We start from the raw sequence: 54,338 nt of genomic DNA on the forward strand, positions 1-54,338 counted from the left end.
CCGTCGCCGACACGTCCAGCCGCACCCCCGCCCCAAGCGCCAGGGCCTCCTTCAGACCGCCATGCAAGGACACAACGTCCCCACGACCAGGCTGCTCCGCCACGACAAGCTCAACCACACCCAAGTCCTCCGTCTTGGGCAGCAAGCCTAGCCGCTGCAGTTTAAGAAATGATGGGCCGGGCGGCGCGAGCTTGGCCGTTCTCGGCGGCGTGCAGGCCCTGTGGGTGGCAAACGGCAAGGTTCCGTCAACCCTGTCCCGCGAAGATGACGTTCGAATCGCGCGAGGAACGACGATGCGCCCCCTTCTGGCCGCACTGGCCGCGGTCCTGATCGCCGTGCCGCTGGCGGCGTTCACCCAGCCGCCCGTCGCGCCGAACCACCAGATGCGCTACTCCCCGGACCGGGGCGGCGACTGCACCGTGATGATCCCCTACTACGGCCCGCAACGCCTGTGGATCGGCCGCTTTGCCGGTGGCCGCCAGCTCGACACGTCGGCCGAGCGCGACTTCGTCGACTGGCGGACCGCGCAGTCCTGCTTCTTCGACGAGCCGACCTGCCTGCGCTGGCTGGACGGCGTCCGGCGCGGCTGGCCGATGACGCCGGGCTACGCCTATTGCCGCTGGCTGGCGGAGGGCGACGGCGGCGTCAGATCCGGCGGAAGGGGACCCGTAAAACCCTGAGGCCGGCGAGAGTCACCGCCCCGTAGACCACCGCCCCGGCCAGCCCGAGCGCCACGAGATGCGCCTCGGTGCGGAAGGCGGGCAGCGTTGCGGCGGACCGTCCGATCGAGCCGTCCAGCAGCAACACCGCCAAGGCCAATGCCACCGAGCCCGCGCAGGCTGCCGTCGCGGCGCCGCCGAGGGCCTTGTCGGGCGCGATCCAGTGCCGTCTCCAGGCGAGGATGAAAAGCAGCGTGACGTTGACCCATGCCCCCACCGCCGTGGCGAACGCCAGCCCGGCCGCTCCCATGCTGGAGAACAGGGCGAGCTTGAGCAGGAGGTTCACGCCGATGCCGGAGAAGGAGGCGATCAGCGGCGTCGCCGTGTCGTGCCGCGCGAAGAAGGCGGCAACGGTCGAGCGGATCAGCACCACAGCCGGCAGGCCGACCGCATAGGCGGCGAGCACCGCGCCCGATGCCGCCGCCGACTGCTCGTCGAAGGCGCCGCGCATGAAGAGCCCGCGCATGACGAGGTCGGGCACGAGGATGAACGCGACGGCGAAGGGCGCCGACAGCACCAGCGCGAAGGAGGCGGCGCGGTTCTGTGCCGCGTGCGCACCGGCCTCGTCGCCGGCCGCCAGCCTGCGGCTCATCGTCGGCAGCACCACCGTCCCCGCCGCGATGCCGATGACGCCGACGGGCAGCTGGTAGAGCCGGTCCGCATAATAGAGCGACGAGACGGCACCGGTCGGCAGCAGCGAGGCGATGACCGTGTCGGCGAACATGGCGATCTGCACGCCGGCGGAGCCCACCACGGCCGGCCCGAGCGCCTTCCAGAAGACGGTGAGGTCACGGTCCTTCACCGGGCGGCGAAAGCCGGGGAGGATGCCGTGCCGCTTCGCATCCCACGCCACCAGGATGAGCTGCAGGACGCCGGACGCTGTCAGGCCCCACGCCGCCGCATATCCGGCCGACGGAAACAGGAACGACACCGCCAGGGCCGCAACCATCGCCACGTTGAGCAGGACGGGCGCGAACGCCGCCACGGCGAAGCGCTCATGCGCGTTCAGCACGCCCGAGAGGAGGGTGACCAGCGTGATGAAGAGGAGGTAGGGAAAGGTGATGCGCGTCAGAGCCACGGAGAGCGCGAACTTCTCCGGCTCGTCGGGAAAGCCCGGCGCCAGCAGCGACACGACCTGCGGCATGAAGAGCATGCAGGCGGCGCTGAACAGCGTCAGGATCACCGTCATCACCGTCAGCAGGCGCCCGGCCAGCAGGTTGGCCGCCAGCGGCCCGCGCTGCTCCAGCGCCGCCGAGTAGCTCGGCACGAAGGCGGTGTTGAAGGCGCCTTCGCCGAAGATGGCGCGGAAATGATTGGGCAGTCGCTGTGCCACGACGAAGGCGTCGGCGACGAGGCCGGTGCCCATCACCGCCGCCATCACCACGTCGCGGACGAAGCCGGTCAGGCGGGAGAGGAGCGTGAACCCGCCGACGGAAAGGATGTGCTTGAACATGCGGCCTCAGGCGATGCGCCGGTCCTGCCCCTGGGGCCGCGCGGTGCTGCGGCCGCTCTCCTCCACGCCGAGCCGGTCGCCGACGATGTAGAGGGGGCGGCGCTTCACCTCGGCGAAGATGCGCCCGATATACTCGCCGATGACGCCAAGCGATATCAGCTGCACGCCGGAAAAGAACATCACCGAGACCATCAGCGAGGCATAGCCGGGAATGTCCACGCCGTAGATGAGGATGCTGAGGATCAGGTACACCGTGAACAGGAACGCGCAGAGCGACACGACCGCGCCGACATAGGTCCACAGACGCAGGGGCACGGTGGAGAACGAGGTGATCCCGTCCGCCGCGAAGCGGAAGAGCTTGCGCGTCGTGAACTTGCTCGCGCCCTCCGCCCTCGGCGCGGGAGAGAACGGGATGCCGATCTGGCGGAAGCCGATCCAGGCATACAGGCCCTTGGAGAAGCGCGCCCGCTCGCCCATGGCCCGTAGAGCGTCGACGGCCTTGCGGTCGAGCAGCCGGAAGTCGCCGGCCCCGTCGGGGAGCGGCGTCTCGCCGAAAGCGTCGAACAGCCTGTAGAACACGCGCGTGAAGGTCCGGCGCAGCGGCCCGTCTGTCCCGCGGTCGACGCGCTGGCCGTAGACCATGGCGTAGCCCTCGCGCCAGAGCCGGACGAAGTCTGGGATAAGCTCGGGCGGATGCTGCAGATCCGCGTCCATGACGATCACGGCCTTGCCGCGCGCATGGTCGAAACCCGCCGCGATGGCGATCTCCTTGCCGAAGTTGCGGCTGAGGAACACGGCGTGGCAGCGAGGCTCGCTCTCGTGCGCCCTGCGAATCGCGGCCTGCGTGTCCTCCCGGGAGCCGTCGTCGACGAACACGACCTCCCAGGCTCCGGTGACGCTGTCGAGCACAGGGCGCAGGCGCTCGACCAGGACCGGCACGTTGCCGCCTTCGTCCTTGACGGGGATCACGATCGAGAGTTCGGGGACTGCTGGCGACACGATCCACCTGCCGGCGTCCGCAAGCCTTGCGGCCCGGACGGCAGATGTGAGCCGACATTGCGCCTGCGCGCAAGCGCGCGCATGGTCGCCGCGCGCCGATGCGACAGCATTTCGACACGGACCAGCAGAATGGGCGGGAAAACAGGGCAGCCGGAATGAGGAGTGCGTCGCCGGCTTCTCGTGGTGTCATGATCGTGGCCGACGACTTCGGACTGACCGCCGGCGTGAGCCGCGCCATCCTCGAACTCGCCGCCGCCGGGCGGATCAGCGGCACTGGTGCGCTCGTGACGCGGCCGGCGTGGCCGCTTTTCGCGCCCCGCCTCGCCGACCTCGGCAATGTGGTCGACGTGGGCCTTCACCTCAACCTCACGCTGGGGGCGCCGCTTGGCGCCATGCCTCGCCTCTGTCCTGACGGGCGGTTTCCCGCACTCGGACGGCTGCTGCGGCTGGCGTTCACGGGCGGTCTGGCGGGGGATGCAGCGGCTGAGATCGGGTCGGAGATCGGTCGCCAGATCGACGCTTTCGCCCGGGCCTTCGGCAGGCTGCCGGATTACCTCGACGGTCACCAGCACGTCCAGGCGCTGCCCGGCGTCTCGGGGCCGCTGCTCGGCGCACTCGCCTCGCACTGGGGCGAGACGCGGCCCTGGCTCCGCGACACGTTCGACTCGCCGGGGACGATTCTCGCCCGCGGGGTTGCGGTGGGAAAAGCGCTCGTGCTTGCCGGGCTGTCGGCCGGGTGGAGCCGCCGCCTCCGGCACAGCGGCCTCGACGCCAATCGCGGCTTTGCCGGAGTGAGCGCCTTCGATCCCCGGCGCGACTTCGCCCGCGACCTTGCGCGATTCCTGTCTGTTCCAGGCCCGCTGCACCTCGTGATGTGCCACCCCGGTCACATCGACGACGAGCTTGCCGGCCTCGATCCTGTCGTCGCCACGCGCCCGCAGGAGTTCTCGGTTCTCGCTGGCCCGCACCTGCCGGGCATCCTTGCAGAATCCGGGCTTGCTTTGCGGCGGTTTACGGCAATGAAGCTGGCGGCTGTGGCTTAACCCACCCTTTACGGCACAGGCCTATGTTGACGCATCGCCGTCCTTACGGATCGAGCACGTGTCCCCAGTTCCAAATCATTCGATACGCCGTGCAGTCGTCCTGACCATCGCCGCCGTCTTCACGCTGGTGCTGGGGGGCGTCATCGGCGGGGCGACCGTCTATGTCCGGCACAAGGCGGTCTCCGAACTTCACGCCAAGAACGAGGCGTTGATGGAACTGGCCCGCCCGCTGCTGGCCCACGCCGTCTCCGACGGCGACATGCACGATGCGCAGCGGGTGTTCGAAGGCCTGCTCCGGGACCGCGACTTCGAGGCGGTGATCGTCGTCGACGCCACAGGCGCCGTCTTTGCGCAGGCGAGCATCTCGGGCGGCAAGCCCATGCAGCCGAGCGAACTCGAGGCCGCGTCCGGCAATAAGGGTCTCGACGGCCAGCCGACCGAGACGGGGGTCGTGATGACCCTGCCGCTCGCGGAACAACCCGGCTCCAGCCCTGTCGGCACTATCGGAATGCGGTTCTCCACCGAGGCGATGAACACCGTGCTGCTGCGGGAGAGCCTGCTGGCGGCCGGCATCGGCGTCCTCGCCGTGCTCATCCTGGCAGCCATTGTTCAATTCATCGTGCGCCGTCTCACCGAGCCCGTGCGCGCCCTGGCCGACACCACCCGCAGGCTCGCCGACGGCGACCTCTCCGTCGAAGTACCGGCCGTCGCCAGGCATGACGAGCTTGGCTCGATGGCGAGGGCCGTGCAGGTGTTCAAGGACCGTCTCATCGAGCGCTCGTCCCTGCAGAGCCGCGGCGAGGTACACCGCGCCGAGCAGAGTGCGCGCCAGGCCCGCATCGACGGGCTCGTCTCCGACTTCCGCTCGACCGTCCGCGAGTCGCTGGCGAGCGTCGCGGCCAACAGCGAGCAGATGACGTTTGCGGCGCGCACGCTGAGCGGCATCGCCGCCGAGTCGGCGAAGCGTGCCAAGGCCGCCACCCGCGCGACCCGGGATGCGTCGGAAAACGTGCGCAACGTGGCCCTGGCGTCGGACGCTCTGTCGGACTCGATCGGCGCGATCGAGTCCAAGGTGAACCGCGCCCGGACGGTCGCAGCCGATGCATCCGCCACCACCCGCGCGACGACGGCCACGGTGCAGAGCCTCGCCGGCAAGGCGCAGGACATCGGCGAGGTCGTGAGCCTCATCCAGGCCATTGCCGCCCAGACCAACCTCCTGGCCCTGAATGCCACCATCGAAGCCGCACGCGCGGGCGAGTCGGGCAAGGGCTTCGCCGTCGTCGCCTCCGAGGTGAAGAACCTCGCCGGACAGACGGCCCGCGCGACCGAGCGCATCGCCGAGCAGGTCAGCGCCATCCAGGGCGCGACCGCGTCGGCGGTGGACGCGATCGAGGCGATCGCAGGTCACATGCAGGAGGTGGAGGGGTTCACCGCCGTGATCGCCGGAGCGGTCGAGCAGCAGGCCTCCGCCACGAGCCGCATCGCCGACGGCGTCTCCCGCGCCACCCACGGCACCGAGAGCGCCGCCGCCGAGATGCGTGAACTCGACACCGTCGTCGGCGAGACCGACCAGTCGGCGGCGCAGGTCAACCAGTCCGCCATCGACGTCGCCGAGCAGGCCAAGCGCCTGCACGCAACGGTCGATCGCTTCCTCGAGGCCGTCTCGGCCGCCTGACAACGGTCCCCGGACCACATGAAAACGGGGCCCGGATGGGCCCCGTTTTCATTCGCGGTGGCGTCGATCACTTCGCCTTGCTGTAGAGCTCGGCGACGTATTCCCAGTTCACGAGATTGTCGACGAACGCCTTGAGATAGTCCGGACGGCGATTGCGGTAGTCGATGTAGTAGGAGTGTTCCCACACGTCGACGCCCAGGATCGGGGTTGCGCCGTGCACCAGCGGGCTCTCGCCGTTCGGCGTCTTGGCCACCATCACCTTGCCGTCCTTCACCGCCAGCCAGGCCCAGCCCGAGCCGAACTGCGTGACACCGGCCTGGACGAACTCTTCCTTCGCCTTATCGACGGAGCCGAAGGCATCGACGATCGCCTTCTCCAGCTCTCCGGGAATGGATCCGCCGCCATTCGGCTTCATCCAGTGCCAGAAGTGGAGATGGTTGTAGTGCTGGCCGGCATTGTTGAAGAGGCCGGGGTTCTTGCCGTAGGAGCCGCGTACGATGTCCTCGAGCGACTTGCCCTCCCACTCCGTGCCCTTCAGCAGGTTGTTGCCGTTGTTGACATAGGCGAGGTGGTGCTTGTCGTGGTGGTATTCCAGCGTCTCGCGGGACATGTAGGGCTGGAGCGCCTCATAGGCGTAGGGCAGGTCGGGCAGCGAGAACGACATCGAACTCTCCTCGGTGGGAATGGGCGGAGGCGGCGCCTCCGGAAACCGGTCCGCCGGGAAATTAGGCCGCGACGCTTCCGGCTTCAACAGGCCGTGTCGGTAAAGATACGGATCCGCTGTTCTTTCGCTTCCGCGGCTTGTCCACAGCCGGTTGAAGAGCGGGATATCTTCCACTTGCAGCGAATTGATCTAGTGTTGCATGAACATGACGGGCCGGAGCGCTGCCGCACTATGGTGTTTTTCCTCAGTTGCATCTCCGTGGTGCTCATCCTCGTCGGTGGCGCGGCGGCGCTGTACGGAGCCGACACGATCCGCAGCGAAACTGGCGCCACGATCGCCATTGCCGGGGTGAGCATCGCCTGTGCGGGGTTCCTGCTGCTCGGTCTGGTTCAGGTGAGCGTGGAAATTCGCCGGCTGAGGCGGGCCGTCGAGGAACAGGACGACCTCGAAGTGCCTGCGCGGGCGGCAGTGCCGGCGTTGCCGCCGGTGCCGACACTCGCGGCGGCAACAGCGGCCGCCGCGGCCGATGCCAAGGAGGCCACCCTCGGAAAGCCGGACGGCGATACCCGCGAGGACAGCGACAAGACGATCACCCCTGAGCCTTACGCGCGAAAGGACGAAGAGCACGCGCCGGGCAGAGGCTCTTCGGTTGAGGCAGCCCTCGACACCGATCTCCTGGAAGCGGAGGAAGGCCATGCGCCGGCAGCAGCGCCCGAGCCGCCGGCTCCCGTTGCGCCCCCCAAGGAGCGAGGGGAGCCCGTCGCCACCTACACGTCCGGCGCGAACACCTACTTCATGTATGGCGACGGGACGATCGAAGCCGAGACGCCGAAGGGCCGCTACCGGTTCGAGACGATGGCGGAGCTGCGGCACTACGCCGAGACGGGAGAGGGCGGGCTCCTTCTGAACGCCTCCGACATGCCAGGAGACGGTCTTGGCAAGCCCACATCCCGCGAGGGCACCATCACCATCTGAGCCGGCCCCGGCTCAGGCGCCGATCCGCCCTTCCGCGACGGCCACCGCGAACGCGTAGGACCTCGCCACTTCTCGCAGCCGGTCGAAACGGCCGCTGGCGCCGCCGTGACCTGCTTCCATCTCGGTGCGCAGCAGGAACGGCCCGCCGCTCGATGTCGCGCGCAGGCGGGCGATCCACTTCGCCGGTTCCCAGTAGGTGACGCGCGGATCGGTCAGCCCGCCGACGGCGAGGATCGCGGGGTAGCGCTTCGGCTCGATGCGGTCGTATGGGGAATAGGCGAGGATCGTGTCGAAGTCGGTGGCGCTGGCGCCTGGATTGCCCCATTCCGGCCATTCGGGCGGGGTCAGGGGCAAACTGCCGTCGAGCATCGTGTTGAGCACGTCGACGAAGGGGACCTCCGCGATGACAGCTGCGAACAGGTCCGGCGCCATGTTGGCGACTGCGCCCATCAGCATGCCTCCGGCGCTGCGGCCCTGCGCCACGATACGACCTGGACTGGTGTATCCGGATTCGCACAACTTCTGAGCTACTGCGATGAAGTCCTTGAAGGTGTTCTGCTTCTTCTCGCGCTTGCCGCCGGTGTACCAGCCCCAGCCCTTCTCCGTGCCGCCCCGGACATGCGCGATCGCGTAGACAAAGCCGCGGTCGACCAGTGACAGCGCCTTGGTGTCGAAGCCGGCCGGCATGGCGAATCCATAGGCGCCGTAGCCGTAGAGCAGGAGCGGATGGCTGCCGTCGGGTTCCAGCCCGGCCCTGTGCAGGAGCGATACCGGCACGAGCGCGCCGTCATGTGAACGGGCCATGATGCGCCGCGTCCGGTAGGCGGCGGGATCGTGCCCTGACGGCACTTGCTGACGCTTCAGAAGCTCGCGGGTGCGGGCTTCCATGTCGTAGTCCCACGTCTCCGACGGCGTCGTCATCGACGAATAGACGAAGCGCAGCGTGGGGGTGTCGAATTCGAAGCCGCCCGGCATGCCGAGGCTGTAGGCCTCCTCGTCGAAGGAGATGGCGTGCTCGGCCCCGTCCGGTGTCCGGGTGACGATGATGCGCGGTCGCGCGTCCTCGCGCTCCAGGCGCGCGAGATGACCGGCGAAGGCCTGCAGTGAGAGGATGAGCACGCCGGGCCGGTGCGGAACGAGATCGCGCCATTCGGCTCGCGACGTTGACCCCAAGGGCGCGGTGACGATCTTGAAGTCCTCGGCGCCGTCGGCATTGGTGAGGATCACGAAGCGGTCGCCCTGGTGGTCGACCTCGTAGCGGACGCCCGTCTCCCGCGGCGCGAGCAGCCGGGGCGGGGCACCGAGGTCGGCACGCTCCAGCACCCGCGTCTCGCTCGTCTCGTGGTCTCCCGTGGTGATGAAGGCGAAGCGGGGCGAGCGGACAGTATCCAGGCCGACGAACCAGCCGGGATCTGGCTCGTCGTAAACGACGACGTCCTGCTCGACGGGGGTCCCCAGCACATGCCGGCGGACGGTCCGCGGCCGGTGGTTCTCGTCCACCGCCACATAGAGGAAGCTCGTGCCCGCGTCGTCCCACACGGCATGACCGGTGGTGTCGGGGACCACGTCTGCCATGTCCGTGAGGCCGGCGGTGTCGCGCACCCGGATGGTGAAGTACTCGGAGCCTTTCTCGTCGCAGCTCCACGCAAGCAGGCGATGGTCGTCCGTGTGGGTTCGCGGGCCGAGCTGGTAGAACGGCTTTCCCGCGGCGAGTTCGTCGCCGTCGATGAGCAGCGTTTCGTCGCCTCCGGCGCGGGGCCGGCGGCAGGCGAGGGGGTGCTGACCTCCGGTGCGGTGACGCGTGTAGTAGGCGAAGGCGCCGTCCGGCATGGGGACTGTGCTGTCATCCTCCTTGATGCGCCCGCGCATCTCGGAGAAGAGGGCATCCTCCAGGCCCGAGAGATGCCCGGTCAATCCGGCGGCGTAGGCGTTCTCCGCCTCCAGATAGGTGCGGATGTCCGCCGGAAGGGTGGCGGGGTTCTTCAGGACCTCCTGCCAGTTCTCGGCCTTGAGCCAGGCGAAATCGTCACGCAGCGGCCGGCCGTGGACGACGGTTTCGCTTGGGCGCGGCTCGGCGGCCGGGGGCAGGGTCACGGTCATCAGGCGGCTGTCTCCTCTTCCAGCGCCGGCGTGAAGCCGAGCGCCGTCCCGTTCATGCAGTAGCGTAATCCGGTCGGCCTCGGCCCGTCCGGGAAAACATGCCCGAGATGCGCGTCGCAGCGCGAGCAGCGCACCTCGGTGCGGCGCATGAAGAAGGAGCGGTCCTCATGCTCGCTGACCGCCCCTGACCCGAGGGGAGCCCAGAAGCTCGGCCACCCGGTTCCCGATTCGAATTTTGTGGCAGCGTCGAACAAGGCTTCGCCGCAGCAGACGCAGGCATAGATGCCCCGGCGCTTCTCGTCCCTGTGTGGCCCGGTGAAGGCGCGCTCGGTGCCGTGCTGGCGGGTCACCCGATACTGTTCAGGGGTGAGGATCGCCTTCCATTCCACATCCGTACGGGTGATTTTCGGCCGGCCCTGCTGGCTCATGCGTCGCGCTCCCTGGCCTTGCGAGTTGTGTCGCATTGGTGAGCGCCGGATATGGTCCCGAGGTGATGTGACGGCAAGATCCGTTGCGCACCCCTGCGGCTGCAAGCCTCGCGTGAGCTGGACGTTGATCGATGGTAACGCACGGTCCACTGTGGATGCACAGCGGAAGCTAGAAATGCGTCCAGCAAATTCGAGTTTGTTATTGCAAGTCTGTGGGCGATGACATAGACCGTCAGTCGTGTGGAAGTGATCGCGCCGATAGCGAGGTTGACCAATTCGCAGCGCGAAATGGTCGCAGCGCAATGAGCTTCACGTACAATAAGCCGTGGACGCCGATTCGCCCCGATGCACGGGACCTAACAGAAGAGACGAAGCTGCATCGCACCCAAAGAGGTCGCGGCAGCCATACAAGGGAATGAAAAGACATGGCTGACAGCGCAGGCGCCCCGAATTACGTGGAGCTCGCGGCGGATATCGTGTCCGCTTATGTGAGCAACAACTCTGTGTCGGTGACTGAGCTGCCGGCCCTTATCGGAGACATTCACCAGGCCCTCGTGCGCGTGTCCAACGGCGCTGTCGAGGCCCCCGTAGAAGCCCCGAAGCCCGCCATCCCGGTGAAGAAGTCGATCACGCCGGATTACATCATCTGTCTTGAAGATGGAAAGAAGTTCAAGTCGCTGAAGCGGCATCTTCGCACGCAGTACAACATGTCTCCCGAGGAATACCGCGAGAAGTGGGGCCTGCCGGCCGACTATCCGATGGTCGCGCCCCGCTACGCCGAGGCGCGCTCCGCCCTCGCCAAGCAGATGGGCCTCGGCCAGCAGCGGCGTAAACGCAAGTAATCAACTTCGTCCGCACGCAACGCGACGAGAGAACACGGCGCCGGATCACTCCGGCGCCTTTTTCGTATCCGGGTTTGTCCGCGCCGGCCCGGACCGACGCAGACGCCTGAGAGTTGACGCCTCCGAGAGGTGGGCTTGCCGCAAAGCGATGTGCCGGTTGAGGTCGTAGGTCCAATGGCCGGCGCGGCCCAGCGTCCGCTCGGCCCGCAACGCAGCCGCGAGCCGCCTGACGATGGCCCGGGACCGATCCGGTTCCGTCTCGGGAAAGCCGATGGGCCATTCTCTCAGGAGCCGGTGAAGCATGCGGCCACGGTCATAACCGCACGCACCTGCCCGAACGGTGCTTCGGACTGCGGCCTCGGCCTTGCTTGACACTGGTAATGAAAAAAATCCTAACATGGATGGTCCTCACAACCTCGCTGGAGGGATCGCGCGTTTGACGGCACCCATCTCAGATACTAGGATAATAATCCTACATCAAGGGAGATATGAGATGGGTACGTCCACGGCATCGGGAACGGGCAGGCCGCGTCCCAGGGCGTCCAGCGAGGCGGGGCGCAAGGCTGCGTCCCGGCGTGAGCTGCGGATGCTCGCCGCCCTCTCGGCAGATGCGGCAAGCGAAGGCGCCGCGCCGGCCGACGTTGCGGAGGCTCTCGTGAGCGCCGGGCTGGCCGAGTGGGACATCCGCGATGGACATCGCCAGCTATCGATCACCTCTGCCGGCCGGGCGCGTCTGAGGCGAGAGGCGGGGTCGTCCGGGGTGGCAGGCGAAGTTCTGCACGATCGAGGCTTTCGGGCGCAGCACCTCGAGATCGAACCCGATTTGGCATTGGCGGGAAGCGGCGCGCCGGTGCTGCGCAACGCGGCCGAAAACCCCCTGGCCTGGCTCAGGGGGCGGAAGAGCCCGTCGGGCACCGCCCTCATTGACGACGCGTCCTACATGGCGGGCGAGCGGCTGCGGGCGGACCTCACCCGCGCGGCCATGCTGCCGCGGGTCACGGCCGACTGGTCGGGTGCCTCCGGCACGGGCGGGGCGCGCGGCCCGGCCGAGGCCACCGACGCCATGCTCGCGGCACGCCAGCGCGTCACGAAGGCGCTCGACGCCGTCGGATCCGACCTCGCTGGCCTTCTTCTGGACGTCTGCGGGTTCCTCAAGGGAATGGAGCAGGTGGAAAAGGAGCGGGGCTGGCCGGCGCGGTCGGCCAAGGTGGTGCTCGGACTGGCGCTCGCCCGCCTCGCCGACCATTACGGCTACGCGCGAGAGGTGCGAGGTCCCGACCGTTCGCGCGGTGTCCGGTCGTGGCTCCCGCACGAGAACAGGCCGCGGATGCCGTGAGCGCGCCTAGACCTGCTGCAGCGCAGCCCGCGCGTCGGACTTGATGCGCTCAACCATCGATCTCACGCCGTTTGACCTCTGCGGCGTGAGATGCTCCGACAGGCCGAGGTCCCGGAATATCGCCGTCGCGTCCGTCTCGAGCACCTCGCGCGCGGTGTGACCGGAATAGACGGCAAGCGTCAGGGCCACGAGCCCGCGGACGATATGCGCGTCGCTGTCGCCCCGCAGCATCAGCCGAGGCTCGCCGCCGTCCCGCTCGACGTTCGTCTCCAGCCAGACCTGGCTCGCGCAGCCGCGCACCTTGTTGGCGTCCGAATGCGCCTCCGGCGAAAGCGGCTCCAGGGTGCGGCCGAGTTCGATCAGATAGCGGTAGCGGTCATCCCAGTCGTCGAGGAACGAGAAGTTGTCCAGGATGTCTTGGAGCGTGGCGCTCATGCGTGGTCTGCCGCCGGACTGATGTGCGTTGGGAGCACATATAGCGGCCAAAACGCCAAGCGGCTGCGGGATTGCGAAAAAAACCTGCGGCTCAGCGTCCCGGGACGGGACTGGGCAGCGGCAGCGAGCCGGTTCGCGTGAAGGTGTCCAGGCACTTGGCCGGCTCGCGCCGGCATCTGTCCAGGGCCGCCGCTGCCATAGCCTGGGCCTCGCGGCGGACAGCCGCCTCCGTCTCCGCGGCAAGGTGGGCAGGGCTGGGCGGAGCGCCGTCGCTCAGCGGCGACAGAACGTAAACGAAGCCGATCACCAGGCCGGCGCGGAGGAGGAAACCCATGATGTCTCCCGGACAGTAACGGCGACCCTAGGCGGTCGGGCTTAAGGGGCGGTATCCGCAAGACGCGTGGTCACGGTGACGCGGCGTTAACCTTACGCGTTGTTTTAGACCAGCCGCCCGACCGGCCCGGCGTCATGATGAAGACAAATCAGCCGCGGGCCGCCGAACTTAGGTTTCGCTTAAGGCCGCTGCGCCATCCTCCGGCATCGAAGCGGGTCTGTTGCCCGCGGACGGGATGGCCGCCTTTGCAGCCCCCCGGATCTGGAAGCGAGAGCGTGTGGCGTAGGATGCCTCTCATTGGCGACATCGTACCCGGCCTCGTTCCGCATGCGGCCGAAACCGAGGGCAGGCCGCGCGCCCGGCAGTTGTGGTTCGTGCTCACGCGCATGGCGCTCGGCGCCATCGGCCTCGCCTGCGTTCCCGTGCTTCTGGTCACCGGCGGCATGTCGCCCCAGGCTGGCCTCGCCATTGCGCTGCTCTCCGGACAGGCGCTCATCGCCCTGGCCGTGCCGAGGGCAGCCCGCCTCGATCCGCTGCACGCCCTTTCCGTGGGCGGCTTCTGCGCGTTCATCGGCCTTCTCGCCTGGAAGAACGGCGGCCTCGAAGCGCCCGTCCTGTCGGCGCTCGGCTTCCTCGTCGTCGAGGCTTCTGTCCTCGGCGGCCGTTCCATGGTGGGTACCGCGGCCGGCCTCGCCGCCGCGACGCTGGTGGCGCTCGCCGCCGTCGCCGGGCTTGCCGGCCCGCCGCCCGGGCGCGAGCTCGCCGGGCAGGCCATGGGCCTGCTGCAGAACGGCGCGTTGCTCGCCGCGTGCCTGGGCCTCGGACTGTTCGCACTGCGCGAGATCGGGATCCGCTTCGTCCGCGAGCGCCAGATCGCCGGCCAGAACCGGCTCATCGCGGACGGCTTCGGAGATCTCGTCACCCGGCACGACGCGCAGGGCTCGGTGACCTTTGCCGCCGAATCGACGCTCGCCATGCTGTCGGCTCCTCCCTCCGACCTGATGGGCCGGGGGCTGTTCGAGCGTGTTCATGTCGCCGACCGTCCCGCCTTCCTCGGCGCCATCTCGGAAGCGGTGCGCGAGCGCAGCCTGACCAACTGCCGTGTGCGCGTGCGCTGCGGGACCATCCTCGAAGACGGGCGCAGCAGCCAGCCGCCTCACTTCAAGTGGTTCGAGATGCGGGCGCAGGGCGTCGGCGGCGACGAGGCCCAGCCGGAGATCGAGGCGATCTGCGTGTTCCGCGACGTCTCGGCCCAGCGGCTGCACGAGAGCGCCCTGGACGAAGCGCGCAAGCAGGCCGAATCCGCCAACGAGATGAAGAGCCGCTTCCTGGCGACGGTTAGCCACGAGCTGCGTACGCCGCTCAACGCCATCATCGGCTTCTCCGAGATGCTGGCCAACGACAAGCTCGTCCCCGCCGACGACGCCCGCCGGCGCGACTACGCACGGATGATCAACATCTCCGGCCAGCACCTGCTGGAGGTGGTCAACACGCTGCTCGACATCTCGAAGATCGACTCGGGCACCTTCCAGCTCGATCCCGAGCCGGTCTGTGTCGAGGAGTGGGTTACCGACACTGTCGGCATGATGCGCCTGAAGGCCGAGGAGGCCGGGGTCGCCGTGCACGCCAATATCGAGCCCGGACTGCCGGAAATCGTCGCCGACCGCCGCGCCTGCAAGCAGATCCTGATCAATCTTCTGTCGAATGCGGTCAAGTTCACTCCGCGGGGCGGCCGTGTGTCCATCGGGGTGATCCGCGAAGGCGGCACGCTCGTGCTCGCCATCGAGGACACCGGCGTCGGCATCCCGGCGGACGACCTGCCCCGCATCGGAGAGCCCTTCTTCCAGGCGCGCGGCAGCTATGACCGGCCCTTCGAGGGAACCGGACTCGGCTTCTCCGTCGTCCGTGGTCTGGTGGCGCTGCATGGCGGGACCGTCGGCATCGACTCCACGGTGGGGGAGGGCACCCGCGTGACGGTGCGCCTTTCCATCGATGCGAAGGGGCCTGTGCAGCAGGCGCCCGTCACGCCCATTCCGCTGCGCCAGGCCGCTCCGGCCTCGGTCGCTTCCCTCGAGGCCCTCGACAGGACGACGGTGAAAAAACGTGCGTGAGATGCTCGCTCGGACGGACCATGACTTCGTCACGACCCAGAAGCGGCCCCGCCGCAACGGCCGCGCCCAGGTGAGGCCCTCCATGGCGCTTGCACTCGTGCGCAGCCCCGTGAGGACGGTCAGCGGGGCGGCTGCCGCCGCCATCGTCGTCGGCATTTTCGTGAATGCACTGGCGCTGCAAGGCGGCCCGCACCCTGCGCCCTTCTTCCATCATGCCGCGGAGCCGCAGGCGCCGGTTGCTGCGCCCCTGCCGCCCTTGCGGCCCGCCGAGTCGGTCGCCGCCGCCGAGGAAACCGCACCGGTCATCAAGTCCCGTCCCGCCGCTCCTCAACCCGCTGCGCCGACGACGTCCGCCGCCCAGCCGGCAAGCCCGCCGATGCCCGTTTCCCGCGACGCCATCGGCGAGATGCTGCGCACCCCGCAGGCGACGGTGGCCGGGGACAAGGCCGTCCTCGCCGCCCAGCGCGCCCTGAACCGCCTCGGCTACGGCCCGATCAAGCCGGACGGGATCTTCGGCGCCGGCACGCGGCAGGCGATTGAGAAGTTCGAGCGCGACCGCAAGCTCCCGGTGACCGGGGAGGTCAATCCGCGCACGGCGAAGGAACTCGCCACGGCATCCGGCCTGGCCGACTGACGCCACGCTGGCCCCGGCGCCCGGCCTGCTCCAGACTGGGGGCGGGGAAATGGCGATGCGACTGCGCAGCGATATCTGGGTTTCAGCCTACATCCGGCGGTGCGGCATAGAAGGCGCGCCGGCCGTGTTGCGCCGTCGCGGATCGGCTGAGGCTGGAGCCATCTTCGTCAAGATCGACCGGCTCGACGGCACCTGCGTGCTCTACGGGCCTGCGCCGCAGACCGCGTTCGAAGCGGAGGACAGCGGCGTGCGCCGCTTCGTCCGCCTGCATGATTCCGAAACGCTCCCCGTGCCTGATGCCGAGGCGAAACTCGCGCGCCAGGTGTCATTCGATCCCGATGTCTGGATCGTCGAGGCGGAGGACCGCTCCGGTAAGCCCCGGCTCGATCTCGCCGAGGGCTGAGGATCTCAGCCCTGGCCGCGGCGGAGCGACGCCTGCTGCTGCGCGACCTGGGCGGAGACGATCGTGGCGGGTCCCGGGCGGGCCTGCTCCTGCCGCGGTTCCGGCTGGCGCGGCCCGGCGGCCCGGCGCGGGCCTTCGACGCCCAGCATGGCGCCGCCGATGCGCTCCGCCGCCGCGAAAGGCACGCGCCGCGCGAGATCGACGAGCGCGAACACGCGCTGGCTGGAATGGCCGATGGCCGGGTCGAGGAACATGAAGACGCGCGTCGCGGTCTCGTCGTCGATCCCGGCCGCAACGAGAAGGATGGCGAGGCACTCCCCGCTGCGATCCTCCAGGAGCCGCCTGACCCGTCCGGCGGGCGCTCCTGCCGCGCCGGCAAGAACGCTCGCCATCGCGTCGGGGTCGCCGGCATTCGCGGCTGCCTCGACGGCCGCCAGCACGTCGTCCGTGGCCCGGCGGTGATGGCGGAGGCGCCCTGACAGGGTGGCGAGGCGCACGGCATCCTCGACGATGGCGCGGCGCAGCGTCTTGTCCGCCCACTGGAACAGGACCGCCTGGTCGGCGAGGGTGAGGTCGTTGCGCGAGAGCAGGGCGACCGCGATCGCCTCCTCGTCCCTGCCGCGCGCGAGAAGTTCGTCCTTGGCGTCCGGGGGGAGCTCCACCGCGTCGTTCGCGGCGAGGGTGACGTCGATGATCGGGTCGTTGCGCGACAAAAGCAGGCGCACCAGCGCGGCATCCGCATCGTTGCGGGCCGCGACCGCGGCGGCAAGCAGCCGGTCACCGCCGGCCGCAATGTCGACCGCCATGCGCCGGGGCAGCCATACAGCGTCGGCGAGCACCAGGCGCGACGCGTCGTCGCCGCGTCCGATGAGTGCGCGGCCGACTTCGGGGGGCGTGTGCAGGTAGCTGCAGAGCTTGTGGGCGACGACCATGGCCGTGTCGGGATCAACCTGCTCGGCCAGCGCCGAGGCGATGTCCCGGAACTGGGCAATCTCGTCCGTCGAATGGTTTTCTGTGGCAATGTACAGATCGGTCAGCACGCGGAAGAGCACGGGCTTCATGTCGAGCCCCTGCTCGGTCGCGACAGCTACGAGACCGTGAAGATGAGACTGGGAAACCGGGGACATCGAAACACCGTGGAGGAGCGGAAAAACATCACCGGTAAAGCTAAGGTGCATCCGTTAGCGGTCCGTTAACCTTGACAGGGCTTTGTAGCGTCAACAGTAGCGTCTTGCGAAGCAACGGGACAGGAGATCGCCATGACACGCGTTCTGCCGTTTCCCGCCGAGCGGGTGAGACGAGATCCACCCGAAGGCGGCACCACCACCGGCGTCGTGCTCCTCTTCACCGGGGTGCGTTACGAGCGCCACGAAGAGATTCCTCCGCGCCCCGCGCGGGAGGGTCGCGGCCGCAAGCGGCGGACCTGAGCGAACAGCCTGTGCCGGCCCACGGGTCGGCGCGATACTGACATTCCGGAGAGCGACGTGGTCCTGCGCCCCGCACTGTGCCTCGCGGCGGGCCTCGGCCTCGCCGCCTGTACCGAGACCGGCGATTTCGGCCGGCCCAAGCCAGGCCTGTTCACCGAAACGATCGCCCCCTACACCGGCACAGTCGCCGCGGCACTCCGCAGCGAACCCGTCTCCGTGGCCATGCTGACCGACGACGAGCAGGAACTGCGCAACCGGGCCTATCACTATCTGATGCCAGCCAAGGAGCGCAGCTACTTCGATCGGGTCCTCGCCGACCTCTCGGCCCGTCGCGTGCTCTCTCCCGACCTGACCGAGCAGGCGGAGAGCGAGTACTACCAGACGCTCACCTCGCGCACCGATCGCTCGCCGCGCCCGCGCTACCAGGCCCTGCGCGAGGACCTGGAAGCCGACCGCCTGCTCATGGGCCCCTTCGTGGCGGTGGCATGCCGGGTGAAGGAAGCCGACAGGATCCGCCTGAAAGCGGCCGAGCGGCTGCCGCCCGACGACGTATCCCGGTCCTTGGCCGAAGGCCGGGTGGGCGAGAACGAAATGCTGACGGGCTGGGTCTTCGGCGAGATGAAGACGCGCGTGACGGGCTACCGCTACGCGTTGGAGCACCTGGTCGTGGATTCGCCGGACAGGGACGCGGTGAAGGTGGAGCGCACGCTGATCGCGGTGGAGTCGGACCGGGCCGGGCTGGAGCGCTGCGTCGGACGCAGGTCCGTCTCTGTCCAGTTCGGAAAAGGCGATGCCGGGCCGCGGTATCTGCCGCACGCCGACAAGCCCGAGCTCCCGCCCAAGTAGGGAAGGCGGTGCCCGATCAGGGGGCGAGGGCCTTCTCGTCCCGGTCCTCGGGGCCGCAGCGCACGCGCTTCAGAGCCTCCTCGGCGTCGGCCATCTGGCTCGGTTCCATGGCGAGCGCGCGCAGGCTGACGATCCCCGTCGCCTCGGGCGAGACGATGCGTAGCTCGCGCACGGGCTCGTCTTCGGGGTCCTCTGACTGGACCTCCTCCAGCTGTTCGGGCGTGAGGAGCAGGATATCGAGCACGCCGCGCGTCGCGCTGCGGTCGGTCACGGCGTAAAACACGCCACCGCTCGTCGTGTGGAAGGCCACCGACATGAACCCGTCGGGGGTGGAGCCCGCCACGCGCACGGGCCCGTCCGACAGGTCGAAGCGGCAGACCGCGAGAGCCATCGCCGGGTCACGGAAAAGCAGATCGCCCGTGCCCGGCCCGGCGGCGGGAAGAAGGGTCACGACATGCCGCGGCGCGAAACGTGCCAGCCGGGTGTCGGCGTTCTGCGCCGCCAGCGACGGCAGCGCGAGCATCGAGACGAGGTGGACGATGCCGCCGAGGATCAACCCCGCCAGGAGCAGATAGACGGTCCGGCCGATCACCTTCCTCACTGGCAGGCCTCCCGCTCGATGCGCGGCAGCAGTGCGGGGTCGATCACCGAGATGGTGGCACTCGCAGGGGTATCGTAGAGGCGCAACGCCACCTCGAAGCGCCCCGGGCCGCCCAGGGGCAACCAGTTGCCGGCTCTGGCATCCTGGGAGACGACGATGTCGAACGTGCCGTTCTCGACCCGCACGATCTCGCCGGACGTGAAGCCGAAGCGGCCGGCCTTGTTGGGCGGTATCGACCCGTCGAGAGCATGGACAGTCATGGTCCAGTAGCGGGTGGGCGGCACCCGGCCGACGAGGCGGTAGGTGCAGGACCCGACCAACGGGATGTTCGTGCTGTCACGCCGCGCCACGAAGCTGAGCCCTTCGCCGAGGCCGAGCGGCAGGTCGCCCGAGCGCGCCACCAGCGCACGCGAATAGGGGTCGGCCTCCATCGAGCCGAGGCGCGGCCGGGCGAGCCACGGCCCGGACCTCACCTCGCCGAAGCCGACGCCGTTGGCCACGCACAGCCACGTCGCGCCGAGCCCCGTGGTGAGAGCGATGGCGAAGACGATCAGCACCTGAAGCGCGGTGGCGATGCCGGTGCGCGGCAGGCGCCGCCGCTGTGCGGGACTGCCGGGCAGAGCGAGGGTCATGGCTCAGGGTACTGCGATTCGGCCGCCGACGGCGCGCACCTGCTGCTCGGCCGCGCGGAACGGCTCGTCGACGCGCCCGGTGCTGCCCGTCGTCAGCGGCGCAGCCTTGTCGGGAGCCGTGAGCGGCTTGGGCGCCACGGAACGGATCATGGTGTCGAGACCGCCCAACGCCTCCAGGGACCGGCGGTTCAGAACGGCGGGACGCTGTGGCGCGGACACGACCTCGATGCCGGGTGTCCCGGGCTGGGCCGCCGCGACGGCCGCGTTGGACGCCTGATCCAGGCCGGGGATGGGCACGATCTCCACGCCCTGGTGGGCGGGCGCCATCATCTCGTGCCAGGCCATCGCAGGCAGGGAGCCGCCTGTCATCTTGTTGGTCGACTGGTAGTCGTCATTGCCGAACCACACGCCGGCGACGAAATTGCCGGTGAAGCCGATGAACCAGGCGTCGCGGTAGGCATTCGTCGTGCCCGTCTTGCCGGCGACCTTGATGCCCTCGATGGCAGCCTTCTTGCCCGTCCCTTCCTCGACCACCTTGTTGAGCATGAAGTTCATGTCGGCGATCACCCCCTCGGGGATGATGCGCTTGCGCGGCCCGGCGTCGCGGTCGTGCCGGTAGATCACGTCGCCGCGGGAGTTCCGGATCTCCACGGCGGCATAGGGATCGGCCTTGTAGCCGCCATTCGCGAAGACGGCGTAGGACGCCGTCATGTCCATCACCGTCACTTCCGCCGCGCCGATGGGCAGCGAGACGGTGTCGGTCAGCGGCGTGGTGAGGCCCATCAGGCGGCAGATCTCGACGATTTTGGCGCGGCCGGCCTTGTTGTTGCCCTCGCCGATCGCCGTGGCGAGCTGCACCGGGATCGTGTTGATCGACTTCGCCAGCGCGGTGGCCAGCGGCATCGAGCCCGAATAGGACCGCGCATAGTTGTTCGGGCACCAGTTGCCGACGCAGACGGGCCGGTCGGTGACAATGGTGGTCGGCTTGAACTTTCCGGTAAGCAGGGCCGTCGTGTAGACGAACGGCTTGAAGGACGAACCCGGCTGGCGCAGGGCGTCGATGGCGCGGTTGAACTGGCTGGCGCCGTAGTCGCGGCCGCCGACCATGGCCCGCACGCCGCCGTCGGGCTCCATCACGACGGTTGCGCCCTGCTTGGCGTCGTACTGGTCGCCATACTGCCGCAGGATAGACTCCAGCGAAGCTTCTGCCTGCTTCTGGATGCCGGGGTCTAGGGCCGTCTTGACCGTGAGCACGCGGTCGTTTGCGAGCCGGTTGTCGTCTGCGAGACGCCGGACCTCGTTGAAGGCCCAGTCGAGATAGTAGTCCGGGACGATCTCCTGCTTGCGGTCGATCGGGGTCGCCGGGTTCTTGCGGGCGGCGTAGACCTGCCCCTCCGTCAGGAAGCCTGCGTCGACCATGAAGGACAGCACGTCCGCGGCACGGGCACGGGCTGCGGGAAGGTTGTTGTGCGGCGCGTATTTGGTCGGCGCCTTGAAGAGGCCCGCCAGCATGGCGGCCTCGGCCAGCGTGACGTCCTTCACGGACTTGCCGAAGTAGAACTCTGCCGCCGCAGTCGCTCCGAACGACCCGCCGCCCATGTAGGCTCGGTCGAGGTAGAGCTTCAGGATCTCTGTCTTGGACAGGTGGAACTCCAGCCAGAGCGCGAGATAGGCTTCCTTGATCTTGCGCTCCAGCGACCGCTCGTTGGAGAGGAACAGGTTCTTGGCGAGCTGCTGGGTGATGGAGGAGCCACCCTGCACGACGCCCGAGGCGCGCGCATTGGCCATGAGCGCGCGGGCTGTTCCGATGACGTCGATGCCGAAATGCTCGTAGAAGCGCCGGTCCTCCGTGGCCAGCACGGCCTTGATCAGATGGTCGGGAAACTCCTCGAGCCGAACGGAATCGTCATGGCGGATGCCGCGCCGGCCGACCTCGTTGCCGTAGCGGTCGAGAAAGACGACGGCGAGGTCCTGCTTCTTCAGCCAATCGTCGCCCTCCACCTCGCGGAAAGCGGGGATGCCGAGGGCGAGCAGGATGAGCAGTGCGCCCGTGCCGAGCGTCAGCGCCTCGCACGCCAGCTCGACGGCGACGCGCTTGCCGCGGCGGACGTAAAGCTTGTCGAGCGCCATGGAATAGCGCTCCCAGGCAGCCGCCATGGAGCGGCCGCCCTGCGACAGCGAAAACGCCGTATAGGAGTCGAAGGCCTCGAAGGCGCGCACGAAGCGCTGCCAGAGTGAGAGCCTGCCGCCGAAATTCACGCGCACCTCTAAGCGAAGCAGTAGCGTTCAGAGTTTATCAACCATCGCGTTTGGGCGCGAGGCTTGGTCCAATTCAATGAGCCCATTGGTTAACATGGGCCCTTAAAGAGTCATTGACGTACTGCAGCTCATCAGTTGAAGGGCGAATTGCGGCGGAACGCCGGACGCGTTCGCCCTGTGCGCATCGATCCTATCGCGTGTGCCCCCGAATGCGTTAAGGAACCGCGATGGCCGACGATATCCGCGATGCAAAGTTCTGGCGCACCGTGCCGCTGGAAGAGATGAGCACTGCCCAGTGGGAAAGCCTCTGCGACGGCTGCGGGCGCTGCTGCCTCGTCAAGCTCGAGGACGAGGACACCGGGAAGATCCACGCCACCGACGTGGCCTGCCGGTTGTTCGACGCTGGCACCTGCCGTTGCCGGAACTACGAGAACCGGACCACCGCCGTGCCCGACTGCGTCGGACTGACGCCCCAGGCGGTGCGCGAGCTCAAATGGCTGCCGCCTACCTGCGGCTACCGGCTGGTCGCCGAGGGCAAGGACCTGCCCTGGTGGCACCCGCTCGTCTCGGGCACACCTGAAACGGTCGTCGAGGCAGGCGTCTCAGTGAAAGGCCGGGTCCACGCCGGGGAGGACGATGTCGGCCTCGCCGAACTCGTCGGCCGCGTCAGGCGCTGGCCACTCGCCTGGCCGAAGGCAGCAAGGCGGAAGGCCGGCGGATAAGTTGCCTGTCATCCCCGGCGGCCCGTAGGGCCGGGAAGGGGATCCAGGCTTGTTCGCCATCGCCAACTGGAGAGGCTCATTTCCCCGCCCCTGGGTCCACTTCCCCTCCGCCGCTGCGCGGCTCGGGCCGGGGATGACAGGGATGGCGGCTAGTGGTTCCGGAACGGGTCGCGCTGTGTCTTTCCCGCCCAGTCCAGCATCTCCTCGAGCAACCGTGCGCCGGCCAGCACCCGGCCATCTCCGCGCGGCCGGGCGATGACCTGGAGCCCGACGGGGCGGCCATCCGAGGTCAGGCCGCAGGGCAGGCTCAGCGCGGGGCAGGTGGTGAGTGTGATGGCGTAGGCGATGGCAAGCCACTCGACATAGTTCTCGAAGCGGTGGCCGGCACACTCGGCGACGTAGCGCTCTTCTACCGGATAGGCGGCGACGATCGTGGCGGGGCAGAGCAGCAGGTCGTAGCTCTCGAAGAAGGCGAGCGTCCGCTGCAGCAGGGCCGCGCGGGCGTTTTCCGCGCGCACCATGTCCTGCATGGTGAAGGACAAGCCCCGCTCGATGTTCCAGACCACCTCGGGCTTGAGGCGGTCCCGCTCGGCCGGGAGCAGGCGGGAGTAGGCGGCCGCGAACTGCATGCCGCGCAGAACCTGGAACATGTCGTGGACGCCGGAGAAGTCGGGGTGCGCCTCCTCGACGGCGATGCCCTCGCCGGACAGCCGCAAGGCGGCGCTCCGGCAGATCGAGGCGACCTCGGGATCGACCGGCGTGATGCCGAGATCGGCCGAAAACGCGACGCGGCGAGGCTTCCAGCCGGACCGCGCGGCGGCGAGGTAGCTTTCGGTGCGGGGGAGGGACACGGGGTCGGCGGGATGCTCGCCGGTCATGGCATCGAGCAGCAGCGCCGCATCCTCCACGGAGCGCGCCATGGGGCCGCAGACGCTCGTGATGCGGTCGATCACCGCGCCGGGATTGCAGGCGACCCGGCCCGGGCTGGGACGCAGGCCGACGACGCCGCAGAAGCTGGCGGGATTGCGCAGGCTGCCGCCGAGGTCGGAGCCCTGCGCGACCCACGCGGTCCCGCAGGCCAGGGCCGCGGCCGCGCCGCCGGACGATCCGGCCGCGGAAAGCGCCGTGTTCCACGGATTGCGGGTGGCGCCGAACACCTCGTTGAAGGTGTTGCCGCCGGCGCCGAACTCGGGCGTGTTCGACTTGGCGTAGACGATGCCGCCCTCCGCCTCGATCCGCTCGACCATGATGTCCGAGCGCTCCGGCACATGGCCGGCGAAGATCGGCGACCCGTAGGTGGTCCGGACGCCTGCTACGTCCGTGAGGTCTTTGATCGGCACCGGCAGCCCCTGGAGCACGCCACGCTCCTCCGCCGGGCGGTCCTTCAGGGCCAGGGCATGGTCGCGGGCCCGGTCGAGGCAGAGCGTCGGCAGCGCGTTGACGTGCGGTTCCGTCGCGGCGATGCGCGCCTCCAGCGCATCGAGGCAGTCGACCGGGGTGATCTCGCGCCTGCGCAGGAGATCGACCACCTCGCATGCGGAGAGCCGCGTCAGGGACGTGTCGGCCAAGCTCTGTCCTCCGCGCCGCCTCAGCCCAGCGTGGAGGCGCCGCTTTCCCGGAGCTTCTGCGCGTAGACGTTGATGATCAAGGCCGCGAGCAGGATCAGGCCGCGGATCAGGATCTTCAGGAAGCTGTCGATCTGGATGTGGTCGAGGCCGTTGTTGAGCACGCCCAGCACGCAAAGGCCGACGATGGTGTTGCCGATGCCGCCACGCCCGCCGAAGAGGCTGGTGCCGCCCACCACGACCGCGGCGATGGCGTCGAGCAGGTAGCCGTCGAACTCGTTCTGCTGGGCGCTGCCGAAATGCGCCACGCCGAGCATGCCGGCGACGCCGGAGCAGACGCCGGAGATCACCAGCACCGCGCCGATGATCATCTTGACGTTGACGCCGGAGAACTCAGCCGCCTCGCGGTTGCCGCCGACCATGTATACGTACCGCCCAAACCGCGTGTAGGTGAGCACGAGGTGGCCGACGAGCAGGAACACGGCCAGCACGATGACGATGTTGGGCACCGGGCCGGTGCGGCCAGACCCGAGCGTGGTGATGAGGTCGGGCACGGCATAGGCGATCTGGCCACGCACGAGCAGCGCGCAGATGCCAGCGCCGATCTGCATCATGGCCAGCGTCATGATGAAGGACGGGATGCCGATCCGGGTCACCCCGAAAGCGTTGACCAGCCCCAGAGCCGCACAGGACAGCAGCGCGATGATGATCGCCGCGAAGCCGGGCAGCGGGATGTTGGGGATGTTGACGTAGCTTTCCTGCAGCGTGAAGTAGGCCACGACGATGCCGGTGGCGTTGGCAATGGCCGCCACGGACAGGTCGATCTCTGCGCACAGGATCACGAAGGTCAGGCCCACCGCCATGATGCCGGTGACCGAGATTTGCGTGAGGATGTTGGAGACGTTGTCGGCCGTCGAGAAGGACGGGCTCGCCGCGCTGAAGAAGATGATGAGGGCGAGCAGCGTCGCGAAGGGAGCGATGTTGCGCATCTGGTTGCGCAGTAAGGCGCCCAGCCCTCCCGGCCTCCTCGCGGCGGCGACATCGGTTGCGGGTGACGTCATGCTGCAGATCCCTTCATGCCGCTTCCAGCAGCTTGTCCTTGCTGATCGTTTCGCTGGCGAATTCGCGCACGATCCGCCCGCGCTTCATGACCAGGATCCTGTCGGCCAGCGACAGCACCGTCTCCGGCTCGGCCGAGACGACGACGATGCCGATGCCCTGGTCGCGCAGGCTGCGCACGATCTTGACCACGTCGTCCTTGGCCCCCACGTCCATGCCGCGCGTCGGTTCGCTGAGCACGAGCACCCGGGGCGGGTAGGTGAGCCACTTGGCGAGCGCCACCTTCTGCTGGTTGCCGCCCGAGAGCGACCCCAGCAGCGCGTCCACCCGGGGCGGGCGTATGTTGAGGCTCTCGATGTGCTTCTTCATCAGGTCGCGTTCGACTGCCGGCTTGAGCCAGAGCTTCGAGATGCGCTCCAGCAGCGTGATCGATGCGTTCTTGTAGAGCGGCTCGTCGTAGAACAGCATCGAGCGCCGGCTCTCCGGCACGAAGGCTATGCCCGCGCGCTTGGCGGCGGTGGTGTTGGTGAGGTCGACGGGCTTGCCGTCCATCTCGATCCGGCCGGACTGTGCCTTCAGCTTGCCGAACAGCGTGCGCGCCAGCTCCAATTGGCCGCATCCCATGAAGCCGTAGATGCCCAGCACCTCGCCCGCCCGCACGTCCAGCGAAACGTCGGCATAGGCACGGCCGAAGCCGATGTTGCGGGCCGACAGCACGACGGGGGCATTGGGGCGGGAATCGAGCGGGATGGCCCCGGTATAGCTTTCCTCGAGGTCCTCGTGGCCGAGCCCGATCATCTGCTCGATGACCCAGCTCTTGTCGATCGCCGGCACGGGACTGCTCGCCACCTTCCGGCTGTTGCGGAACACGGTGACGGTGTCGGAGATGGCGAGGATGTCGTCGAGGAAGTGCGAGATAAAGATGATGCTGCGCCCGCTCTCGCGCAGCTTGCGCAGGACCTCGAAGAGGATCTGCACCTCGGGCGGAGACAGGGCCGAGGTCGGCTCGTCCAGGATAACGATGCGTGCGCCGGAGAACAGCACCCGGGCGAGCTCGATCAGCTGCTGCAGCCCGATGGGAAGTGAGCCGATCCGCTCGCTCGGGTCGACGTCGATCCCGAGGCTTTTCAGCTGCTCGCGGGCGCCCCTGGTCATGGCGCCCCAGTCGACCACGCCGTTCTTCACCGGCTGGTGGCCGAGATAGACGTTCTCGGCGACGGAGAGGTCCGGGACGATGGAAAGCTCCTGGTGGACCATGCCGATGCCCGCCACCAGCGCATCCCGCGCCGAGTGAAAGCGGACCGGGCGGCCATCGATCAGCATCTCGCCCTGGAACTCGGTGTGCACGCCGGCGATGATCTTCATCAGCGTCGACTTGCCGGCGCCGTTCTCGCCGACAAGGCCGTGGATCTCGCCGGCCTTCAGCACGAAATCGACGTCGCGCAGCGCGGTGACCCCGCCGAACGACTTGGAGATGCCGCGCATTTCGAGGCGCGGCGGGGCAGGGGACGCGGCTTCGCTCATCGGACTCGCTGGCGAGGGAAGCGCCCGGCGCGTGGCCGGGACGCGGGACAGTGGCGGACGGGAGCCGGTTGCCCGGCTCCCGTCGTCGCGCGGATCAGATCAGGAAGTGATCCTGCATCCAGAGCATGCCGGCAGCATTGGACTTGGTAACCACCGGCCCGTCCGTCACGATGCTCTTGGGAATGCCGGCCCCGGTCTTCTCGCCGCCCATGACGGCCGCCACGCCGGCCACGATGGCACCGCCATGGATGCGGCAGGACGGGTTGCGGACCGTGGCGTACATGCGCCCGTCGGCGACCGCATTGATGGCCGGGGGCATGGCGTCGACGCCGCCGATCAGGATGTTGGTCCGGTTGCGGGCCTTCATCACCTGGGCCGCCGCCAGCGCCATGTCGTCATTGTGGAAGAAGGCCGCGTCGATCTGCGGGTACTTCGTCAGGTAGGTCTCCCACAGGCGGGAGGCCTTGGTGACGTCCCAGTCGGCGGGCTGGGTGTCCAGCACCTCGATGCCCGGGTTGTTCTTGACCACGGACTCGAAGCCCTTGGCGCGGCCCTGGGCGCCGGTATGGCCAAGCGCGCCCTGGGTCATGATGATCTTGCCCTTGCCGCCGAGCGCGGCCACGAGCGCCTGCGTCACCGCCGCGCCCATGAACTCGTTGTCGGGAGCGAGGAAGGAGTGGACATTGATCTTGTCCAGCGGGGCGATCAGCGTGTCCATGTCGATCACCGGGATTCCGGCGTCGATCATCTTCTGGACGGGCTGGGTCAGCGTGCCAATGCCGAAGGCCTGAATGGCGACGAAGTCCCACTTCTGCGAGGCCATGTTGTCGATGGCGGCGCGCTGCTTGACCGCGTCGAGCTGGCCGTCGAACCAGGTGACCTCGACGTTGAACAGCTTGCCCCAGTACTCGGCCGCCTGCTTGCCCTGGGCGCACCAGGTGGCCTGCAGGCCGGCATTGGAGAACGCGGCCTTGAGCGGCTTTTCGGAGCGGCCCACTGCGGCAGCGGTTTCGGCCGCCATCGCGGGATCGATGCCGAGTCCGCCGAAGATGGCCGCGGCCGCGCCGGCCGAGACGGTGGCGGCCCGAATGAAATCGCGCCGCGTCTGCGGCGTCACCTCGTCCTTGGACATTGCTTTCTCCCACGTGGAATGATGCGTTCCGTCCGGGATGTCCGGCGGAGCTGCAGCTTTGGCGCGAGTCTTCGTCGTCTTGCGCGCCTGAGTTTAGGTACGAGGAATGCCATTTGGCAACGGACCAAGCCCGGCTTTCGTGATGCGACGCCTTGCGCTGGGCGCACGGCTCGGGCCCTGAGACAGAAATCAAGAATTAGGAAAATAGTCATTGACAGCGTGACGCTGTTCCGTTAGGGTGCAGGCATTCTCCACAGTTGCAGCCGGACGCGAGCCGCCCGGATCGCCAGAAGGCCGCCGGGCACGCGTCTGCGTTCCGAAGGAGATTGCCATGACCAACACGTTTGATGGTGACGTCCCCGGCCAAGACCCCGCCACCGCCCCTGCAAAGGCCTGCCCCGGAAAGAAGGGCACCACGGAGGGTTCCGATCAGGTGGCTGCCCGTTCCCGGGCCGTCGCGCGAAAGGCCCTCGTCCGCCGGCTGTGGAGTGCGGCCGAACGGCACGTCGCCGGAATCGAGGCCCGGCTGCCCGCTCTCGACGCGGAGCCCGAAACGATGGAGCGCGATGCCCGCACGCTCGCCATGCTGGCGCGCATGGTGAGGGAACTCAGCGCCGCCGAGACCAAGCCGCGGCGGGCCGCCCCCCGCCGCAGGCCTGTGAAGGAGGCCGACGATGATGCTCCCCCACGCGACATCGATGCTTTCCGCGAGGAGCTTGCTCGCCGTCTGGAGCGACTGCGTCAGGCTAGGGCTGCAGAATGAGCTGCTGGCGACGCTGAGCCCGGCCGAGACCGTCTTCTGGAAGGATCTCTGGCCGCTCTACGCCAGGCCCGACCAACTGCCGCCTGACGCGACCGCGGACGGAAGGCCGTGGACGGCATGGCTCGTGCTGGGCGGCCGCGGGGCGGGGAAAACCCGCGCCGGTGCCGAATGGGTGAGGGGGGTGGCCTGTGGCCACCCCCTTTTCGCGACCAGCCCCGCCGGGCGGCTTGCCCTGGTCGCCGAGGATTTCGCCGCGGCGCGCGAGGTGATGGTGGAAGGGCCCTCGGGCCTGCTCGCCGTGCACTCGCGCGACGAAAGGCCGCGCTGGGAGCCGACAAGGCGCCGTCTGGTGTGGCCGAGCGGAGCGGTGGCGCATGTCTTCTCCGCTGAAGATCCGGAGAGCCTGCGCGGCCCGCAATTCGACGCTGCCTGGCTCGACGAGGTCGGCAAGTGGCGGCACGCCGAGGAGACCTGGGACATGCTGCAGTTCGGACTGAGGCTGGGCGACCGGCCGCGGCAGGTCGTGACCACGACCCCGCGGCCCATCCCGCTGCTGCGCAGGCTCGTCGCCGACCCGCTGACGGCGGTGACGCGCGCCGCGACGCGGGCCAACGCCTACAATCTCGCCCCGAGCTTCCTCGATACGGTCGTCGGCCGCTATGCCGGCACGCGGCTGGGGCGCCAGGAGCTCGAAGGCGAGCTGATCGAGGAACGGGCCGACGCGCTGTGGAGCCGCGCCCTGCTCGAAGCCTGCCGGGTCGACGCCGCCCCCGCGCTGACGCGCATCGTGGTCGGGGTCGATCCGCCGGCCTCCTCCGGCAAGCGCGCCGATGCGTGCGGGATCGTCGGGGCGGGGATCGCCGCGGACGGTGTCGTCTACGTGCTCGCCGACGTTACGCTCGGCTCCGTAAGGCCCGCCGGCTGGGCCGCCGCCGCCATGGGCCTTTACCGCAGGCTGGAGGCCGACGCGCTGGTTGTGGAAACCAACCAGGGCGGCGAGATGGCCCTGGCGGTGCTGAACGAGGCGGACCCCGGCGTTCCCGTGACGCCGGTGCGGGCGACGCGCGGCAAGGCCGTGCGGGCCGAGCCGGTGGCGCTCCTCTACGAGCAGGGTCGCGTGCGCCATGCCGGCAGCTTCCCGGCACTGGAGGACGAACTCTGCGACTTCGGCCCGGGGCCGGACGGCTACGGCCTCTCCAGCGGCCGCTCGCCAGACCGGCTCGATGCGCTGGTCTGGGCGGTGACCGCGCTCGCCCTCTCGCCCCAGGGCCGCCCGCGCGTGAGGCGCGTGTAGCCGGCCCAACCCAGCCCGGCCCGCTCGTCCTTGCGAGGAGCACAGCGACGAGGCAATCGACGTGCCGGCGCCGGAACGGGCGAACAGGCCCGGTTTGCTTCGCCTCGCTCGCAATGACGATGCGAAGCAGCCCCGCGACGTATTTTCCTCCGGAGTTTCCGATGCCGAGCCTGATCGACCGCCTGCTCGGGCGGGCCGCACCCGCGCGTCCGCCCGAAGCCAAGACTTCGCGCGTGGGCCCGCTGCTGGCGCTCCACCAGGTGGGGCGGCCGGTGTGGACGCCGCGCAACCTCGTCGACCTCGCCCGCGAGGGCTACCAGCGCAACCCGGTGGTGCACCGCGCCGTCCGCATGGTGGCGGAGGCCGCAGCCAGCGTGCCGCTCTACGCCACGGATGGCGAGGAGGAGCGACCGGACCATCCGGTGCTCGCCCTGCTGGCACGCCCCAACCCGCGCGATGGCGCCGCCGCCTTCCTGGAGACGCTCTACGGACACCTCGTACTCTCCGGCAACGCCTACGCCGAGGCGGTGACGCTGGAGGGCGTGCCGCGCGAGCTTTACGCGCTACGGCCGGACCGGATGCGCGTCGTGCCCGGCGCCGACGGCTGGCCGCTCGCGTGGGACTACACTGTGGGTGCCTCAACGGTGCGCTTCGCACGCCGGGAGGCGGGGGTGCAGCCGATCCTGCATCTCACTTTGTTCAACCCGGTGGACGACCATTACGGCCTCTCGCCGATCGAGGCCGCCGCCAACGCGGTGGACGTCCACAACGCCGCGGGCGCTTGGAACAAGGCGCTGCTCGACAATTCCGCCCGGCCCTCGGGCGCACTGGTCTACGAGAGCCGGCAGGGCCTGCCGCTGGCCGAGGAGCAGTTCGAGCGGCTGAAGGCGGAGCTGGAGCAGAGTTTCCAGGGCGCGCTCAATGCAGGCCGGCCGCTGCTGCTGGAAGGCGGGCTCGACTGGCGGCCCTTGTCGCTCTCGCCGAAGGACATGGATTTCGTCGAGGCCAAGCACGCCGCGGCGCGCGAGATCGCACTGGCCTTCGGCGTGCCGCCGATGCTGCTGGGCCTGCCCGGCGACAACACCTTCGCCAACTATGCCGAGGCCAATCGCGGCTTCTGGCGCCAGACGGTGCTGCCTCTGGTGGGCCGCACGGCGCAGAGCCTGGCAGCCTGGCTCGCCCCGGACGAGCCCGGCCTGCGCCTGCTGCCCGACCTCGACCGCATCGACGCGCTTTCCGCCGAGCGCGGCGAACTCTGGTCCCGCATCGGCGCCGCCAGCTTTCTGACCAACGACGAAAAGCGCGCGGCGGTGGGGTATGGGGCGGCGGTGGAGCCGGCCGTCAAGTATTCGCCGGATCAACCGCGGGTCTCGGCTGGGAACTCCGACGGCGGGCAGTGGACGAGCGGGGGTGGGGGAGATGGCAAGATCGGAGGCGGGTCTTCGCAAGACGTCATCTTCGGAGGCAACGGGGAGGACCGTCTGGCAGAAGGGGTTCAAAGTGAACCATGGTCTCTTGGGAATGAAGCCGGCGGCGGCCCAAGATCCTGGTTGAGCCGAGCATTCGCCGACAAATGTGACGAACAACTAGCGCGAGACATGTTTCATTGTGATATGGTGGGGTTGAGATCTTGCCGAGCGCAAGCAATGGAACGGTATGGAGCGTGCATTTCTGGCAAGCCAATCCCACCACTTAGCTACTGAGTGAAAAAATGATTGCAGCAAAAACCAGCTATGAACTTTCGTTAAGCGGAACAACGGCTGAAGTAGAAGTGAGGATCTATGTTCCTATAAAGAGGGAGAAATCATGGACCTGCCGGTATGAAATAGATTGGCCAGAGAAGACGCGTTCTATGGAGATCGGAGGCTCCGATTCTGCCCAAGCACTCGTGTTGGCAATATATATGGTTGGAGCAGACCTGTATTTCAGTGATTATAACAAAGCCGGACAGTTATTTTGCGAAGGAAAGCCAGGGAACTTCGGTTTTCCGGTGACTGCGTACATCAGAGATAAAGCAAAAGGGTATAAAGAACTGTAGCGACCGCGGCGTTTTCGGCCGTACGGTCGGCCGCTGGCCGTATCGTCATTCGAGCGGCTGAAGGCGGAGCTGGAGCAGAGTTTCCAGGGCGCGCTCAACGCCGTGCGTCCGCTGCTGCTGGAGGGCGGACGAAGGCGGGGTCGTTCCCGGCGGCACGCCGAAAATCACGCTCACCGGAGGCAGCGAGGGCGGTGATGCAGACATCCTTTCTAAAGCCGCCAAAGTACTAATTGACGCGAGTGGATCAAAAGCGAAGAATATCGATGGCTCGGAGATATTGTACCCAGAAGGCAAACCGCCACACTATTTCAGAGAAAAAGGAAAGGTGTTTGCTGAATACAATAGAAATTTTGGCGCTGAAGCTTCGGGTGAGCTGTACAAGTTCATGGGACTGGCACATTTCAGAACAGGTGGCGAATGAGACGTGCAAAGACAGTCTGGAGCCTTCGACAAAAAATTCCGTGACTACAGCACAGTCGCCATCGGGATTTACTGTAAGGCAGCTGCGATTGATCTAGCAACGTGCCTGACGATCGAGGATGCTTACGCAAAGTTGTTTTCAAAGTTTAGGGCCGAATAAATGGACCAAACATATACAAATTCGCTTAAGAGAAATGTCTTGAACACAGTCATTGGATACAATCTGCTTCCATGAAAATAGAAAAGGAACGTCTTAAGATGACTTCGATGCGGGTATTGCTGGTCGCAGTACTCACAACGGCTGCAATCGCGGGGTGGTTCGCGCTGCCAGACATTTTGTTCTGGAGGCCGCCCCAATGTGAGATGCGTCGGGAATCGCAAACGGCGTCCCCAGACGGCACGACGTTCGCGGTAACTGGTATTCGGATCTGCGCCGATGGGGGATTCGTTACGTACGTCGATCGAATTGTCGAACTCAGCCGAATTGGAGAAAGCCCGGAAACCGTTCTCGTTATGCCTGATCTTGAACAAGCAGATACTAAGTTGAATTGGCCAAGCGCTGACCGTCTCGTAATAACGCCAGGCATGCCCGGACGTATCTCATTCAGAAGGCGAGAATGGTTCGGTATAATGGTCACCTTGAATCTCATACCATCGGACAAAGCTGAGCGGAAGATTTGGCTACTTCAACATGGCGTGCCGAGGACAAAATGGGATTTGTACGATCTGTGACGATTTTCTTGAATGAATAAATCCGCCCGGCCCGAGGTGCCCTGATCAATGAGAGCCGGCCCGTCATGCCGCTGGCCGAGGAGCAGTTCGAGCGGCTGAAGGCGGAGCTTGAGCAGAGTTTCCAGGGCGCGCTCAACGCCGGGCGCCCGCTGCTGCTGGAAGGCGGGCTGGACTGGCGGCCCCTCTCCCTCTCGTGAGTCTCTGATTGGACGGGCACCCTGCCGGGGACCCTTTGGGTCATGGATTTCGTCGAGGCCAAGCACGCCGCGGCGCGCGAGATCGCGCTTGCCTTCGGCGTGGGAGTGGTGTCGGAGGCTAATAGTCGCATGGTATCCTTGTCGGAGGTAACGAGGACGAACGTATTATAACCAATGTTCAACTCGCTTCTGCTGTTATCAACATTCGCGTCATCAGTGGTCGTTCTCAAGCGGGGGAGGGTACGTATTCGGCATGGTATGATTGCGGTAATGGGCGCATAATCAAGCGAACAGGTGTAGGTAGCGCGCCAGGCATCATCCGAGATCCATTTCAATACTGAAGGGAGGATGAAATGAGCGATCAAATGGACGTAAAGTATAGATTCTTAAATCCGAGCGAGATTAATTTATCTAATAAAGTTATTGAGTTGGGTGAGGCTTTCGCTTCGAGTGTCGGCGGCAAATCAAAATGGATCCTGATATTTGATTGGGCTTTGTCGAGGGCGGTGCGAATGTCGCCTACCAGCCCGTGGCAAGAGCTTCCGCCTGGTTTTGACATGGGAATGATTGAACGAAAGCTTATTCCAGCGAAGGCAATATTTTTGGCGGGAAGGCTGGAATACGTAATCCGAGTACCCGAAAACAACGCTTCCGACATCATAGGAGAAACGATCGACCTCGGAAAGGATAACATGCTCGCAGTGACTTGATTTCGCGTCCCGGCTGCATTGCGCGCTGTGGCCGGACAGGATGCGGCTTGTGCCCGGCGCCGACGGCTGGCCGCTCGCGTGGGACTACACAGTGTGTGCCTCGACGGTGCGCTTTGCACTCCGGGCGACGCCCTTTACGTAAGACCGAAGCTGTAGCCGCCGAGAGCTCTAAGCGCCGCGGCCGGTGTCAAAACCGATGCCATACTGGACTAAATAAGAGCTAAACGGAACAATGCAGTATCGAGGCGCAACCGCAACAATTGTACTCAATCCAGCAGGTCGAGTCGTGACCGTTTGGGGCCAGTGAGGAGTGGCGATCATGATAAAAGTGAGATCGGCGGCCCAGCCAGTCCAGAGCCAAGACTTATGGACCAAGCTACCGCATGTATAGGTTAAAGCAGTTTGGGATACGTCAGTAATTCTTTTCGACAGACAGGTAGTCCCGCAGCGTTTTACCGTTCTTGTCCCGGTCGTAATGTGGAAGGATGTCGTTCACCCGCCATGCCGGACCTTGACGGGCAAATTGCACATAGAGGTTCTGCTCGAAACCCCGCAACGTCGTGCGGACTTCTGCGACACCTATTTCTGGGTCAAATCGTGCCCCCAAGACCTCAAAATCGGTCAGTTGCCCTTGGAACTCGTCAAAAAAGTAGAACACCATAAATCCGCCCACGCCTATCCTGGTGCGCGATGCGCGATATGTTGCCTCGTCTGCAGCGAGGGCCGTGCGGAACGATGGCGTGGAATAGAGTTCGAGCAGCTGGCGCGGCCATGGGTCGAAGCCCCAGTCGTTCCCGATGAGCTTTTCCCAGGCATAGAAGCACGCCGACAGATAGGCCGGATCGGGATTGCGGCCAAGCCCGCGCACCGTGCAGCCCTTGCGGGTCGGCGGCCATGGCGGCGAGGTGAAGCCTTCCGCCAAACGTACTGGGGTGCCCGCCGAGGTGTATGCAACCATGATGCAAGTCAGCATCGAAAACAATATGCAGCGTTTCGCAAAGGATAAGAAGAACGACATGGCGATCTCACAAGAATAACGTGAAGCCGGACGCAGATTATCAGTTCAGGATAAGCCTGCAAGAGGACCCGGCTGGCTCGGTCCCCACGAACCCTCCGGCCTGCAGCCAGGGTGCCGCTCTACGCCACGGATGGCGAGGAGGAGCGACCGGACCATCCGGTGCTCGCCCTGCTGGCACGCCCCAACCCGCGCGATGGCGCCGCCGCCTTCCTGGAGACGCTCTACGGACACCTCGTACTCTCCGGCAACGCCTACGCCGAGGCGGTGACGCTGGAGGGCGTGCCGCGCGAGCTTTACGCGCTGCGGCCGGACCGGATGCGCGTGGTACCCGGCGCCGACGGCTGGCCGCCCGCGTGGGACTACACGGTGTGTGCCTCGACGGTGCGCTTTGCACTCCCGGCGACGCCCTTTACGTAAGACCGAAGCTGTAGCCGCCAAGAGCTCTAAGCGCCGCGGCCGGTGTCAAAACCGATGCCATACTGGGCGAAATAAGAAAACAACTTAACATTGTTCTTCAGCCAGACGAAACAACGCAGTATCGAGGCGCGACCGCAACAATTGTACTGATACGAACAGTCAGGGAGGACACCATGGACTCGGTCATCGAGGCCTTCGTCACGCGCGGCGACCTCGCCGACATCGCGCTGCTGCTGTGGGCGGCAGCCTCGTCCGGCGCGGTGGTGATGCTGCTCAAGGAGCTTTCCCGGGCCAACCGGCGCTTCGATGACTTCGTCCGGGAACTCGCGCGCTTCAACAGCCGGTTCGACGATCGGAATTAGGCTAAGCCCGGGGCGGACCTCGGCTTCAGGGGAAAGAGCGGGTCTGAAGACCCGCGGTCCAACACAAAAGCGGGTCTGAAGACCCGCGGTCCCGGCAAAGAAGCGGGTCTGGAGACCCGCGGTCCGGGGTCGGTCCTGCCGGCCCTTTCTGTTTCAGCACCATGTCATTGCGGAGAAGAACCATGCGCCAAGCCATCGCGGCCGGCGGCGGGGAGGCGCGTCCCGCCCCCGGCGCCGTCATCAGCACTTTCGTCGACGTGCTCGGTCGGCTGGCCGCCGCCTCGCCGGTCGCGGCTCCCGCCCCGGCTCCGCCCCGGGGACGGCGTGTCCTCAGAAAGGGCTGAGGAGGCCGGCTTGCAGGATCACGTCCACCCCTTTCCCTCGGCGCGAAGCGCCCCGTCCTGGCCCGCGGGGCCGTGCCGCAGCGTGCCGCTCGCCCCCATCCCGAGGGCGCCGCCGCGTGCCGCGGAGACCAAGGACTCGGCAGCGCCGCTCGAGCGGACGCAGGCCGGGGCCGCCTTGTTCCAGGGCTATGCCAGCGTGTTCGACGTCGTCGATCTCGGCCGCGACATGGTCCTGCGCGGCGCCTTCGCCGAGAGCCTCGCGCGCCGCGGCACGTCGGGCGTGCGCATGCTCTGGCAGCACGATCCGGCGCAGCCGATCGGTGCCTGGCACGTGCTGCGCGAGGACGCGCGCGGGCTCTTCGTCCGCGGTGCGCTCAACCTCGGGGTGGCCCGGGGTAGGGAGGTTTTCTCCCTCCTGCGCCAGGGCGCCCTCGATGGGCTGTCCATCGGCTTCAAGGCCGTCGGCGCCCGCACCGATCCGCGCAGCGGCATCCGCCGCCTGAGCCGGATCGACCTCTGGGAGATCTCGCTCGTCACCTTTCCGCTGCTGCCTCAGGCACGGGTGCTCGCCGTCGAGGGCGGTCGCGCGGCCGCCGCCTGATCCCGCGTCCGCCGGACGCTCATTTCAGAACGAGGATGTTTCCATGATCATTTCCGAAACCACGCGTCCGGCACTCGAGACCAAGGTCGCCCCCGACCTCGCTTTCGACGAGATGCAGCGCGCGGCGGGCGCTCATCGCCAGACGCAGGACGAAGCCTACGGCGAACTGCAGCTGCGCGGCGCGGCCGATCCACTGCTCGAGGACCGCCTCGCCCGCATCGACCGCGAGCTCGACGAGCAGAAGCGCCGCATGGACCGGTACGCTTTGGCTCGCCAGCGCCCGGCTCTCGCCGGCTCGGAGGAGGAGAAGTCCGACCCGATGCTGCGCGAGCACAAGGCAGCCTTCTCTCGCTACATCCGCAGCGGCGAGGCGGCCGGCCTGAAGACGCTGGAGGCGAAGGCGACCTCCCTGTCGGCCGGCTCTGGACCGGATGGCGGCTTCCTCGTGCCGCCTCCCGTGGAGCGCGAGCTGCTGCGGCGCATGTCGACGATCTCGCCGATCCGGGCTCTCGCCTCAGTGCGCGAGATTTCGACGAGCACGTTCAAGAAGGCCTACTCCACCACCGGTCCGGGGGCAGGCTGGGTCGCGGAAACCGCGGCACGTCCGCAGCTCTCCAGCCAGGTCCTCGCCGAGATGAACTTCCCGGCCATGGAGATCTACGCCATGCCGTCGGCGACGCAGACGCTGCTCGACGATGCGGCAGTCGACATCGAGCAGTGGATCGCAGAGGAGGTCGACACCGTTTTTGCCGAGCAGGAGGCGACCGCCTTCGTCAATGGCGACGGCGTCGGCAAGCCCACGGGCTTCATGACGGCACCCAAATCGACACAGGCCACCTGGACATGGGGCAAGCTGGGCTACGTCGTGTCAGGCGCGGCCGGAAACTTCGCAGCTGCCAACGCCTCCGATGCGTTGGTCGACCTCATCTACGCTCTCAAGCCCGGCTACCGGCAGAACGCCACCTTCGTGATGACGCGACGGGCCCAGGCGGCGGTCCGCAAGCTGAAGGCGACGACTGGCGAGTATCTGTGGCATCCGCCCGCGGCCATCGGCCAGCCGGCAACGCTGATGAACTTTCCCGTCGCGGAAGCTGAGGACATGCCGGAGATCGCGGCCGACAGCTTCTCGATCGCGCTCGGGGATTTTCGCAGAGGCTATCTCGTCGTGGACAGGATGGGCGTGCGCGTCCTGCGCGACCCCTATTCGGTGAAGCCCTACGTCCTGTTCTACACGACCAAGCGCGTCGGCGGCGGCATCCAGGACTTCGATGCCATCAAGCTGCTGAAGTTCGGCACCACCTGAACAGGCTCAATCCAGCGAGCGGCCCCAGCGCTGCAGGGTCTTATCGATCCAGCCGCGCTGCGGGCCGACGAGGACGGCCTGGGTGAGGGCGCCGCAGCCGCGGCCGGAGGCGCCTTCCGCAAACGCGGTCACCGCGACGATGCCACCGTCGTCTGCGAAAACCGGCCCACCGGAATCGCCGGCGCACGCACCGGCCCCGGCGGCCCGGCCTGAGGACAGCCAGAGCAGCAGGCTCGACGGCCCATAGGGCTCGACGATACCGACGCTGACGCTGCGGAAATGGCCGCCGGTGTCGGCGCCGGCGTCCGACACGACGCCCCATCCGGCTACCGTCACGGTTTCGCCCGGCCGGGGCGCCGGCGCGGCCGACAGCGCGACCGGCTGGAACGAAGCGGGCAGCGGCTCCGCGAGGCGCACGAGAGCGAGGTCGACCGACTTCTTCCGGGCCTTCACGGCATCAGCGACATAACCGGGGTGAACGGCGACGGCCGCCGGCTCGACCATCACCGGTTCGCCACCGGCATCGCGCCAATGGACCCTGTGGCCGGCGGAGCTTGCGACGCAATGCGCCGCCGTGAGCAGCACGTCTGGCGCGATGACCGAGGCGGAGCAGAAGCCCCCGCGATCGTTGAGGATCATCACGGCATGGCGGGACAGGGCCGGATCCTCCCGGCCGCCGACGATGGCAAGGGCCGGCGCGGCAAAGGCCGCCAGCACGGCCACGGCGCCCACGATGCTCCTGAGATGCATGCCAGTTCCCTCCCGGCGAAACCCGGCGAGCCCATACCACGTCCACGCCAACAGGGGAGGCCGCAATGGGTCTCAAGCTCGTCACGCCACCCGCGGCCGACATCCTCTCGCTGCAGGAGGCAAAGTCCTGGCTGAAGCTGGAGACGGCTGACGACGACGCGCTGGTGACCGCCCTTGTCACCGCTGCGAGGCTCGCCGTGGAAGGCGCTTGCGCGCGCAAGCTCGTGGCCCAGCAATGGATCTGGACGCTCGACGCCTGGCCCCCCGGCCGGGTGATAAGGCTGCCGCTTTCGCCGCTGCTGTCGGTGATCGCCCTGCGTGTCTCGACCTCGGCAACCCAGACGGTCACGCTCCCCTTAAGCTCGCTCACGGTGGATAACACCTCGGATCCGCCGCGGATCGTCCTCTCGGATGTGCCGGCGCCGGGGCTTGCCGCATCCTCCATCGCGGTCGAGGCCGTCTTTGGATATGCGGCGTCGCCCCCCGGCGTGCCCGAGCCGCTGCGCCATGCGGCACGGCTGATGCTGGCCGCGCTTTACGAGAACCGGGGGGAAAATCCCGGCATGGTGACGCTCCCGCCCGCCGCGGCGGCGCTCATCGAGCCTTATCGGGCCCGGAGGCTGTCGTGACCCCCGTCGGTGCCATGCGCAGGCGGCTCGTGCTGGAGAAGCCGCAGGAAACCCCGGACGCCGCGGGCGGCGTGCGCAGGACCTTCATCGCGGCAGCGACGCTGTGGGGCCGTGTCGAGCCGTTGCAGGCGCAGGAACGGATTGCCGCCGAAAGCGCCGGCCAGACCCTGACCCACCGCATCACACTGCGCTGGACGTCCCTCGCCGACGCGTCCTGCCGGTTCCGGCTGGGATCCGCGCGCATCTTCACCGTCCGCACGGTTTTCGACCCGGATGAGAGGCGGCGCACGCTTCTGTGCCTTTGCGAGGAGGTGCGTCCATGAGCGCGGGCCCCCTGATTGCCCTGCGGACGGCCGTGCGCGCCCGTCTTGTCGCCGATGCCGGCCTTACGGCGCTCCTCGGCGGCGAGAGGGTCTATGACGAGGCGCCGCGCGGCGCGACGCCGCCCTACGTGACCTTCACCGAGGCCTCCGCGCGTGCCTGGCCGGATGGTGGCAGTCCCGGCCATGCCCACGACTTCGCGCTGGTCGCGTGGTCGGACCAGGGCGGCGATACCGAGGCGCTCACCATCGTCGACACCATGGCCGTGCTGCTCGACGACGCACCATTGGCGCCGACGGGGCACCGCCTCGTGTTGATCCGCGTCACGGCCCAGGAAACGGCGCGGCCCGATGCGGAGGGCCGGCGGCGGGCAACCCTTCGGCTCGAGGCACTCACCGAGCCGGCCTGATCGGCGCACTCCATTCCGGAAAGGACGAGACATGGCTGCCCAGAAAGGCAAGGACCTGCTTCTCAAGCTCGATGGCGGATCGGGTGCGTTCGTCACCGTCGCCGGCCTGCGCTCCCGCAGGCTCACCTTCAACGCCGAAGCGATCGACGTCACCAACGCCGATTCCGTCGGGCGCTGGCGCGAGCTCCTGTCCGGCGCCGGCGTGCGGCGTGCTTCGCTCTCCGGGACGGGCGTTTTCCGCGACGAGCAGTCGGACATGCTGGTCCGGCAGTTGCTGTTCGACCAGGCCGTCCGCGACTGGCAAGTCATCATTCCGGACTTCGGCACCGTGCAGGGCCCGTTCCTCGTCGCGAGCCTGGAATACCGCGGGGAATACGCGGCGGAGGTGACCTTCGACCTCGCTCTGGAGAGCGCGGGATCCCTCTCCTTCACAGCGATCACGGGGTGAGGGGATGGCCAATCGCGCGCGTGGCGAGATCGAGGCCCAACTGGGTGACCGCCGGCTGACCCTGTGCCTGACACTCGGGGCGCTCGCGGAACTCGAGGCCGGCTTCGGCGTGGAAGACCTGTCCGGGCTGGGCGAGCGCTTCGGCGCCGGCCGCTTTTCGGCCCGGGACGTCACCCGCATCCTGGGTGCGGCGGCGCGCGGAGGGGGGACGCCGCTCACCGATTCCGAGGTCGGTGCGTTGCCGATTCCCGGAGGGATCCCGGGAGCACTCGCGACGGTTCTCGATCTGCTCGAGGTTACGTTCAGCTCCGGGGACGGTCCTGTCGGCCGCCCCTGAGCGCCGCAGGACGCCGGTCCGTTCCGCCCGCGGGAATCCCCTCCCGCCCGCGCGGCTGGGATGCGGCTCTGGCCTTCGGGCTCGGCGTCCTGCGGCTGTCCTCACGGGATTTCTGGGCCCTCACGCCGCGCGAGCTCGATGCGGCCCTGCGCGGCGCAATCGGGCGCTTCGCCGCGGAAGCCGACGCCGTGCCGTCGCTGGGTGACTTCGAAGATCTCCTGGCCGCCTTCCCTGACGAGGCTGCCTGAACACCCCTTGCAGCAGGAGAACTCATGGCCACGCAGCCCACTCGCCAGGCAGCAGCCGCGTCCGAGGCCCTCAAGACGCTCGGCGACATGTCGCGCAGCTTCGAGCGCACCATGTCCGACGCGTTCGTCAAATCGGCCGTGCAGGGCAAGCGCTTCGAGGACGTGCTCAAGTCCGTCGGCAGCCGGCTTCAGTCGATCGGCACGTCGGCAGCGCTCGGACCGCTCGAAGCGTTGCTCGGCAAAGCCGCCGGCGCGCTGACGGAGAGCCTCGCAGGCGCCGCGGCGGGAGGCATAGGCTCGCTCCTGTCCGGGTTGGGCGGGGCCGCTCAGCTCGGCTCGGCTGCAAAGACCGGGCATCTGTCGGTCTATGCGCGCGGCGGCGTGCTGGATGGTCCGGCCATGTTCCCGATGCAGGGAGGTGCCGGCCTCGCGGGCGAGGCCGGTCCCGAAGCGATCATGCCGCTGGCCCGTGGCACCGACGGCAGGCTGGGCGTCCGGGCGTCTGGCGGCACGGTGCAGGTGACGGTGAACGTCACGACGCCGGATGCCGACAGCTTCCGCCGGTCGGAAGCACAGGTGACAGCTGCGCTGGCGCGCGCCGTCGCCCGCGGTCAGCGGGGCCTCTAGGCGACTTCACGCAATCCGGGCGCTCTCCGCAAAGTACATGCAGAGGTTGAGTTTCGCTTTTCAACACGCTGCGATGACTCACGAAACGGCGAAGACCCGCTATGGGCGCACCCGTCCGGTCTGACCTCAGGCCGCGGCTCGCAGCATCGCTGCGATCTCGTCCTTCAGCTTCAGGCGCCGCTTCTTGAGATCCTCGAGCGCGGCATCACCAGTCGGCTCCACCTCGGATTCGATGCGGTGGATCTCCCGGTTCAGGTGCTCGTAGGTGTCGGCGAGGCGCGCGAAATGCGCATCCCCGATCTTGAGCCGGCTGATGGCTGCGGCGGAGCCGGGGAACTCTTCGTGCAGGCCGTGCGGAACATGCGTCATCGGAATCCTCCAATGCCGAGATGCAACCCCGTGAGCCAAGCCAACGCCTTGATGTGAGTCAACAGTAAAGGAGGATGCATGCCCGCCGCCTTTCACGAGGTGCTGTTTCCGCTCGACGTCGCCCTGCGCGGACGCGGCGGCCCGCAAAGGCGCACCGAAATCGTCGTCACCGGTTCAGGCCGCGAGGAACGCAACCAGCGCTGGGCCCATGCCAGGCGCCGGTACGAGGCAGGATACGGCGTGCGCGGCCTCGCCGCCCTGCACGAGGTGCTCGCGTTTTTCGAGGAACGGCGGGGCCGGCTCTACGGCTTCCGCTGGCGCGACCGGCTGGACGACCGCTCCTGCGCGCCTGGGCGGGAGCCGTCGCCCGTCGACCAGAAGATCGGCACGGGGGACGGCACCACGGCGACGTTTGCCCTCGCCAAGAAGTACGGGGCCAATTTCGCTCCCTATTCGCGCCCGATCGCCAAGCCAGTTGCGGGAAGCGTCACGGTGGCGGTGGGCGGGACACCTGTTCAGGGCACCCGCTTCGACGTCGACACGGCGCGCGGCCTGGTGACGTTCCGGGCCGGGGCGATCCCTGCCGCCGGAGCTGCAGTCACCGCGGGCTTTCGGTTCGACGTGCCGGTCCGGTTCGACGCCGACGAGATCATCGTCGATCTCGATGCCTTCACCGCCGGCGCCATTCCCAGCATCCCGCTCGTCGAAATCGTCCCCTGACGGGGCAAGTCGGAGATCAATCGTGCGCAATCTTCCCGAAACGCTGGCCGCGAGCCTTGCCGGAGGTGCGACGACGCTGGCCCGCTGCTGGATCCTGACCCGTGCCGACGGCATCGTCATGGGCTTCACGGACCATGACCGCGACCTCGTCGTCGACGGGATCACCTGTGCCGCGGCATCGGGGCTCGCCGCGGCCGAAGCCCAGGCGGAGCTCGGCTTCGCTGCCGGCGGGGGAGAGGTCCAGGGTGCGCTCGTCTCGCCGGGGCTCGACGAGGACGACCTGTCCGCCGGCCGGTGGGATGCCGCTCGCGTCATAGTCTGGCTGGTCGACTGGTCGCAACCTTCGGTGCGGATCAGGCTGCAGTCCGGCACCGTCGGCGAGATCCGCCGGGCGGGCACGGCCTTCACCGCGGAGATCCGCGGACCCGCGGTGGCGCTCGACGAGGAGCGGGGGCGCATCTTCGGCTCGACATGCGACGCCGACCTCGGCGACGGGCGCTGCGGCATCGACCTCACGACGTCCGCGCTCCGAGGCCAGGGCACCGTTTCTGCCACTGACGGGCGCGGTTACCTCACCTGTTCCGCTCTTGCGGGGCAGGCGGACGGCCTCTTCACCGGCGGCAGGATCACCTTCACGTCGGGTGCCAATACGGGCTGGAGCATCGAGGTGCGCCGGCACAGGGCGGCGCCGGGCGGGGCCGAGTTGGACCTGTGGCGGGAGGCGGCGCTGGCGCTGTCCCCCGGCGACGCCTTCACCGTGGCAGCCGGATGCGACCGTCGCTTCGAGACCTGCCGGGACCGCTTCGCCAATGTCGCGCGGTTCCGCGGCTTCCCGCACATGCCCGGCAATGACTTCGTGATGCGCGGCGCAAGGCAGGGCGAGGCGGGGATGGACGGCGGGAGCCTGTTCCGATGACCGCCCTGCTCGAGACGCACGACGGGCGATCCGCCGCCTCCGCCGTCGTCGCGGAGACCCGCCTGTGGATCGGGACGCCCTACCTGCACGCCGGCTCCCTGCGGGGCGTCGGGTGCGACTGCCTGGGCCTGGTGCGGGGAGTGTGGCGCGCCCTCTACGGCTCCGAGCCGGAGGATCCCGGTCCCTACACCGCCGACTGGGCCGAGGCGAGCGGGGAGGAGCGTCTGGCCGACGCGGCCACGCGCCACCTCGCGCCGGTTCCGGGGAGGACATGGGAAGCCGGCGATCTCCTGATCCTGCGCTGGCGCGAGGGGTTCCCCGCCAAGCATCTCGGCATCGCCACCGGGGCCGACACCATGGTTCACGCCCATGACGGTGCCTGCGTCGCCGAGGTCGCCGTCGGCGTGTGGCGGACCCGGGTGGCGCATGTGTTCCGGTTCCCGCCTCTGCCGCTGCAACCCGGGAACGGAGAGGAGCGCCGATGAGCACGCTGATCTTTCAGGCCGCGGGCACGATTGCCGGCGGCGCGATCGCGGGTCCGGCGGGCGCCCTCGTGGGAGGCGCCCTCGGCGCGGGCCTCGGCAGCCTCGTGGATACGGCGCTCATCGGACGGTGGGGAAAAGCGCGCAAGGTTCAGGGGCCGCGCCTCGCCACGCTGCCCGGCATCGGCTCGGCCGAGGGTGCCCCGATTCCGAGCGTTTACGGGCGGGCCCGTGTCGGCGGGCAGGTGATCTGGGCGACGCGGTTCGTCGAGGACGTTTCCGTCCAGCGCACGAAGTCCGGCGGCAAGGGAGGAGGCGGGCAGAAGACCGTCACGACCACCTATTCCTACTACGCCAACATCGCCGTGGGCCTTTGCCGGGGGCGGATTGCCCTCATTCGCCGGATCTGGGCGGACGGCAGGGAGCTCGACCTCACCACGCTGGGATTGCGCCTCTACCGCGGAACGGAGGATCAGCAGCCTGACCCGCTGATCGTGGCGAAGGAGGGGGAGGCGAACGCCCCGGCCTATCGCGGCGTGGCCTATGTCGTGTTCGAGCGCTTCCCGCTGGCCGATTTCGGCAACCGGGTGCCGCAGCTGTCCTTCGAAGTGTTGCGCCCCGTCGGCGGCCTCTGCGAGCACCTGACGGCGGTGACGGTGATCCCGGGGGCGGGGGAGTTCGCGCTGAACCCCGGCCCGGTGCTGCGCACGGCGGGATCGTCCTGGGCGCGTGAGAACACGCATGTCCTGACCCATGACAGCGACTGGCGTGCCTCGATCGACGCATTGCAGGGCCTCTGCCCAAACCTGCGCAACGTTTCGCTGCTGGTGTCCTGGTTCGGGGACGACCTGCGTCTGGAAGCGTGCACCGTCGCGCCGCGCGTCGTCAGCCAGCAGCGCAGCAATTCCGGCGGGCGCTGGCAGGTGTGCGGCCAGCAGCGCTGGGAGGCACGGGAGACCTCCAGCGTGGACGGCAGGTCAGCCTATGGCGGCACGCCGACCGACGCGGGCGTCGTGGCGGCCATCCGGGACCTGAAGGCGCGCGGCCTCGCCGTGACCCTCTACCCGTTCCTCATGATGGACGTGCCGCCCGGGAACGCACGCCCTGATCCGTGGACCGGTGCGAACGCCCAGCCCGCCTATCCCTGGCGCGGCCGAATCACCTGCACCCCGGCGCCCGGCCAGACCGGGTCCCCCGACGCCACCACCGCGATCAATGCGGCCGTCGCGCGCTTCTTCGGGACGGCACTGCCCGGCCACTTCGGCACTGCCGGCGACGCGGTCGTCTATACCGGGCCGGCGGAGTGGAGCCTCCGGCGGCAGGTGCTGCACTACGCCAGGCTTGCGGCGATCGCCGGCGGCGTGGACGCCTTCATCATCGGCTCGGAATTCGTGGGGCTGACCCGGCTTCGGTCGGCGCCGGGCACCTACCCGGCCGCAGCCCGCTTCGCCCAGCTTGCCGCCGACGTCCGCGGCATGCTGGGACCGGCGACGAAGATCGTCTATGCTGCCGACTGGACCGAGTATGGCGCCCATGTTCCCGCGCCGGGCGAGGTCCGGTTCCCGCTCGATCCGCTCTGGTCCTCTTCTTCCATCGACGCCATCGGCATTGACGCGTGGTGGCCGCTGACGGACTGGCGCGACGGACCTTTGCATCGCGACCGCGCCCTCGCACGCGATGCGGCCGACCCCGACTACCTCTTCGCGCGAACCGCAGCCGGCGAGGCCTATGACTGGTACTACGGCGACGATGCCGCCAGGACGGCCCAGGAGCGCAGCGCCATCGGCAGCGGCGGGGCCGACGACTGGGTGTTTCGCCAGAAAGACGTCGCCGGATGGTGGTCGAGCACGCACGTGGAGCGCGTTGCAGGCAAACCGGTGCGGACAACCGCGTGGAAACCGGGCCAGAAGCCGGTCTGGCTGACGGAGTTCGGTTGCCCGGCCGTCGACAAGGGAGGCAACGGTCCAAACGCCTTCCCCGACCCGAAATCCTCGGAAGGCCGCCTGCCGCCCTTTTCGTCTGGCGGCCGCGACGATCTCGTCCAGCATCGCGTCCTGGAGGCGACGCTGAAGCGGTTCGACCCGGGATTTCCGGGCCATGTGCCGCAGCCGACGGCCCCGGGCGCCCCCGATGCGACGGCCATGGTGCCTGCAGGCCGCATGTATGCCTGGTGCTGGGATGCGCGGCCTTTCCCTTCATTCCCGGCTCAAAGCGACACTTGGAGCGATGCCGGCGCGTGGCGCACCGGGCACTGGCTGACAGGCCGGCTGGAGGGCGCGCCGGTGGACCGGCTCGTCGCAGCCATGCTGGCCGATGCGGGCCTGACCGCGAGCTTCGAGGGCGTGGACGGCTTCTGCGACGGCTACGTCGTCGACCGGCCCATGTCTCTTCGGGCAGCCATCGAGCCGCTGGCGGACCTCTACGGCTTCGACCTCGCCGTCTCGGCGGATGGCCTGCGTTTCGTCGGGCGCTCGGTCACGCCAATCGTCGACCTCGCGATCGGCGACCTCGTGCCCGACGATGAAGGTGCAACGGTGCATCTCGCGCGGGCGGAGGAAAGCGAGCTTCCCCACGCCCTGACCGTGACCTACATCGACGGCGAGGCCGACTTTTCAAGCGCGACGGCCTCGTCCCGTCGCCTCTCGGGTTCGGGCCGGCGCGAAGCATCTCTCTCCTTGCCCGCGGCGCTCCCGGCCGAGCAGGCGGCCCGACTGGCGGACATCGCGCTTCACGAGACGTGGGCGGGGCGTGAGGCGGCGGAGTTCACGGTCCGTCCGGGGCTGCTCGCCATAGAGCCGGGCGATACCGTCAGGCTGCCTGAGGCCCGTGGCTCCGGCCTGTTCCGGGTCGAGCGGATCACGGACGGTGCAGCGCGCAAGATCGCCGCCCGTGCCGTGCAGCCGGGACTTTCCGAGGCCGCAGCGGGTGCTGGAACCCTGCGCCGTGCTGCCTCGCCGGCACTGTCCGGCCCGGCGCAGGTGGTCGTGATCGACTGGCCCACGGCCGATGCCGACCCGCCCTTGCTTCAGTCGCTGGCTGTCGCGGCCGACCCGTGGCCGGGCCCGGTGGCCGTCTGGCGCTCCGTCGACGGAGCGTCCTTCGACCTTTTCACGGTGGCGCAGTCTCCGTCGCGGATCGGCCGCACGCTCGCCACCCTTCCCGCGGGACCCGCATGGCGCTTCGACGACGCGGCGGTTCTCGAGGTCGAGCTCGACTCCGGAATGCTCTCGGCCAGCGGAGATGCCGGCGCACTCGACCTGTCGAGCAGTCTCGCGATCCGGCACGCATCCGGCCTCTGGGAGGTCGTCGGCTTCAGCCGCAGCGAGCTCATCGGACCGCGCCGCTGGCGCCTGACGCGCCTCGTTCGCGGATGCGGCGGGCGCGAGCACCTTTGCGCCGCGGAAATTCCGGCGGGAAGCACTGCCGTCGTGATCGACGGCAGCGTCGTTCCGGTGGGGTCCGGGTTGTCGGCGCTGGGGTCGGCCTGGATCTACCGCGTCGGCCCGGCAGACCGAAGCGTCGGCGATCCCACCATGGCCGGCTTCACCGCCACGCCCGAACCGGAAGCGCTTCGCCCCCTCGCTCCAGTGGAGGTTCGGGCGACGCGGGGACCGGACGGCATCACCCTGGCCTGGACGAGACGGGGCCGCCTGCATTCCGACACGTGGAACCTCGCCGAGGTTCCGCTGGACGAGGCCTCGGAGAGCTACACCGTCGAGATACTGGCGGGCACGGTCGTGAAGCGCGTGCTGGCGGCGGATCGCCCGTCGCTGCTCTACGCGGCCGGCTCCGAGGCGGCCGACTTCGGGTCGCCGCAGGAGACGCTCGTCGTTCGCATCTCGCAGGTCAGCTCTCTCGTCGGCGCCGGCCGGCCGGCAATGGCAACTCTCACCATCGGCTGAGGCCGGAGCGGAGACACTCCCATGGATACGACGAACCGGCTGGGGCTGCCTTATCTGGCAGCTGCCCAATCGCAGAAGCATGTCACGCTCAATGAAAGCCTGCGCGCGCTCGACGCGCTGGTCCAGGTCGGCGTGGTCGCCGCCGACGCGGCAGCTCCCCCAGCCGTGCCCTCGGAAGGCGACCGGTACATCGTCGGAGAAGCTCCGACCGGAGCCTTTGCCGGCAAGAGGGGGCAGCTCGCTGCCTTCGACGACGGCGCCTGGCGGTTCACCGCGCCGCGTGCGGGGTGGATCGCCTTCACGGTGGCCGGCGACAGGCTCCTGCTCTTCGATGGGGCCGCGTGGCGCGACGTCGCGACAGTCATTCGTCGCCTCGGCGACCTGACCGGGCTCGGCATCGGCACGCAGCCTGATTCCACCAACGCCTTCTCGGCGTCGCTGAACGCAGCGCTGTTCGCCGCCCGCGCGCCCGCCGACGGCGGAACAGGCGACGTGCGCGTGACCTTGAACCGGACAGCCACCGGCAGGACCGCCTCATTCCTGTTCCAGAACGCATGGTCCGGGCGCGCAGAGCTCGGGCTCGCCGGCGACGACCTGCTGCGGATCCGGACCTCAGCTGACGGTAATCTCTGGAACGATGCGCTGACGGCCGATCCCGTCACCGGCTCCGTGAAGCTGCCGGGCGGCATAGCGGCCTGCGGCGGCCAGGCCATGGCGGCGTTCCGCAACCATGTCGTCAATGGCGACTTCCAGGTTGCGCAGAGGGGCGAAGGGCCTTTCGCAGTTTCCGTGGGAGGGAGCTACGGCTTCGATCTCTGGCGCGGCGCGCTCACGGGCGCCGGGTCCGGTGCGCTGACCCGCACGGCTTTCGCGCCCGGGCAGGCTGCCGTTCCGGGCGGCCGCTTCTACGCGACGCTGACGGCGACCATCGCGGCATCCAACAGCTCTGCGGACCTGCAGACCCGTCTGGAAGATGTGGCGCGTCTTGCCGGCCTCAGGGTCACGCTTTCCTGCAGCTACCGGACATCGGCAGCCGTCGCCGTGCAAGCCGTCCAGGTGTTCGGAACGGGCGGCAGCGCCTCCGTGACGATCCCGATCCTTGCGCTCACCGCCGCCGCGGGCTGGACGAGGCGGAGCGCCACCTTCGTGATGCCTGCAGTCGCCGGGCAGACCGTCGGCGTCGGATCCTACACGGCTTTGCGCTTCGTTCTCCCGGGCGGAAACAGCGCGGGCGTGTCATTCGACCTCGCCGACGTGCAGCTCGAGGAGGGGCCGGTCGTCACGGCCTTCGAGCGACGGCCGCCTGCCGTCGAGACGATGCTGGCACGCCGTTTCCTTCGCCGATCGGCCACGGTTCAGCAGGCCGGTGATCTCGCGCCGGACATGCGGGCTTCCCCGGTCCAGAGCGGGGCGGCGCCGGCTTTCTTCTATTCGGCGGAGCTGTGACGCCCATGCGCGATAGCTTCCCGCAGTCGGTGGCCCTCGTCCTCTCGCTAGAGGGCGGGTACGTGGACAACGCCGCCGATCCCGGCGGTCCGACCAATTTCGGCATCACACTCGCGACGCTGGCCAGGGCTCGCGGCGCAGCCGTCACCGCGGCCGACGTCCGGGCCCTGCGCCGGGACGAAGCCACGCAGATCTACCGGCGGCTTTATTGGGATGCGGCCGGCGCCGATGCGCTGCCGGCCGGGATCGACCTCGCCGTCTTCGACTGCGCCGTCCACAGCGGACCGCGCCGGGCCGTTCTGATGCTGCAGGAGCAACTCGGCGTCACGACGGACGGCGTGTGCGGTCCGCTGACCGCCGGCGCCGCCCGGCGCTGCGACGCGCTGGTTCTGCTCGGCAAGCTCGAGGCGAGCCGGCGGACATTTCTCGGACGGCTGCCGGGCGCACCGGTGTTCATCCGGGGCTGGCGCAGTCGCGTCACCACCGTTCACCGGGCCGCCCGTGCAATGGCCCGCGCCAACACCCCTCCATCACCGCAGAAGGAAGCCGCCATGAGCGACACAAAGTCCATTCTCTCCAGCCGCACCGTGTGGTCCAATCTCGTGGGACTCGCCGCCATCGGGCTTTCACTCGGCGGGTTCGACGTCGCGGGCTTTGACAGCGGCCCGCTCGTCGACGCCGGATTGCAGGTCGTCGCGGGCGCGAGCTTCGTGGCCTCGACACTTTTCCGCGTGCTCGCCACCCGCAAGCTTGCCGCCGGGGCGTGAGGCGGCCGGCGTTCAGGCAAGGTTCACCTGCGCCGGTCAGGATTGGGACATGCGAGGGATAGAGGCGCTCGCCCTTCTAGCACTGTCCGCCTTCGTCGCCGCTCCCGCGGCGGCGGAGGAGCCGGCCCGCGCGTCGAAATCCGCGTGCCTCGACGAGGCGGAGATCCATGCCGAGGTCGGCTCGCGCCGCGTGGTGTCGCAGGTTGCGGCGCTGCGGGCCGCACGCGCCGCCAAGGGCGGGGAGCCCGTGCGGGCTCGCCTATGCCGGAGCGAATCGGGCCTTGTTTATGCCATCACCTCGCTGAAGAAGGACGGCAAGGTCGTCCACGTCGTGATCGACGCGTCCTCCGGCAAGGTGATCGGGGACTGAACGGGAGAGCTGTTCCGTGCGCCTGCTCGTCGTCGAGGACGACAAGGACCTCAACCGTCAGATCGTTGCAGCGCTGGAACAGGCCGGCTACGCCGTCGACCGCGCGCTCGACGGCGAGGAAGGGCATTACCTCGGAGACACCGAGCCGTACGATGCCGTCATCCTGGACCTCGGCCTTCCCAAGATGGACGGCGTCGCGGTCCTGCAGGCTTGGCGGCGGGCCAGCCGGGCGATGCCCGTTATCATTCTGACCGCACGAGACCGGTGGAGCGACAAGGTGCAGGGCTTCGATGCCGGCGCCGACGACTATGTGGTCAAGCCATTCCACATGGAGGAGATCCTCGCCCGCGTCCGCGCCGTCCTGCGCCGGGCGGCCGGCCATGCGACAAGCGAGCTGACCTGCGGGCCGGTGGTTCTCGACACGCGGTCCGGCCGCGTGACGGTGGACGGCAACCCTGTGAAGCTGACCTCGCACGAGTACCGGCTGATCTCCTACCTGATGCACCATGTCGGCCGTGTCGTGTCGCGGGCCGAGATCATCGACCACCTCTACGAGCAGGATTTCGATCGCGATTCGAACACGATCGAGGTGTTCGTCGGCCGCCTGAGGAAGAAGCTCGGAGTCGACGTGCTGCACACGGTGCGCGGCCTCGGCTACATCATGCAGCCTCCGGAGCAGGACAAGTGAAGCGCACGCGTGCGGGGGGCCTCGCGCGCACGCCGTCCATCGCCACCCGCCTGTTCCTGTCCTCCGCGGTTCTCAGCCTCGTCATCCTGCTGGTCGCAGGGTTCATCCTCTCGGCCATCTACCGGCGGACCACCGAAGATTCGTTCGACGAGCGCCTCCACGTCTATCTCAAGTCGATCGTGGCGGAGGTCGCCTCGCCGGCCGAGACAGAGGGGCCGGTCTCGCCCAGCCTCGGGGAGCCGCGCTTCGACCTGCCGCTCTCGGGGTGGTACTGGCAGGTCTCGCGCATCGACCGGACGCCACCCGAAATCCGGGGATCGACCTCGCTGTTCGGGGACCGGCTGCCTCTCCTGAAGGACTCCGGCGTCGTCGCCGGGCCGGGGGAGTTGCGCGAGGGCTATGCCAAGGGGCCGGACGAGCGGACACTGCGCATCGTCGAGCGGGTCATCGACCTCGGCGACGACGGGCGCTTCCTGATCCAGGTCGGCGCAGACTCCGGGGAGATCGAGGCCGCTATCGTGTCTTTCCGGTGGGCGCTCGGCCTCACCTTCGGACTGCTCGGGCTGGCGCTCGTCACCACCACCGTCATCCAGTTGCGCTTCGGCCTGATGCCGCTCGCAAGGCTCCAGGCGGCAGTCAGCGCGATCCGGCGTGGCGACGCGGCGCGGATCGAAGGCGAGTACGCGGACGACCTCGCGCCTCTGGCTGGAGAGGTCAACCTGCTGCTGGCCCACAACCAGGAAATACTTGACCGTGCAAGGACGCAGGTCGGCAACCTCGCGCATGCGTTGAAGACGCCGCTCAGCGTTCTCGTCAACGAGGCCGGAAGCGATCCCGCGCCGCTGGCATCGAAGATCCGCGAGCAGGCCGACGTCATGCGCGACCAGGTGAACTGGTACCTGGAGCGGGCCAGGGCAGCCGCACGCGCAGGCTTGCTGGGGGCCGCCACCGAGGTCGACCCGGTCATCGAGAGCATCGCGCGGACCCTGGCCAAGATCCACCGCGACCGGGCCGTGGCGTTTGACACGCAATTGGCCACTGGCCTGCGCTTTCGCGGTGAGAGGCAGGATCTCGAGGAGATGGTCGGCAACCTCGTCGACAACGCAGGCAAGTGGGCCCGGGGGCGTGTCCTCGTCTCGGTCGCGCCGGAACCGGACCGGGATGGGCGATCCTACTTGCGGGTCTGCGTCGACGACGATGGACCAGGCCTGCCCCCCGAATCGCGGGCCGAGGTGCTGCGCCGGGGCGCGCGCCTCGACGAGACAAAGCCCGGCTCGGGGTTGGGGCTCTCAATCGTCGCCGACCTCGCGCAACTCTATGGCGGCGGGCTCGTGCTCGACGGATCGCCGCTCGGCGGCCTCAGGGCGGAGCTGAGACTGCCGGCGCTCTGAACTGCCATGCTTTCGCCCGGGTCCTGTCAGAGACCCCGCGACCGTGGGGGCGGCCCGCTGCCGGTCCCGCTTCGAGCGGAGATTTTTCTGACATGACATTCAGGACATTGATTGCGGCGGGCACCGCCATTGCGATCGCGCTGGGCGCGGCCGGTTGCTCGCAAACCACAGGCCCCAACGAAGCCGGCGGGACGGTGCTCGGCGCCGTCGCGGGCGGTTTGATTGGAAGCCGCTTCGGCGGCGGGGCAGGGAAGGTCGCGGCCGTCATGGCCGGAACGATGATCGGCGGCTTCCTCGGCAACCAGGTCGGGCGGTCGTTCGACGACGAGGCGCAGGCGCGCGCGGCGGAAGCGCAGGCTGCCGCGATCGCCTCCGGCCGCCGCTCGGAATGGCGCGGACAGAGCGGTTCCTATGGCTATATCGAGCCGGGACCCGCCTATACCGACTCCAGCGGAACCTGCCGAACCTACTCGCACACGATCTACATCGACGGGCGGCCGAGGAACGGCACGGGGACGGCCTGCAGGAACCCGGATGGCACGTGGCAGATCGTCAGCTGAGACGTTGAGCCGCTCCCTCCGGGATGGTCCGGAGGGGGTAGTGCCCAAATCGGGCGTGACGTTGCCGCAAAGGGCGGCTAATTCAACGGCATGATCGTCTGGTTCGCCATGGCGCTGCTGACAGGCGCGGCCGTCCTTGCCGTGCTCTGGCCGTTGGCGCGCGCCGGAGGCGGCGACGCCTCGGCCGAGAAGGCGACCGACGCTGCCTTCTACCAGGCCCAGCTCGACGAACTGGCGCGCGATGCCGAACGCGGGCTGATCGACCCCGCCGAGGCGGAAGTGGCGCGGGTTGAAGCCGCGCGTCGGCTTCTTGCCGCGACACGAAGGGGAGAGGCGAAGACCGGCGGCGCGAGCGGTCCGTGGCGGCGACGCGTGGTTGCGGCCGCCGCACTGGTGGGCGTGCCCGTCCTCAGCCTGGGCCTGTATCTCGCCTTCGGTCAACCCGATCTGCCGGATCAGCCGCTCGCCGCGCGCACGGACAAGCCCGCCTCCGATCTCTCCATGGCCGAGGCCATCGGGCGGATCGAGGCGCATCTGGCGAAGGAGCCGAATGACGGCAGGGGCTACGAGGTCGTCGGTCCCGTCTACATGAGCGTCGGACGCTACGACGATGCCGTGCGGGCTTTCGCCAGCGCGGCGCGGTTTCTCGGCGAGACCCCCGTGCGTCTCGAGAACTGGGGCGAGGCGACCGTGGCAGCCGCCGACGGCGTCGTGACGGCCGATGCTAAGGCGCTGTTCGACAAGGCGCTCGCTGGCGATCCCAAGCGGGTGAAGGCCAGGTTCTACAAGGCGGTCGCGGCCGAGCAGGATGGGGACAGAGCCACCGCCCTCGCCGTCTTCG

58 protein-coding genes and 2 pseudogenes (1 of these 60 running past the window's edge) are annotated in these 54,338 nt (G+C 68.2%); 41 read left to right on the forward strand and 19 right to left on the reverse strand.

Annotation, left to right across the window (positions count from 1 at the left end):
* Positions 1-293 precede the first annotated feature (293 nt).
* Positions 294-680 carry a hypothetical protein gene (locus AC5JCN_RS24410; protein ID WP_495757745.1) on the forward strand — a complete coding sequence of 129 codons (387 nt, stop codon included), beginning with the start codon at positions 294-296 and terminating at the stop codon, positions 678-680.
* Here AC5JCN_RS24410 and murJ read toward each other — a convergent pair.
* Both murJ and AC5JCN_RS24420 read right to left on the reverse strand, forming a co-directional pair.
* Entirely contained in the window at positions 646-2,172 is a 1,527-nt protein-coding gene (murJ, locus tag AC5JCN_RS24415) for a murein biosynthesis integral membrane protein MurJ (protein ID WP_495757746.1), read from the reverse strand. The genes AC5JCN_RS24410 and murJ overlap by 35 nt on opposite strands.
* A gap of 6 nt (positions 2,173-2,178) precedes the next feature.
* Positions 2,179-3,171, reverse strand: coding sequence for a glycosyltransferase family 2 protein (locus AC5JCN_RS24420; RefSeq protein ID WP_495757747.1), 993 nt, complete (start codon positions 3,169-3,171; stop codon positions 2,179-2,181).
* A gap of 188 nt (positions 3,172-3,359) precedes the next feature.
* Between AC5JCN_RS24420 and AC5JCN_RS24425 the strand changes: the two genes are divergently transcribed.
* Together AC5JCN_RS24425 and AC5JCN_RS24430 are read left to right on the forward strand one after the other, a co-directional pair.
* Positions 3,360-4,214, forward strand: a complete 855-nt coding sequence (locus AC5JCN_RS24425) for a ChbG/HpnK family deacetylase (protein WP_495757748.1) — start codon at positions 3,360-3,362, stop codon at positions 4,212-4,214.
* 58 nt (positions 4,215-4,272) lie between these two features.
* Positions 4,273-5,889, forward strand: a complete 1,617-nt coding sequence (locus AC5JCN_RS24430) for a methyl-accepting chemotaxis protein (protein ID WP_495757749.1) — start codon at positions 4,273-4,275, stop codon at positions 5,887-5,889.
* Positions 5,890-5,956: 67 nt separating this feature from the next.
* On the opposite strand, the gene AC5JCN_RS24435 is transcribed toward AC5JCN_RS24430, so the two are convergent.
* Positions 5,957-6,553, reverse strand: a complete 597-nt coding sequence (locus AC5JCN_RS24435; RefSeq protein ID WP_495757750.1) for a superoxide dismutase — start codon at positions 6,551-6,553, stop codon at positions 5,957-5,959.
* Positions 6,554-6,784: 231 nt separating this feature from the next.
* Here AC5JCN_RS24435 and AC5JCN_RS24440 point away from each other — a divergent pair, with 231 nt between their 5' ends.
* Positions 6,785-7,528, forward strand: a complete 744-nt coding sequence (locus tag AC5JCN_RS24440; protein ID WP_495757751.1) for a hypothetical protein — start codon at positions 6,785-6,787, stop codon at positions 7,526-7,528.
* 12 nt (positions 7,529-7,540) lie between these two features.
* Here AC5JCN_RS24440 and AC5JCN_RS24445 read toward each other — a convergent pair whose 3' ends face one another.
* Both AC5JCN_RS24445 and msrB read right to left on the reverse strand, forming a co-directional pair.
* Entirely contained in the window at positions 7,541-9,628 is a 2,088-nt protein-coding gene (locus tag AC5JCN_RS24445; RefSeq protein WP_495757752.1) for a S9 family peptidase, read from the reverse strand.
* Entirely contained in the window at positions 9,628-10,056 is a 429-nt protein-coding gene (gene msrB / locus AC5JCN_RS24450; RefSeq protein ID WP_495757753.1) for a peptide-methionine (R)-S-oxide reductase MsrB, read from the reverse strand. The genes AC5JCN_RS24445 and msrB overlap by 1 nt, the downstream gene beginning before the upstream one ends.
* A gap of 425 nt (positions 10,057-10,481) precedes the next feature.
* Between msrB and AC5JCN_RS24455 the strand changes: the two genes are divergently transcribed.
* Positions 10,482-10,898 carry a Ros/MucR family transcriptional regulator gene (locus AC5JCN_RS24455; RefSeq protein WP_495757754.1) on the forward strand — a complete coding sequence of 139 codons (417 nt, stop codon included), beginning with the start codon at positions 10,482-10,484 and terminating at the stop codon, positions 10,896-10,898.
* A gap of 45 nt (positions 10,899-10,943) precedes the next feature.
* Here AC5JCN_RS24455 and AC5JCN_RS24460 read toward each other — a convergent pair whose 3' ends face one another.
* Entirely contained in the window at positions 10,944-11,297 is a 354-nt protein-coding gene (locus AC5JCN_RS24460; protein WP_495757755.1) for a DUF6477 family protein, read from the reverse strand.
* A 94-nt stretch (positions 11,298-11,391) separates the two neighbouring features.
* Between AC5JCN_RS24460 and AC5JCN_RS24465 the strand changes: the two genes are divergently transcribed.
* Positions 11,392-12,234: a DUF6456 domain-containing protein gene (locus tag AC5JCN_RS24465; protein ID WP_495757756.1), complete on the forward strand. Its 843-nt coding sequence runs from the start codon at positions 11,392-11,394 to the stop codon at positions 12,232-12,234.
* Positions 12,235-12,240: 6 nt separating this feature from the next.
* Here AC5JCN_RS24465 and AC5JCN_RS24470 read toward each other — a convergent pair whose 3' ends face one another.
* Positions 12,241-12,669, reverse strand: a complete 429-nt coding sequence (locus AC5JCN_RS24470; RefSeq protein ID WP_495757757.1) for a SufE family protein — start codon at positions 12,667-12,669, stop codon at positions 12,241-12,243.
* 91 nt (positions 12,670-12,760) lie between these two features.
* Positions 12,761-13,003, reverse strand: coding sequence for a hypothetical protein (locus AC5JCN_RS24475; RefSeq protein WP_495757758.1), 243 nt, complete (start codon positions 13,001-13,003; stop codon positions 12,761-12,763).
* 275 nt (positions 13,004-13,278) lie between these two features.
* On the opposite strand from AC5JCN_RS24475, the gene AC5JCN_RS24480 reads away from it, so the two are divergent.
* The 3 genes from AC5JCN_RS24480 to AC5JCN_RS24490 are packed head-to-tail and all read left to right on the forward strand — an operon-like array spanning position 13,279 to position 16,151.
* Complete coding sequence (locus tag AC5JCN_RS24480; protein ID WP_495757759.1) at positions 13,279-15,114, forward strand: PAS domain-containing sensor histidine kinase; 1,836 nt, start codon at positions 13,279-13,281, stop codon at positions 15,112-15,114.
* Between the two features lies 1 nt (position 15,115).
* The gene (locus tag AC5JCN_RS24485) at positions 15,116-15,748 is read left to right on the forward strand and encodes a peptidoglycan-binding domain-containing protein (protein WP_495757940.1); all 633 of its coding nucleotides are present in this window, start codon (positions 15,116-15,118) and stop codon (positions 15,746-15,748) included.
* Between the two features lie 55 nt (positions 15,749-15,803).
* Positions 15,804-16,151, forward strand: a complete 348-nt coding sequence (locus tag AC5JCN_RS24490; RefSeq protein WP_495757760.1) for a DUF1491 family protein — start codon at positions 15,804-15,806, stop codon at positions 16,149-16,151.
* A 5-nt stretch (positions 16,152-16,156) separates the two neighbouring features.
* Here AC5JCN_RS24490 and AC5JCN_RS24495 read toward each other — a convergent pair whose 3' ends face one another.
* Entirely contained in the window at positions 16,157-17,278 is a 1,122-nt protein-coding gene (locus AC5JCN_RS24495; protein WP_495757761.1) for a DUF2336 domain-containing protein, read from the reverse strand.
* 132 nt (positions 17,279-17,410) lie between these two features.
* Here AC5JCN_RS24495 and AC5JCN_RS24500 point away from each other — a divergent pair, with 132 nt between their 5' ends.
* Both AC5JCN_RS24500 and AC5JCN_RS24505 read left to right on the forward strand, forming a co-directional pair.
* Positions 17,411-17,578, forward strand: coding sequence for a hypothetical protein (locus tag AC5JCN_RS24500; RefSeq protein ID WP_495757762.1), 168 nt, complete (start codon positions 17,411-17,413; stop codon positions 17,576-17,578).
* A gap of 57 nt (positions 17,579-17,635) precedes the next feature.
* The gene (locus AC5JCN_RS24505) at positions 17,636-18,424 is read left to right on the forward strand and encodes a hypothetical protein (RefSeq protein ID WP_495757763.1); all 789 of its coding nucleotides are present in this window, start codon (positions 17,636-17,638) and stop codon (positions 18,422-18,424) included.
* 16 nt (positions 18,425-18,440) lie between these two features.
* Here AC5JCN_RS24505 and AC5JCN_RS24510 read toward each other — a convergent pair whose 3' ends face one another.
* From AC5JCN_RS24510 to AC5JCN_RS24520, 3 genes are read right to left on the reverse strand one after another with little or no spacing between them, the layout of a single operon-like run.
* On the reverse strand, positions 18,441-19,025 hold the full coding sequence (locus AC5JCN_RS24510; protein WP_495757764.1) for a DUF1254 domain-containing protein: 585 nt from the start codon (positions 19,023-19,025) through the stop codon (positions 18,441-18,443).
* Positions 19,022-19,657: a DUF1214 domain-containing protein gene (locus AC5JCN_RS24515; protein WP_495757765.1), complete on the reverse strand. Its 636-nt coding sequence runs from the start codon at positions 19,655-19,657 to the stop codon at positions 19,022-19,024. The genes AC5JCN_RS24510 and AC5JCN_RS24515 overlap by 4 nt, the downstream gene beginning before the upstream one ends.
* 3 nt (positions 19,658-19,660) lie before the next feature.
* Positions 19,661-21,916, reverse strand: a complete 2,256-nt coding sequence (locus AC5JCN_RS24520; protein WP_495757766.1) for a transglycosylase domain-containing protein — start codon at positions 21,914-21,916, stop codon at positions 19,661-19,663.
* Positions 21,917-22,143: 227 nt separating this feature from the next.
* Between AC5JCN_RS24520 and AC5JCN_RS24525 the strand changes: the two genes are divergently transcribed.
* The gene (locus tag AC5JCN_RS24525; RefSeq protein WP_495757767.1) at positions 22,144-22,638 is read left to right on the forward strand and encodes a YcgN family cysteine cluster protein; all 495 of its coding nucleotides are present in this window, start codon (positions 22,144-22,146) and stop codon (positions 22,636-22,638) included.
* A gap of 149 nt (positions 22,639-22,787) precedes the next feature.
* On the opposite strand, the gene AC5JCN_RS24530 is transcribed toward AC5JCN_RS24525, so the two are convergent.
* The 4 genes from AC5JCN_RS24530 to AC5JCN_RS24545 all read right to left on the reverse strand — a co-directional run bounded on the left by AC5JCN_RS24530 (position 22,788) and on the right by AC5JCN_RS24545 (position 27,918).
* Positions 22,788-24,206, reverse strand: coding sequence for an amidase (locus AC5JCN_RS24530; protein ID WP_495757768.1), 1,419 nt, complete (start codon positions 24,204-24,206; stop codon positions 22,788-22,790).
* A gap of 20 nt (positions 24,207-24,226) precedes the next feature.
* Positions 24,227-25,264, reverse strand: a complete 1,038-nt coding sequence (locus AC5JCN_RS24535) for an ABC transporter permease (protein WP_495757769.1) — start codon at positions 25,262-25,264, stop codon at positions 24,227-24,229.
* Between the two features lie 13 nt (positions 25,265-25,277).
* Positions 25,278-26,786 (reverse strand): sugar ABC transporter ATP-binding protein, encoded by a 1,509-nt coding sequence (locus AC5JCN_RS24540; RefSeq protein WP_495757770.1) that lies wholly within the window; start codon positions 26,784-26,786, stop codon positions 25,278-25,280.
* A gap of 94 nt (positions 26,787-26,880) precedes the next feature.
* A complete protein-coding gene (locus tag AC5JCN_RS24545) occupies positions 26,881-27,918 on the reverse strand; it encodes a sugar ABC transporter substrate-binding protein (protein ID WP_495757771.1) in 1,038 nt (345 codons plus the stop codon).
* Between the two features lie 331 nt (positions 27,919-28,249).
* Between AC5JCN_RS24545 and AC5JCN_RS24550 the strand changes: the two genes are divergently transcribed.
* From AC5JCN_RS24550 to AC5JCN_RS24575, 6 genes and pseudogenes are all read left to right on the forward strand, one after another.
* Entirely contained in the window at positions 28,250-28,681 is a 432-nt protein-coding gene (locus AC5JCN_RS24550) for a hypothetical protein (protein WP_495757772.1), read from the forward strand.
* Positions 28,593-29,975, forward strand: a complete 1,383-nt coding sequence (locus tag AC5JCN_RS24555; RefSeq protein ID WP_495757773.1) for a DNA-packaging protein — start codon at positions 28,593-28,595, stop codon at positions 29,973-29,975. Before AC5JCN_RS24550 ends, AC5JCN_RS24555 begins: the two co-directional genes overlap by 89 nt.
* A 161-nt stretch (positions 29,976-30,136) precedes the next feature.
* A pseudogene (locus AC5JCN_RS24560) lies at positions 30,137-31,297 on the forward strand (phage portal protein); the annotation flags it as partial.
* 389 nt (positions 31,298-31,686) lie between these two features.
* On the forward strand, positions 31,687-32,013 hold the full coding sequence (locus tag AC5JCN_RS24565; RefSeq protein WP_495757774.1) for a DUF6968 family protein: 327 nt from the start codon (positions 31,687-31,689) through the stop codon (positions 32,011-32,013).
* 1,175 nt (positions 32,014-33,188) lie between these two features.
* Positions 33,189-33,464: pseudogene (locus AC5JCN_RS24570) on the forward strand (phage portal protein); the annotation flags it as partial.
* Between the two features lie 251 nt (positions 33,465-33,715).
* On the forward strand, positions 33,716-34,072 hold the full coding sequence (locus AC5JCN_RS24575; RefSeq protein ID WP_495757775.1) for a hypothetical protein: 357 nt from the start codon (positions 33,716-33,718) through the stop codon (positions 34,070-34,072).
* A gap of 412 nt (positions 34,073-34,484) precedes the next feature.
* Here AC5JCN_RS24575 and AC5JCN_RS24580 read toward each other — a convergent pair whose 3' ends face one another.
* On the reverse strand, positions 34,485-35,090 hold the full coding sequence (locus AC5JCN_RS24580; protein WP_495757776.1) for a hypothetical protein: 606 nt from the start codon (positions 35,088-35,090) through the stop codon (positions 34,485-34,487).
* Positions 35,091-35,201: 111 nt separating this feature from the next.
* Here AC5JCN_RS24580 and AC5JCN_RS24585 point away from each other — a divergent pair, with 111 nt between their 5' ends.
* From AC5JCN_RS24585 to AC5JCN_RS24605, 5 genes are all read left to right on the forward strand, one after another.
* A complete protein-coding gene (locus AC5JCN_RS24585) occupies positions 35,202-35,507 on the forward strand; it encodes a phage portal protein (RefSeq protein WP_495757777.1) in 306 nt (101 codons plus the stop codon).
* A gap of 173 nt (positions 35,508-35,680) precedes the next feature.
* Positions 35,681-35,869: a hypothetical protein gene (locus tag AC5JCN_RS24590; RefSeq protein WP_495757778.1), complete on the forward strand. Its 189-nt coding sequence runs from the start codon at positions 35,681-35,683 to the stop codon at positions 35,867-35,869.
* Between the two features lie 182 nt (positions 35,870-36,051).
* A complete protein-coding gene (locus tag AC5JCN_RS24595) occupies positions 36,052-36,213 on the forward strand; it encodes a hypothetical protein (RefSeq protein ID WP_495757779.1) in 162 nt (53 codons plus the stop codon).
* Positions 36,214-36,223: 10 nt separating this feature from the next.
* Complete coding sequence (locus AC5JCN_RS24600; RefSeq protein ID WP_495757780.1) at positions 36,224-36,814, forward strand: HK97 family phage prohead protease; 591 nt, start codon at positions 36,224-36,226, stop codon at positions 36,812-36,814.
* 43 nt (positions 36,815-36,857) lie between these two features.
* Complete coding sequence (locus tag AC5JCN_RS24605) at positions 36,858-38,117, forward strand: phage major capsid protein (protein ID WP_495757781.1); 1,260 nt, start codon at positions 36,858-36,860, stop codon at positions 38,115-38,117.
* A 6-nt stretch (positions 38,118-38,123) separates the two neighbouring features.
* Here the strand turns inward: AC5JCN_RS24605 and AC5JCN_RS24610 are convergent, their stop codons facing one another.
* Positions 38,124-38,867, reverse strand: coding sequence for a trypsin-like serine protease (locus AC5JCN_RS24610; protein ID WP_495757782.1), 744 nt, complete (start codon positions 38,865-38,867; stop codon positions 38,124-38,126).
* Positions 38,868-38,932: 65 nt separating this feature from the next.
* Between AC5JCN_RS24610 and AC5JCN_RS24615 the strand changes: the two genes are divergently transcribed.
* From AC5JCN_RS24615 to AC5JCN_RS24645, 7 genes are all read left to right on the forward strand, one after another.
* A complete protein-coding gene (locus AC5JCN_RS24615) occupies positions 38,933-39,496 on the forward strand; it encodes a head-tail connector protein (protein WP_495757783.1) in 564 nt (187 codons plus the stop codon).
* On the forward strand, positions 39,493-39,819 hold the full coding sequence (locus tag AC5JCN_RS24620) for a phage head closure protein (protein WP_495757784.1): 327 nt from the start codon (positions 39,493-39,495) through the stop codon (positions 39,817-39,819). Before AC5JCN_RS24615 ends, AC5JCN_RS24620 begins: the two co-directional genes overlap by 4 nt.
* On the forward strand, positions 39,816-40,226 hold the full coding sequence (locus AC5JCN_RS24625) for a DUF3168 domain-containing protein (RefSeq protein ID WP_495757785.1): 411 nt from the start codon (positions 39,816-39,818) through the stop codon (positions 40,224-40,226). The genes AC5JCN_RS24620 and AC5JCN_RS24625 overlap by 4 nt, the downstream gene beginning before the upstream one ends.
* Positions 40,227-40,257: 31 nt before the next feature.
* A complete protein-coding gene (locus tag AC5JCN_RS24630; RefSeq protein WP_495757786.1) occupies positions 40,258-40,674 on the forward strand; it encodes a phage major tail protein, TP901-1 family in 417 nt (138 codons plus the stop codon).
* Between the two features lie 4 nt (positions 40,675-40,678).
* Entirely contained in the window at positions 40,679-41,011 is a 333-nt protein-coding gene (locus tag AC5JCN_RS24635) for a gene transfer agent family protein (protein ID WP_495757787.1), read from the forward strand.
* Positions 41,012-41,079: 68 nt separating this feature from the next.
* Positions 41,080-41,259, forward strand: coding sequence for a phage tail assembly chaperone (locus tag AC5JCN_RS24640; protein ID WP_495757941.1), 180 nt, complete (start codon positions 41,080-41,082; stop codon positions 41,257-41,259).
* A 24-nt stretch (positions 41,260-41,283) separates the two neighbouring features.
* Complete coding sequence (locus AC5JCN_RS24645; RefSeq protein WP_495757788.1) at positions 41,284-41,886, forward strand: phage tail tape measure protein; 603 nt, start codon at positions 41,284-41,286, stop codon at positions 41,884-41,886.
* Positions 41,887-42,012: 126 nt separating this feature from the next.
* Here the strand turns inward: AC5JCN_RS24645 and AC5JCN_RS24650 are convergent, their stop codons facing one another.
* On the reverse strand, positions 42,013-42,255 hold the full coding sequence (locus tag AC5JCN_RS24650; RefSeq protein ID WP_495757789.1) for an HP1242/YdcH family protein: 243 nt from the start codon (positions 42,253-42,255) through the stop codon (positions 42,013-42,015).
* 78 nt (positions 42,256-42,333) lie between these two features.
* Between AC5JCN_RS24650 and AC5JCN_RS24655 the strand changes: the two genes are divergently transcribed.
* The 11 genes from AC5JCN_RS24655 to ccmI all read left to right on the forward strand — a co-directional run.
* Positions 42,334-42,975 carry a phage distal tail protein, Rcc01695 family gene (locus tag AC5JCN_RS24655; RefSeq protein ID WP_495757790.1) on the forward strand — a complete coding sequence of 214 codons (642 nt, stop codon included), beginning with the start codon at positions 42,334-42,336 and terminating at the stop codon, positions 42,973-42,975.
* A 22-nt stretch (positions 42,976-42,997) separates the two neighbouring features.
* Positions 42,998-43,891, forward strand: a complete 894-nt coding sequence (locus AC5JCN_RS24660; RefSeq protein WP_495757791.1) for a phage/gene transfer agent baseplate hub protein — start codon at positions 42,998-43,000, stop codon at positions 43,889-43,891.
* Entirely contained in the window at positions 43,888-44,376 is a 489-nt protein-coding gene (locus AC5JCN_RS24665) for a DUF6950 family protein (RefSeq protein WP_495757792.1), read from the forward strand. Before AC5JCN_RS24660 ends, AC5JCN_RS24665 begins: the two co-directional genes overlap by 4 nt.
* Complete coding sequence (locus AC5JCN_RS24670; RefSeq protein ID WP_495757793.1) at positions 44,373-48,275, forward strand: baseplate multidomain protein megatron; 3,903 nt, start codon at positions 44,373-44,375, stop codon at positions 48,273-48,275. Before AC5JCN_RS24665 ends, AC5JCN_RS24670 begins: the two co-directional genes overlap by 4 nt.
* A gap of 21 nt (positions 48,276-48,296) precedes the next feature.
* The gene (locus AC5JCN_RS24675; protein WP_495757794.1) at positions 48,297-49,721 is read left to right on the forward strand and encodes a DUF2793 domain-containing protein; all 1,425 of its coding nucleotides are present in this window, start codon (positions 48,297-48,299) and stop codon (positions 49,719-49,721) included.
* Positions 49,722-49,726: 5 nt separating this feature from the next.
* Entirely contained in the window at positions 49,727-50,488 is a 762-nt protein-coding gene (locus AC5JCN_RS24680) for a glycoside hydrolase family 108 protein (protein WP_495757795.1), read from the forward strand.
* Between the two features lie 49 nt (positions 50,489-50,537).
* Positions 50,538-50,858 carry a PepSY domain-containing protein gene (locus AC5JCN_RS24685; RefSeq protein ID WP_495757796.1) on the forward strand — a complete coding sequence of 107 codons (321 nt, stop codon included), beginning with the start codon at positions 50,538-50,540 and terminating at the stop codon, positions 50,856-50,858.
* 16 nt (positions 50,859-50,874) lie between these two features.
* A complete protein-coding gene (locus AC5JCN_RS24690; protein ID WP_495757797.1) occupies positions 50,875-51,546 on the forward strand; it encodes a response regulator transcription factor in 672 nt (223 codons plus the stop codon).
* The gene (locus AC5JCN_RS24695) at positions 51,543-52,937 is read left to right on the forward strand and encodes a sensor histidine kinase (protein WP_495757798.1); all 1,395 of its coding nucleotides are present in this window, start codon (positions 51,543-51,545) and stop codon (positions 52,935-52,937) included. Before AC5JCN_RS24690 ends, AC5JCN_RS24695 begins: the two co-directional genes overlap by 4 nt.
* A gap of 92 nt (positions 52,938-53,029) precedes the next feature.
* Positions 53,030-53,497, forward strand: a complete 468-nt coding sequence (locus tag AC5JCN_RS24700) for an RT0821/Lpp0805 family surface protein (protein WP_495757799.1) — start codon at positions 53,030-53,032, stop codon at positions 53,495-53,497.
* Positions 53,498-53,587: 90 nt separating this feature from the next.
* A protein-coding gene (gene ccmI, locus AC5JCN_RS24705; RefSeq protein WP_495757800.1) for a c-type cytochrome biogenesis protein CcmI crosses the window boundary here: on the forward strand, positions 53,588-54,338 show its 5' portion. The gene runs 419 nt beyond the window's last position; only the first 751 of its 1,170 coding nucleotides appear in the window; its start codon is at positions 53,588-53,590; its stop codon lies beyond the right edge, outside the window.

It is taken from the genome of Alsobacter sp., assembly GCF_059501845.1.

Excerpts from the sequence above, each read along its gene's own strand:
- AC5JCN_RS24455 (WP_495757754.1), top strand. The coding sequence starts at position 10,482 with ATGGCTGACAGCGCAGGCGCCCCGAATTACGTGGAGCTCGCGGCGGAT.
- msrB (WP_495757753.1), bottom strand. The coding sequence starts at position 10,056 with ATGAGCCAGCAGGGCCGGCCGAAAATCACCCGTACGGATGTGGAATGG.
- AC5JCN_RS24610 (WP_495757782.1), bottom strand. The coding sequence starts at position 38,867 with ATGCATCTCAGGAGCATCGTGGGCGCCGTGGCCGTGCTGGCGGCCTTT.
- AC5JCN_RS24645 (WP_495757788.1), top strand. The coding sequence starts at position 41,284 with ATGGCCACGCAGCCCACTCGCCAGGCAGCAGCCGCGTCCGAGGCCCTC.
- AC5JCN_RS24535 (WP_495757769.1), bottom strand. The coding sequence starts at position 25,264 with ATGACGTCACCCGCAACCGATGTCGCCGCCGCGAGGAGGCCGGGAGGG.
- AC5JCN_RS24670 (WP_495757793.1), top strand. The coding sequence starts at position 44,373 with ATGAGCACGCTGATCTTTCAGGCCGCGGGCACGATTGCCGGCGGCGCG.
- AC5JCN_RS24545 (WP_495757771.1), bottom strand. The coding sequence starts at position 27,918 with ATGTCCAAGGACGAGGTGACGCCGCAGACGCGGCGCGATTTCATTCGG.
- AC5JCN_RS24685 (WP_495757796.1), top strand. The coding sequence starts at position 50,538 with ATGCGAGGGATAGAGGCGCTCGCCCTTCTAGCACTGTCCGCCTTCGTC.
- AC5JCN_RS24525 (WP_495757767.1), top strand. The coding sequence starts at position 22,144 with ATGGCCGACGATATCCGCGATGCAAAGTTCTGGCGCACCGTGCCGCTG.
- AC5JCN_RS24435 (WP_495757750.1), bottom strand. The coding sequence starts at position 6,553 with ATGTCGTTCTCGCTGCCCGACCTGCCCTACGCCTATGAGGCGCTCCAG.
- AC5JCN_RS24550 (WP_495757772.1), top strand. The coding sequence starts at position 28,250 with ATGACCAACACGTTTGATGGTGACGTCCCCGGCCAAGACCCCGCCACC.
- AC5JCN_RS24630 (WP_495757786.1), top strand. The coding sequence starts at position 40,258 with ATGGCTGCCCAGAAAGGCAAGGACCTGCTTCTCAAGCTCGATGGCGGA.
- AC5JCN_RS24595 (WP_495757779.1), top strand. The coding sequence starts at position 36,052 with ATGCGCCAAGCCATCGCGGCCGGCGGCGGGGAGGCGCGTCCCGCCCCC.
- murJ (WP_495757746.1), bottom strand. The coding sequence starts at position 2,172 with ATGTTCAAGCACATCCTTTCCGTCGGCGGGTTCACGCTCCTCTCCCGC.
- AC5JCN_RS24590 (WP_495757778.1), top strand. The coding sequence starts at position 35,681 with ATGGACTCGGTCATCGAGGCCTTCGTCACGCGCGGCGACCTCGCCGAC.
- AC5JCN_RS24425 (WP_495757748.1), top strand. The coding sequence starts at position 3,360 with ATGATCGTGGCCGACGACTTCGGACTGACCGCCGGCGTGAGCCGCGCC.
- AC5JCN_RS24655 (WP_495757790.1), top strand. The coding sequence starts at position 42,334 with ATGCCCGCCGCCTTTCACGAGGTGCTGTTTCCGCTCGACGTCGCCCTG.
- AC5JCN_RS24485 (WP_495757940.1), top strand. The coding sequence starts at position 15,116 with ATGCTCGCTCGGACGGACCATGACTTCGTCACGACCCAGAAGCGGCCC.
- AC5JCN_RS24515 (WP_495757765.1), bottom strand. The coding sequence starts at position 19,657 with ATGACCCTCGCTCTGCCCGGCAGTCCCGCACAGCGGCGGCGCCTGCCG.
- AC5JCN_RS24680 (WP_495757795.1), top strand. The coding sequence starts at position 49,727 with ATGCGCGATAGCTTCCCGCAGTCGGTGGCCCTCGTCCTCTCGCTAGAG.
- AC5JCN_RS24565 (WP_495757774.1), top strand. The coding sequence starts at position 31,687 with ATGATTGCAGCAAAAACCAGCTATGAACTTTCGTTAAGCGGAACAACG.
- AC5JCN_RS24555 (WP_495757773.1), top strand. The coding sequence starts at position 28,593 with ATGATGCTCCCCCACGCGACATCGATGCTTTCCGCGAGGAGCTTGCTC.
- AC5JCN_RS24445 (WP_495757752.1), bottom strand. The coding sequence starts at position 9,628 with ATGACCGTGACCCTGCCCCCGGCCGCCGAGCCGCGCCCAAGCGAAACC.
- AC5JCN_RS24495 (WP_495757761.1), bottom strand. The coding sequence starts at position 17,278 with ATGTCCCCGGTTTCCCAGTCTCATCTTCACGGTCTCGTAGCTGTCGCG.
- AC5JCN_RS24605 (WP_495757781.1), top strand. The coding sequence starts at position 36,858 with ATGATCATTTCCGAAACCACGCGTCCGGCACTCGAGACCAAGGTCGCC.
- AC5JCN_RS24540 (WP_495757770.1), bottom strand. The coding sequence starts at position 26,786 with ATGAGCGAAGCCGCGTCCCCTGCCCCGCCGCGCCTCGAAATGCGCGGC.
- AC5JCN_RS24440 (WP_495757751.1), top strand. The coding sequence starts at position 6,785 with ATGGTGTTTTTCCTCAGTTGCATCTCCGTGGTGCTCATCCTCGTCGGT.
- AC5JCN_RS24650 (WP_495757789.1), bottom strand. The coding sequence starts at position 42,255 with ATGACGCATGTTCCGCACGGCCTGCACGAAGAGTTCCCCGGCTCCGCC.
- AC5JCN_RS24580 (WP_495757776.1), bottom strand. The coding sequence starts at position 35,090 with ATGTCGTTCTTCTTATCCTTTGCGAAACGCTGCATATTGTTTTCGATG.
- AC5JCN_RS24460 (WP_495757755.1), bottom strand. The coding sequence starts at position 11,297 with ATGTTAGGATTTTTTTCATTACCAGTGTCAAGCAAGGCCGAGGCCGCA.
- AC5JCN_RS24575 (WP_495757775.1), top strand. The coding sequence starts at position 33,716 with ATGAGCGATCAAATGGACGTAAAGTATAGATTCTTAAATCCGAGCGAG.
- AC5JCN_RS24470 (WP_495757757.1), bottom strand. The coding sequence starts at position 12,669 with ATGAGCGCCACGCTCCAAGACATCCTGGACAACTTCTCGTTCCTCGAC.
- AC5JCN_RS24500 (WP_495757762.1), top strand. The coding sequence starts at position 17,411 with ATGACACGCGTTCTGCCGTTTCCCGCCGAGCGGGTGAGACGAGATCCA.
- AC5JCN_RS24665 (WP_495757792.1), top strand. The coding sequence starts at position 43,888 with ATGACCGCCCTGCTCGAGACGCACGACGGGCGATCCGCCGCCTCCGCC.
- AC5JCN_RS24465 (WP_495757756.1), top strand. The coding sequence starts at position 11,392 with ATGGGTACGTCCACGGCATCGGGAACGGGCAGGCCGCGTCCCAGGGCG.
- AC5JCN_RS24615 (WP_495757783.1), top strand. The coding sequence starts at position 38,933 with ATGGGTCTCAAGCTCGTCACGCCACCCGCGGCCGACATCCTCTCGCTG.
- AC5JCN_RS24490 (WP_495757760.1), top strand. The coding sequence starts at position 15,804 with ATGCGACTGCGCAGCGATATCTGGGTTTCAGCCTACATCCGGCGGTGC.
- AC5JCN_RS24700 (WP_495757799.1), top strand. The coding sequence starts at position 53,030 with ATGACATTCAGGACATTGATTGCGGCGGGCACCGCCATTGCGATCGCG.
- AC5JCN_RS24675 (WP_495757794.1), top strand. The coding sequence starts at position 48,297 with ATGGATACGACGAACCGGCTGGGGCTGCCTTATCTGGCAGCTGCCCAA.
- AC5JCN_RS24475 (WP_495757758.1), bottom strand. The coding sequence starts at position 13,003 with ATGGGTTTCCTCCTCCGCGCCGGCCTGGTGATCGGCTTCGTTTACGTT.
- AC5JCN_RS24635 (WP_495757787.1), top strand. The coding sequence starts at position 40,679 with ATGGCCAATCGCGCGCGTGGCGAGATCGAGGCCCAACTGGGTGACCGC.
- AC5JCN_RS24410 (WP_495757745.1), top strand. The coding sequence starts at position 294 with ATGCGCCCCCTTCTGGCCGCACTGGCCGCGGTCCTGATCGCCGTGCCG.
- AC5JCN_RS24625 (WP_495757785.1), top strand. The coding sequence starts at position 39,816 with ATGAGCGCGGGCCCCCTGATTGCCCTGCGGACGGCCGTGCGCGCCCGT.